Origin of the sequence: Pseudomonas sp. PSKL.D1 (assembly GCF_028898945.1) — a bacterium.
In the GTDB taxonomy this organism is placed as follows: domain Bacteria; phylum Pseudomonadota; class Gammaproteobacteria; order Pseudomonadales; family Pseudomonadaceae; genus Aquipseudomonas.
Window position 1 is genome coordinate 1,253,192 of record NZ_CP118607.1, and the last position, 56,228, is coordinate 1,309,419.

The following is a 56,228-nucleotide window of genomic DNA, read 5'->3' on the forward strand; positions in this document are numbered from 1 at the left end:
GAGATCTGTGACCCATTCGACGCGAAGGGGCAGTTCCAACGCGATGTTGCTGCCGTCATAGCCAGGGAAGTCCTTCACCAGCTGCTGATGTATGAGTGGTCGGCAGAAGGCCATGCAGCTTAGTAAATCCTTGGCCAGCAAAGCTTCAGAGCGTTGAGCGGCTGCGACGTAGTCCGGGATCAGTTGGCTCAGGGTCTGGCAGGTAGCTAATGGCAGGGTTCTCAGGCTGGGCTTCATTGCTCCAGCCAGCTCCACGACAGCTTCCTGCTGTTGTATCAGGGCGAAGGCTGCTTCACGTGCGGCATGTCGTGGTACTTGCAAGGATTGCTCTAATACTTCCTTGAGGCGCGGCAGGTCGGATGCAGCTGCATTCAGCCCTTGGTCGTTTTGCAGCTCGCGTTTTTCGGAGTGGACTTTGGCAAATTGCTGCCCCAGTGCAGCCTGGAGCACGTTGCCAGTAAGCTCTTCCAGTACCAGCGTGTGATCATCCAGAGCGGATGTACCCAATAGCAGCGCCAGCTCTGCCTGGTTCGCACAAGGCAGCAGGCCGCCTTGTTCGCCCAGCCAATACAGCAGCAGAGCGCCATCGGTCGAACCGTCCAGCGTTGACCGAGCGGTGAAAATGATCAACTCATGAAGAAGCTTATCTTCGATTGAAGGCGCAAGCTGCTTGATACGCGGGCAGGCCGCTAGCAGTTCGCTGTCCGGGAGGGGAAACTTGCCTGCCTGTTTGACGATGGATTCGATTGCATTGAGCTGAGCAGTCGTGATCTGCCCGCACAGTTGCTGAAGTTGAGCATGAAGCAGCAGGCCTTGAACATGGGCATCCAGCAGTGCATCGCTGGCTGCGATCGGCTCGGGCGCAGAATGCCAGCGAGCTGACTGCAACTGGATGGCGATTGCCTCTTCAGCCAGTGTGCGTTGCTGTACCAGCTCCTGATGTAGTTTTTTTGCTTTCTCGATTTTGTCGTCATCAAGCTGCGCAAGAAGCTGCAGCTGTTTTTCGACCTGCTGGCTGCGAAGGTAGGGTGTGGCCTCGTTGCTCACGATGCCGAAATCGAACAACGAGGGGGCAGTGCTCGTGTCGGCAGGGGCGGGTATGGTGCGAGCAAAAACCACAGGGTTCATGCGCGCGAACTGCAGCGCTGCGGCTTGTGCGAGTGCCAGGGGGGCATGAGTGCTCGGGCTTTCCCCCGGGTCATGATCGAGCGTTTTGAGGGAGGCATCCAGCAAGTCATCAAGCAAGCGGGTAGAGCCGTCCGCTATGTCTTCTATCGGTCGATGGATAGTGGTATCTGGAGGCACGTCCTTTTCCAGATCGTCGACTGTCGGGTAGTAACTGAAGGCGCGGCCTTGCGAGGGGCTATAGAGCAAGCGAGGTTCTTCGCCATCAATGCGCAGCAGGATTGCCCCGACAGGCATTGAAAGGGACTCGATCACTACTGTTTTACCACCAACGGTTTTGCCGTCTGGGTCATCGAACACCCATTTGGCCAAATCGAGCTGCGGTTCTGTCAGGTTTTCTGAAGCCAAAGCCAACGTCAGCGATGCGTTGAAGTGGCTCACATACTGATCTCGGGCGTGATCTTTGCGGCTTGAGGCGGTGCCTGCTGCTCGCGCCTCCCAATAGGTTTTCCACTGTTGTCGCATTTCCCCTGGCAGGTCCAGTTCGGATAAGCGAGTCAGCAAATGGCTGGGGCTTTCGGCAATCAGCCCTTGATGTGCCGGTATGTTTCTGACGCTTGCCAACGCCTGCAGGTCTGTTGGGATGGTGGTATGGCTTCGAGCGTAAACGGCCAGGTTCGCAAGGCTGGTGAATGAATGCTCGCCATCGGCGCTGAAAGCCAGCCCCGCGCTGTCTGGATCTACGCCAAACGTTTTACGCAGCAGTTCATTAACAACTTGGACCGGAGCGGGGGAGGCTCTGAGCAAGGCATTAAACGTTTTGCGTGCCTGCTCGCAAGTATCCATCGCTTCAAGCGTCGATGGGTTCAAAGGCACCCGCCAAGTGGGGTGGGCGGGTGAGTCGATGGAATGGCTCATGAGTGTCCCTGCTTTGCTAGGTCAGAATTGAACCCTCTTTTTAAAGAGCGACCTGGCCAAAGGGTGTTAGATAGTTACCTACTAACCGTTCAGCGAGCTTCATCAAACTGTCATGGTTTTGTGGCAGCGCCCCCGAACAGATTTCATCAGACTCGCGCTCTACTGGGGATTTGCATTCTGGTGTTTCCATTCATGCGGGCATTTCTGTTTTTCTTCTTGCTGGTAATCAGCGCACAAGCGAGCTTCGCCAAGGGCGGTTGCGATGTCGATGCGCCGGTTCAACGTGCCGAGCTGGGCGGGTTGAGCCTGGTTTACCAAAGTGTCGGAGCGCCACGTGACCCTGCGCTGTTGCTGGTCATGGGGTTGGGCGGGCAACTTATTCACTGGCCGGACGATGTGGTCGAGGCGTTATGCCGGCAGGGTTTCCGGGTGATCCGCTATGACAATCGCGATGTCGGCCTTTCACGCTGGAACCAGTTGCCACCCTCCGCCAACCTCACCCTTGAACTGTTGCGCTTCAAGCTTGGCCTGCCGGTAGCTGCTCCCTACACGTTGACTGACATGGCGGAGGATGGCCTGCACCTGATGGATGCGCTGGGCGTTCGCGAGTTTCATGTGCTGGGTGTGAGCATGGGCGGCATGATTGCCCAGCACCTGGCTGCCATGGCGCCAGAGCGTGTGCGCAGCCTGACGTTGGTGATGTCCAGCTCCGGTGCAGCCGGGCTACCCGCACCGAACCCTGCACTTGTGCAGTTGCTGGCGCGGCGCAATGCCCCGAGTCGGCAAGTGGCCATCGAGCAACAAGCCGATCTGCTGGCTGCGTTGGGTAGCCCCGAGGTGAGCGATGATCGGGCGGTGCTGTTGCAGCAGGCGGCGGCGGCCTATGATCGGGCGTTCAACCCCGAGGGTGTAAAGCGGCAGATCATGGCCATCCTTGCCGAACCCAGTCGTGTCGAACTACTCAACCAGCTGCGCGTACCAACGCTGGTGGTGCATGGCACTGCCGACCCGTTGCTGCCGGTCATGCACGGTGTTCACCTGGCAGCGCATATTCGCGGTAGCGAGTTACGGCTGATCCCTGGCTTGGCGCATCGTTTCCAGGAGCCTTTCAAAGCCCCATTGCTCGGAGCAGTGTTGCCCTACTTGCAGGCACATCGGCAAGATGTCACTCACATAGCCGGGCTTTGAACAGGCGCGGGCGCTCATCCGAGCCCGTACTTTTTCACCTTGTCGAACAGCGTGGTCTTGGCCATCCCCAACTCCTGGCTGGCCTGGCTCAGATTCCCGCCGGTACGCTGCAATGCATCACTGAGCAGGCTGCGTTCGAACGCCTCCACTGCTTCGGCAAACCCGAGCCCCTGGCTGGCGCCACCACTCGAGCTCTTCTTGAAGGCCGGCAGGCCCAATGCAAAACGTTCGGCAACGTTGCGCAGCTCGCGCACGTTACCGGGCCAGTCATGGGCCATCAGGCGTGATAGCGTCTGGCTGTCCAGTTCCGGCATTTCCCGGTCAAAGCGCAGTGACGATTGCTGCAGAAAATGATCAAACAACTGCCGAATGTCTTCCCGCCGCTCGCGCAGAGGCGGCAACTCCAGCGTAACCACGTTCAATCGGTAATACAGGTCGCTACGGAACTGTCCGCTTCTGCCCAAGGCATCAAGGTCGGACTTGGTTGCCGCAACGACGCGGCAGTCCACCGGGATACTCTGGTTGGAACCCAGCCGCTCCAACGTGCGCTCCTGGAGCACCCGCAGCAGCTTGATCTGCAGGTTGATCGGCATGCTCTCCACTTCATCGAGGAACAGCGTGCCGCCGTTGGCATGTTCGATCTTGCCGATGCGCCGCTTGCCTGCACCGGTGAAGGCGTTGGCTTCATGGCCGAAAATTTCGCTTTCGAAGAGGTTCTCCGGGAGGCCGCCGCAGTTGAGTGCAACGAAGGGCTGCCCCTGCCGCCGACTGAAGTCATGCAGGCAGCGGGCTACCAGTTCCTTGCCGGTGCCTGTTTCGCCCTCGATCAGCACGTTGGCCGACGTGTCTGCAACGTTGGCAATCAGTTCGCGCAGGTGCTCCATGGCGGTGGAACGCCCGATGATACGCCCCTCCAGGCTGTTCTGTTCGGCCAATTGGCGGCGCAGTGCAACCACTTCCCGCGACAGGCCGCGCTGTTCCAGAGCGCGGCGCACCACATCCACCAGGCGCTCTGGCGAGAAGGGTTTTTCCATGAAATCGTAGGCACCGTTGCGCATGGCACCGACGGCCATGTCGATATCGCCATGGCCGGTGATCAGTACCACCGGCAGGCTTCGGTCACGGGCCTTGAGACGGTTGAGCAGTTCCAGTCCATCAATGCCCGGCAGGCGGATGTCACTGACGACGATGCCGGCGAAGTCCTCGCCGATACGTTCAAGGGCCAGTTCGGCACTGCCCACGCCTTCACAGGCAATGTCTTCCAAAGCCAGCGCCTGCTGGCAGCCGAGCAGCACATGCGGGTCGTCTTCTACGATCAGGACGGTAAGAGGCGCTTGGTTCATGGGTGCTCTGCCGAGGGTTCAGATGGCGATATCAGCGGGATGGCAAGGACGAAGGCCGTGCCGCCGCTGGCGGGGTGTTCGACGTTCAGGCCGCCCTTGGCGGCGGCGGCAAGGCTCGCCGAAAGGGTAAGGCCCAGGCCCAGGCCATGTTCGCCGGGTTTGGTGGTGAAGAAAGGTTCGAACAGGTGCTTGCGGGTTTCGGCATCAATGCCGTGGCCATTGTCGCGTACCCGCAGGCGATATTTGTCACCCTGCACTTCGCCCTCCAGCCAGAGTTCGGGCAGTGGCACGGTGGCCATGGCGTCCAGCGCGTTGCCCATCAGATTGACCAGAATCTGTTCCAGTCGGGTCTGGTCGATGGCCAGTTGATGGTCCTCATAATGGCTGTGCAATTGCAGGTGGCAACCACTGACTCGGCTGGCCAGCACCTGCAAGGTGGCTTCGATGGCTTTGGCCAGCGAGGCCTGGCCGCTGTCGTCGCCTCGCCGTGCGAAAGAGCGCAGGCTCGCGGTAATGCGCCCCATGCGATCAATCAGGTCGTTCATGGTGCGCAGGTTGGTGCTGGCGGTTTCCAGTGCACCGCGCTCCAGAAAGCGCACGGTGTTGCCCGACAGCGTCCGCAGAGCCGCAAGCGGCTGGTTGAGCTCATGGGCAATGCTGGTGGACATCTGCCCGATAGCCGCCAGCTTGCCGGCCTGCACCAGCTCGTCCTGGGCCTGGCGTAGCGTCTGCTCGGCATGGCGACGCTCACGAATCTGGCCTTTGAGGCGTTCGTTGCTGGCGCGCAGGTCGGCGGTGCGGTCGGCGATGCGCCGTTCCAGCTGGCTGTTGGCCTCTTCCAGCGCTTCACGGGCAGCCAGGCGAGTGGCAATCACCTTGCGCCGCTCGTTCCAGGCGATACCCAGAATCGCCAGCAAGGCAAAGGCCACAGCAACCAGGATGCCTTGCACCATGGATTCCCGGCGCAGGTCCTGCAGCGGGGTCAGCAGGGTGAAATGCCAGGGGGTGTCGACCAGCCGACGGGTCTGCGCCAGGTAGGCAACTTCGTGGGGTTTGCCGTGAGCGGTTTCGCGGTTGGCCGGGAAGGTGAGTTTCTCCACACCATCGGCCAGGGTCTCACGGGCCAGCGGTTCCAGCTCGTTCAGCGGCCACCAGTAATATTGCAGGCTGCGCGCCAGGCGCTCCTTGATTTGCGGGGTCAGCGGGCGCACCGATTTCAGCCGCCGCGCCGGGTCGCTGGAGAGAATGATGATGCCGTTCTCGTCGCTGACGAAGGCTTCAAGGCGAGCACGTTGCCAGCGCTCTTCGAGCGTGTCCAGGCGCACCTTGATCACCGCTACACCGATGATTTTGCCGTGTTCCTCCAGGCCATGCGCCAGGTAGTAGCCCGCCTCGCCGGTGGTGCTGCCGATGCCGTAGAAACGCCCGGGTTCGCCACGCACGGCGGTCTGGAAGTAGGCCCTGAACGACAAGTCTTCACCCAGAAACGAGTCGGCATCGCGCCAATTGCTGGTAGCTTGCACCCGGCCATTGGTGTCCAGCACGAAGATTGCCCGGCTGCGGCTGCGACGGTTGAGCCCTTCAAGGTATTCGTTGACGGCCTGGCGGTCGCCGCCGTCGGGGTTGGTCAGCAGCTGCGAGACGCTGTCTTCGAGCTCCAGAAGGCTGGGCAGGTAGGTGTACTTGCTGATTTCGCTTTCCACCGTGCGCGCGTGCAGCTCGAGCTGACGCTCGCCGTTTTCGCTAAGGCTACGGATACCGTTGCTTTCGCTGATCAGGTAACCGGCCATCCCCAAGCCTACCATCATGAGGATGATCAAGGGTGGCAGCAGCAGTTGGCGAATCAGGCGGGATTTCACGGCAGGTTTGGCAGGCAGAAGAAGCGAAGAATCGCATTTCATCACAGTGGCCTTGTCACGGCCAGCATCCGCTGCCGGGAAAGCCCGGGCAGCGGCGCTGTTGGCGCAGTATCAGTGTTGCAGGATTTTGCCGAGGAAGTGCTGGGTGCGCTCGTGGCGCTCCTGAGGCTTACCGAAGAAGTCTTCTTTCTGGCAGTCCTCGATGATGTTGCCTTTGTCCATGAAAATCACGCGGTTGGCCACCTTGCGGGCAAAGCCCATCTCGTGGGTTACGCACATCATGGTCATGCCTTCGTGGGCCAGTTCCACCATCACATCCAGTACTTCATTGACCATTTCCGGGTCCAGCGCCGACGTTGGCTCGTCGAACAGCATGACGATCGGGTCCATCGACAGTGCGCGGGCAATGGCCACGCGCTGCTGCTGGCCACCCGACAACTGGCCAGGGTGCTTCTTGGCATGGGCGCTCAGGCCGACGCGGTCGAGCAGGGCCAGGCCTTTTTTGGTGGCCTCTTCTTCGCTGCGGCCCAAAACCTTGCGCTGGGCGATGGTCAGGTTCTCGGTGATGGTCAGGTGCGGGAACAACTCGAAGTGCTGGAACACCATGCCCACCCGTGAACGCAGCTTTGGCAAGTTGGTCTTTGGGTCGGCAATGGAGGTGCCATCGACCACGATGTCGCCTTTCTGGAACGGCTCCAGCGCGTTGACGCATTTGATCAGGGTGGATTTGCCCGAGCCGGAAGGGCCGCAGACTACAACCACTTCACCTTTCTTGACCTCGGTGCTGCAGTCGGTCAGCACCTGGAAGTCCCCGTACCACTTGTTGACGTTCTTGATGGAAATCATACGGTGATCCTTTTTTGCAGGCGCTTGACCAGCCACGAAGCGGAGAAGCTGATGAGGAAGTAGACAACCCCGGCGAAGATCAGGAACTCATGGGAGCGCCCGATGATGTCGCCGTTGGAGCGTGCCGAGTTGAGGAAGTCCACCAGGCCCACGGTGTACACCAGCGAGGTGTCCTGGAACAGGATGATGCTCTGCTGCAGCAGCAGCGGCGTCATCTTGCGGAAGGCCTGGGGCAGGATGATCAGGCGCATGGTCTGGCCGTAGGTCATGCCCAAAGCCTGCGCTGCGCCCATCTGGCCCTTGGAGATCGACTGCACGCCGGCACGCACGATTTCGCAGAAGTACGCGGCCTCGAACATCATGAAGGCCACCACGCAGGAGGTGAAGGCCCCCACCGGGGTGTCTTCGCCGGTGATCCAGCGCAGCACGAACGGCACCGCAAGGTAGAACCAGGTGATCACCAGCAGCAGCGGGATCGAGCGGAAGTAGTTGACGTAGGCGCCGGCCACGTTCGACAGCAACTTGTTCGACGACAGGCGCATCAACGCCAGGATCGTGCCCAGGGCAATGCCACCGACCACGCCCATGACCATCAGCTGCAGGGTCATGATCATGCCGTCCCACAGGGCGGGCAGGGCGGGGATGATTTCGCTGAAATCCATTTCCATTTACTTGCCCCCCACGGAAATCAGGCCAGGCACCGAGACTTTCTTCTCGACCATGCGCATCAGCAGCATCAGGCCCATGTTCAGGGTGAAGTAGATTAGCGTGGCCAACGTGAAGGCCTCGAACAGGTTGGCCGAAAATTCGGCGGTTTGCTTGGTCTGCGCCAGCAGTTCCATCAGGCCGATCAGCGACGCTACCGAAGAGTTCTTGAAGACGTTGAGGAACTCGGAGGTGAGCGGCGGGATGATGATCCGGTACGCCTGCGGCAGCAGCACGTTGTTGTAGATTTGCGGCAGGCTGAAGCCCATGGCACGGGCCGCGGCTTCCTGACCCTTGGGCAGTGCCTGAATGCCGGTGCGCACCTGCTCGCAGACACGTGCGGCGGTGAACAGGCCCAGGCAGATGACCACACTGATCAGCGCCGAAGTGGTTGGGTTCAGGTCCTGCTTGAACCATTCCTGCAGGCCTTCCGGCAGCAAGTCCGGCACCAGGAAGTACCAGATGAACAATTGCACCAGCAGCGGCACGTTGCGGAACAGCTCCACGTAGGCGGTAGCGATGCCGGCCACCAGGCGGTTTGGCACGGTACGCATCACACCCAGTACCGAACCCAGCAGCAACGCAATGATCCAGGCGGAAACGGCGATGGCGATGGTCCAGCCCAGGCCGGTGATGTACCAGTCCAGATAGGTTTCGCTGCCCACGCCGGTGGACTTGAAGAACACGCCCCAGTCCCAGTTGTAATTCATCGGGATTTCCCCTCAGACGGTTGTTTCACGGGCACCTTCGAGCATCCAAGGGCGGCACGCGCCCTCGGATGAAAGGTTAGACACTAATGAGTGGCCTGCAGAATTGATTGGCGCTCTTGCGCACCAGGCCACTATCTGAGGATCAGGACTTCTTCTCGTCCGCAGCCTTGTCGGTCGGTTCAGCGATCAGTTTTTTCAGCTCGTCACTCATCGGGAACTGCAGGTTCAGGCCCTTCGGTGGGATCGGCTGCTGGAACCACTTGTCGTAGCTCTTGTTGACCTCACCCGACTTGAAGTAACCCACAATGGCATCGTCGACTGCTTTCTTGAACGCAGCGTCATCCTTGCGCACCATGCAGCCGTAGATTTCGTACGACTGCGGGGTGCCGGTGATGACCCAGTCAGCCGGCTTGCGCGCCTTGGCCATTTCACCGGCCAGCAGGGCGTCGTCCATCATGAAGGCCACGGCGCGGCCGCTTTCGAGCATGTTGAAGGCTTCACCGTGGTCCTTGGCGGAAATCACGTTCATCTTCATCTGCTTGTCGGCGTTCATTGCCTTGAGGATGCGCTCGGAGGTGGTACCGGCGGTGGTCACCACGTTCTTGCCGGCCAGGTCCGGGAAGTCTTTGTAGGACGGCTGACCGTCCTTGACCTTGGTCAGCAGGCGGGTGCCCACTTCGAAGATGCCAACCGAGAAGCCAACTTGCTGCTGGCGCTCGACATTGTTGGTGGTGGAGCCGCACTCAAGGTCCACGGTGCCGTTCTGTACCAGTGGGATGCGGGTTTGCGAGGTGACCAGGTTGTAGCGGACCTTGATGTCCGTACCCAGTTGCTTCTTCAGGGCCTCGACGACAGCCAGCTGGATGTCATGGGAGTAGCCCACGGGCTCGGGTTTGCCGGCCAGGTAGGAAAACGGAATGGAGGAGTCACGGTGCCCCAGGGTAATGGTGCCCGATTCCTTGATCTTCTTCAGGGTGCCGGTCAGCTCCTCGGCCATGGCGGGCGAAGCGATGACTGCAGCCGCGATGGCGGCGCCCAGCAATTGACGAACGATACGCATCAAATTTTCCTCGACGTGTTTGTTTTTTTTATGGAGCCGTTGGCGGACTCTTTCGTTCAACGAATACAGCATGAAGCGCTGTGCATTCGGCTTCCAAGTGTAGAGCATGACTCGTGCCAAGCCCCGTTTTCGATGATAACGCCGCGAAAATGCTGAGGATTACTGTTTAGTGAAGGTTTTTTGTGTAGGAAATTTTCTCGGTATTCCGAACGGATTGAATATCGGTGTTCGGTAATCCGAATGGGTGATGGGTGCGGGTGCGGCGCGAAATATCTACCGCGGGTGGGGGTGGTGAAGATGGTCTCTTGCGGCTTTCCCATAAGGCCAAGCCACCATGACCCTCCATGAAATTGCTCCCGACTCGATTGACGCAGTCATCGCCAGCGGTTTGCCAGACTGGATGCAGCGTGCAGAAATCGATAGCTTGCGGGCCTTGCAGCGTGCAATGCATTTGCAGCAAAAGAGCGCGCAACAGGTGCGCGAGCTACTTGCCCCCCTGCCCTCGATCGATACCTTTGCCGAACCCTTGTTGAAGCAAGCGTTGATCGACCGTTTCAACTTGCATACCGATGTGCGTACCAGCCGCGTCAAAGTCGTGCAGAAAGTGTTCTACCCGGTCCTTATTCCCACTGCGCCCCGTACTTACTATTTGCACACCTCGAGCAGGTGGCTGCTTGCTGCGGCGCTGCATAACTACACCGACGAAGAAACCATCCCGGGGGGCATGGAAGACGCGTATTTGCTGGATAGCCAGAAAGTGCGGCTGAAAGTCTCGTTCACGCATTTCGCCTTGCTGTGCCGCAGCCTGGATATTGGTGCCAGGTATCAGGCTGTGTTGAAGGCCCATCTGCAACCTGATGACCCGGCTAAGCGTGAAGCAGTGGAGCGGCGGCTGGAAGAGGACTTGCGTGCCAGGCTGGAGGTGGCGTTGCGCATAGCCGAGATGCGGACCGAGCTCGATGAGCGCAGCTATCTGCAGTTGTTACCGGTATGTAGCCCCAAACCGATCGTCCCTATCGACCGCGCCGAGCTTACCGCACGGCAGTTGTATCTGTTGGGCAAGCGTATCGAGGGCGTTGCTGCCTGGGAGGTGCGCGACACCCGCGACGGCCCGCTGCAAGGTGTTCTCAGCTGGATCCCCGATGACCCCGTGCAGCCGTTGCATATCCACCAGGATTGGGACGCGCTGTATGACATGCTGGCAAACCGCCTTCGCGACAAGACTTACGCAAGTTTTTTCATGCGCTTTGTTCGTGAGCGTGACAGGGCGTCGTTCACCGTTACGCTGAAGAAGCTCATAAAGGACACCGGTACCTCGGCAGAAATCGAGCTTGACGGCCGTCACTTTGCCATCGATACCCCGGTGCTGGCCCACCTCCGGACGCTGCGTATCGACAAGATCCTGGACGATGCCCGCGTGCTGGCTGTGCCAACGGGCGATGAAGACAGTGAGTCCCGTCGTGAACGTTTGGCCGGCTACGTCGATGCGGGGCTGACGTTGCTCGGAATCGCAGGGTTATTCGTGCCGGTGCTTGGGCAGGCCATGTGCGTGATCGCAGCGGCGCAGCTCGCCAATGAAATCTACGAAGGCTATGAGGACTGGAAACTGGGTGATCGCCAAAATGCATTGAAGCACCTGTTTGGCGTTGCTGAAAACGTTGCAGTCGGCGCCATCATTGCGACTGGCGGGGTAGCGGTAGGGCGGGTACTTGAACGTGTGCCATTTGTCGATGACCTGGACCCGGTTGTCAGTGAGCACGGTCAACTCAGGCTTGTAGCCAGTACCCCGGGCCACTACCGTACAGAGCTATACCGCCCTCAGGAATGGTCTGGTGCGGGGATGATGATGCGACGGCTAGGCGGCGAACTGAGTGAAGTCAGCGATGAACAGGCGCTTGTGCTGACGCAAGTCACGGGCATTGATGAAGCCCGCTTGCGCTACCTGCATGTTGAGTCTGCGCCTGCCCCTGCGCGGCTTCTCGATGCCTGGGAACGTTACCACCTGCATGGCGTGTTTCCGGCGCTACGTGGGGATGCATTCGAATCCGTCTTCACATCGAAACAGCCCGTGCCGGGCACTGAAGTCGTGCTGTTGCAGAGGGATTTCCCAGGGCTGAGCAGCCGTGGTGCACGCGAGATTATTGCGCAAGCCAGCGAGCAGTCGCTTGATTACATGGTGCAGAAACAGCGTGTACCGCTGGTGCTCGCGGAGCAGGCGCGTTGGCTCGTGCGTGACAGCCGCATCGACCGCGCCCTCGCCGGCCTGATTCAGACCAGTGCGACCAACGCTGACAGCGAGCGCCTTGCCTTGAAGCTGATTGATGCCCGAGCTCCCTGGCCGCAGTCGGTACGCGTGGAAATCCGACAGGGTTCACGCGAGGGCGCGCTCAGTGCCCAGCTGGGCAGTGATCAAGCGCAAACGGTGCGCTGCCTGACCAGAACAGACCAAGGCTACCTTGCACTGGGTGATCAAGGGGCGCCACTTGCACAGGCCGCGGCCACCGACAGCCTGGTCAAGGCGTTGCTGCATACGCTGGAGCCCTCCCAAAAGCTTCTGCTGGGCAGTGCTGCGCTGGATGAGGCCGGGCTGCTGGAGACGCTGCTGGCTCAAGCCAGTGGGGCGCGCGCAACGGTGGCAACCTTGATCGGCATGGCGCGGGTAGGCGAGGGGGTGCGCCCACCGGTTCGCTTTGCCGATGGTCGCCTGGGCTACCCGCTGAGTGGTCGAGCCAGTAGCAGCCGCCAGGCCGCGCGCCGGGGCATTCACCAAATCTATCCAACGCTCGGCGAAGATGAACTGGAGGCATACATTGTAGAGCTGCTGGCGCGCCGGATGGACCCGTGGACGCACTACGTACAACTGCAACGGCAGCTCACGCGCCTGCGTCAGGGGTTGAACAGCTGGTGCGACGCCAGTAGCGGGCTTCGTGATGGCTGGCGGCGCAATCGGGTAGCCAATGCGCTGCGGCGTTGTTGGCGGCGCAAGGCCCCCACTTTGAGCGAGGGAGGGTTCTTGCTGGCCATTCGCGGCGAGCACGTGGGTGGGTTACCGGCCCTGCCGGCCGGCATAACGTTTAACCATGTAACACGGCTTACCCTGCGGGACATGAACCTCGCGGCGCTGGATGCAGACTTCCTGTCGCGCTTCCCACATCTGGTGGAGTTGGACTTGCAGCAAAACCGCTTCACGGCGCTGCCGGCAGGTATTGAACAGCTCAGCGGCCTCAGGCGCCTGCGCCTGTCGCACAACCAGATCACGATCGATGCGACCGACAATCAGCGCCTCGCTGCCTTGACGCGCCTGGAGCAGTTGGATCTGGGGCATAACCCGCTTGGTCAGGCCCTGGATGTGCATGCGTTGCGTCATCTGCGTGATTTATCACTGAATGCGGCAGACCTGGTTCATTTTCCCGAGCGTGGCCAGCAATTGCCTGTTTTTGGTTTTGCAGACCTGCGTAACAACAGGATCCAGCGCATCCGCCAGGACCTCAACAGCCTGCGCCTGCGGCTACGGCGTGCAAGCGTGCATGACAACCCGCTGGATGAAACTAGCCAGGGGTTGGTGAACCTGGCCGCGCGCCAGCCTGTCAACTTGCGGCCCATCGATCATCAGTTGCTCGATGACGCTGCACGTGAGCGGTGGCTAGCCGATTCCAATGGCCAGCTGCGCAGTGATCGTGAAGCGCAATGGTTACGCTTGCGCGATGACCCGGACTCGGCGGGGTTGTTCCAGTTTCTGGCCGACTTCAGCCGGACCAGCGATTTTCGGGAACACTCGGTGTATTACCGGGAGCGTGTATGGCGCATTCTGGGGGCCTGTGACCAGAACAGTGAGTTGCGAGCAATCCTGCTGGCTCAGGCGAGCGGCCCGCGCACTTGCGAGGATCAGTTGCTCTACATACTGAGCGAGCTGGAAGTTACCTTGTATGTGGAGAACGCGGCGGCGGGCAGCAGCCTGGCCCAGCGTGAAGACGCCTTGCTGCGGGTAGGGCGAACGTTGTATCGATTGGATGAAGTCAACCGCATTGCTGCGCTCAAGGTTGAGGAATTGAACCGGCAAGGCGGGCTTGTCGACCCGGTTGAAGTCTACCTGGCGTACCGCTCGCGGTTGGCAGGCGGGCTCGGTTTGCCGGCTCAGCCAGGCACCATTCATTACATGGCGTTTTCAAGGGTGACCCTGGGCGACGTGAGTGCAGCGCGATTGAAGATTCTGCGGGGGGAAAGCCCGCCCAGGTTGAGTGAATCGCTTGCCGAGCGGCCGTTTTGGGATCGCTACATCCACGAGCGCTATCCGCAACGGATCGATGCGCTGGTTGAATCATTTGATGAGCGGCTTACACAGGCCGAGCAGCTTTCCGAGCAGGAGTATTTGCTGCAATCGGCAGCGTTGCGGGCAGAGTACGAGAAACAGCTGAGGGCGATGCGACTGGAGCTCGCGCAGGCAGCGTACGCACGCTACCTGCACATAGAGCCGACGGTGGAGGGCCAGGCCTCGTAGTCAAGGCGTCTCAGGCAGCCTGTTCGCGGGCTTGGTTCGGCCGGGCCTGCTGCAGGTACTCTTCAAGCAGCTGCTGTTCAGCGGCAGAGGTGAACAGACCGAGCTTGGTCCGGCGCCACAGGATGTCGGCGGCACTGATTGCCCATTCTTTACTGCACAGGTAATCCACTTCGCGGGTGAACAAGCCCCCGCCAATGGCCTGGCCAAGATCGTCGGGGCCCTGTACACCTTCGAGCAATTGCCAGACGCGGCTGCCGTAAGTGTGTGCCCAGCGCTTGGCGATGTCCTCGGGCAGCCAGGCGCTGTGGGCGAGGATGGCGTCTACCAGCGCTTGAACGCTGGTCATTTTTTCCCCGCCAGGCAGGGCTGCGTCGGCTGTCCAGCTACCGCGCATTTGTGTGAAGAAAGGCTTGAGTTCGGCCATGGCCGACTCGGCCAGCTTGCGATAGGTCGTCAACTTGCCACCGAACACCGACAGCAGCGGCGCCTGGCCCTGCTCGGACGAAAGTGCCAGCGTGTAATCACGGGTAACGGCCGATGGGTTGTCCGACTCATCGTTGCACAGCGGCCGCACGCCGGAATAAGTGTGCAGGATGTCGGCGCGGCTCAGTTGATGGTTGAAGTGTGCATTGACGACCTTCAGCAGGTAGTCGGTTTCCTGTTCGGTGATGGCCACCTTGGCCGGGTCGCCGCTGTATTCGCGGTCGGTGGTGCCAATCAGTGTGAAGCGGTCCAGATAGGGAATGCAGAAGACGATGCGCTGATCTTCGTTTTGCAGGATGTAGGCATGGTCACCTTCATACAGCCGCGGAACGATCAGATGGCTACCCTGAATCAGGCGAATCCCGTAGGGCGCATCAAGCTTGAGATCATCCTTGATGAAGCTGGCCACCCATGGTCCGGCCGCATTGACCAGCGCACGTGCCCGGATGGTTTGCAGGCTGCCATCGGCATGCTGCAGTTCAACTTCCCACAGGCCATCAATGCGCTCGGCGCGCAGGCAACGGGTGCGGGTGTGAATGTGCGCGCCATGTTCACGCGCGGCCATGGCATTCAGCACCACCAGGCGGGCGTCATCCACGGCGCAGTCGGCGTATTCGAAGCCACGGGTGATCGCTGGCTTGAGCGGGTAGCCCGGCCCGAAACGCAGGCTACGCGAAGCGCCCAGGCGCTTGCGTTTGCCCAGGTGGTCGTACAGGAACAGGCCTGCACGGATCATCCAGGCCGGGCGCAGGTGCGGGCGGTGGGGCAGCACGAAGCGCATCGGTTTTACGATGTGCGGGGCCTTGGCCAGCAGTACCTCCCGCTCGGCCAGGGCTTCGCGTACCAGGCGGAATTCGTAATGTTCCAGGTAGCGCAGGCCACCGTGAATCAGTTTGCTGCTGGCTGACGAGGTGTGTTGCGCCAAGTCGTCTTTTTCGCACAGGAACACCTTCAGGCCGCGCCCGGCAGCGTCGGCAGCGATGCCCACGCCATTGATGCCGCCGCCGATCACTGCGAGGTCATAGCATTCGGCGAGGGCGGGCTGGGTCGAAACGGGCTGGGACACGGGCAAGGCCTCCTGAGGTTGTTCATATCGAATATGAACATCTATGTTCGTTTGCGAAAATAGTAGCGCAACAGAAAGGCCATCGCCAGTCAGTGTTTATAGAAAAAACTGATCAGATGACAATAAAGTGAACAAAAACGAAAATTACAACGCAGTTGCCAGGGTAGCCAACCCTGGCGTTAGCCGCCCCTTTCAGGCGTGCACGTCAAACGCTCAAACCACTTCGAGGCGAATCTTGTACTGGTTCAGCAACTGCGTTAGCTCCAGGCTCGGCGCCTGGTCGGTCACCAGGCAATCGACCAGGCTGATCGAACCCAGGCGCACCATGGCATTGCGCCCGAACTTGCTGGAGTCGGCAGCCAGAACCACTTGCCGGGCGTTGGCAATGATCGCTTGGGAAACGCGCACTTCCTGGTAATCGAAATCAAGCAGGCTGCCATCCTCATCAATGCCGCTAATACCCACCAAGGCAAAATCAACCTTGAACTGGTTGATGAAGTCGACGCTGGCCTGCCCGACGACACCGCCGTCACGGCGCACCGTACCCCCGGCTACCAACACTTCGAAATCATCCTTCGCTGCCAGGATCGCCGCCACATGCAGGTTGTTGGTAATGACCTTCAGGTGGCTGTGGTTGAGCAGGGCACGGGCAATGGATTCGGTGGTGGTGCCAATGTTTATGAACAGCGAGGCATGGTCGGGAATCTGCCGGGCGATGGCTTCGGCAATACGCTGCTTCTCATCGCGCATCTGGTCGGCGCGCATGGCGTAAGCCGTGTTTTCGATGCTCGAGTCGTAGGCCGCCCCGCCGTGGTAACGGCGCAGCAGATTGAGCTCGGCGAGTTGGTTGATATCGCGGCGGATGGTTTGCGGCGTGACGATGAATAACTGCGCCATTTCCTCGATGCTGACGTAGCCGCGGTCGCGGACCAGTTCGAGGATTTGTTGTTGGCGTGGGGGCAGATTCATGGGCGGTCCTTAGGGGCTGCCGGACAAATTCTGCAATAATGCCGTAGGAAGGGGATGACAGCCAGCGCTACCGCCTCTTTCGCAAGGCGGTAACGCTGAACTCGATCAGGCGTCGTGATCTTCCCAATCGCGTGTGCGATCTACTGCTTTTTTCCATCCGGCGTACAGTTTTTCTTTCTGCGTTTCATCCAGCTGCGGGCTGAACTCGCGCTCGATGATCGCCTTGTCGCGCAGCTCGTCCAGGCCACTCCAGAACCCGCACGCCAGGCCTGCCAGGTACGCAGCGCCCAACGCCGTTGTTTCGCGCATTTTCGGGCGCTCCACGCAGGTGCCGAGGATATCGGCCTGGAACTGCATGAGGAAGTTGTTGGCCACTGCGCCACCGTCCACGCGCAGCTCGGACAAGCGTTGGCCGCAGTCCTGTTGCATGGCATCGAGCACGTCGCGGGTCTGGTAGGCGATCGACTCGAGCGCTGCGCGGATGATGTGGTCGACCTTCACGCCCCGGGTCAGGCCAAACAGGGCGCCGCGGGCATACGGGTCCCAGTAGGGCGCGCCCAGGCCCGTGAACGCAGGCACCAGGTACACGCCATTGCTGTCCTTGACCTTGCTGGCGAAATATTCGGTGTCGAGTGCGTCATTGACGATCTTCAGCTCGTCACGCAGCCATTGCACGGTGGAACCGCCATTGAACACGGCCCCTTCCAGTGCATAGGCCACTTCGCCGCGCGGGCCGCAGGCGATGGTGGTGAGCAGGCCGTGGGATGACATCACGGCTTTGTCGCCAGTGTTCATCAGCAGGAAGCAGCCGGTGCCATAGGTGTTCTTGGCCTGGCCAGGCTCCACGCACATCTGGCCGAACAGCGCGGACTGCTGGTCGCCTGCGATACCGGCAATGGCGATACCGCTTTTGGTATGGCCGTACACTTCGGAGGAAGGGCGCACCTCAGGCAGCATGCTGCGCGGGATACCGAGGATTTCCAGCAGCTTGTCGTCCCACTGCAGGCTATGGATGTTGAACATCAGCGTGCGCGAAGCATTGGTGTAGTCGGTGACATGTACCTTGCCGCCGGAGAACTTCCAGATCAGCCAGGAATCGACGGTACCGAACAGCAATTCGCCACGCTCGGCACGTGCGCGGGCACCTTCCACGTTATCCAGAATCCACTTCAGCTTGGTGCCCGAGAAATACGGGTCGGTGACCAGGCCGGTGGTTTCGCGAATGTAGGCCTCGTGGCCGTCACGTTTGAGCTGGGCGCATATTTCGGTGCTGCGACGGCACTGCCAGACGATGGCGTTGTACACCGGGCGGCCGGTTTCCTTGTCCCACACCACCGTGGTTTCACGCTGGTTGGTGATACCCAGCGCGGCGACCTGGGCATGGCTGATGCCGGCCTGGGCCAGCGCTTCGACCATGGTTGCGCTCTGGGTGGCGAAGATCTCCATCGGGTCGTGCTCGACCCAGCCCGCGTGCGGATAATGCTGGGCGAATTCGCGTTGGGAGGTGCCCACCACATTGGCGTCGCGGTCGAAAATGATGGCCCGCGAGCTGGTGGTGCCTTGGTCCAGGGCGATGATGTAGTTCTTTTCCTGGGTGTCTGTCATGGTTGTAGGCCTTGCGAAATGAGGTGGTCAGGGCACACGTGTCAGTTGACTTGAGTATCGCCCTGGCGATTGTCGTTTGTCTCGGCGCCAGTCGGTTGCGCCGTTGGCAGGTTGCGGGCGATCAGGCCGCGATAGGTCGCGGCACCCAGGCAAGCGCCGAGGATCGGGGCGAACACCGGAACCAGGAAGTACGGAATGTCCCGACCGCCAGTGAAGGCAATTTCGCCCCAGCCGGCCAGGAAGGTCATCAATTTGGGGCCGAAGTCACGCGCGGGGTTCATCGCAAACCCGGTCAGCGGGCCCATGGCGCTGCCGATCACAGCGATCAGCAGGCCGATCAGCAGCGGCGCCATTGCGCCACGGGGCAGGCCGTTGTTGTCGTCGGTCAGGGCCATGATCACGGCCATGAGGATGGCGGTGATCACCACTTCCACCAGGAAGGCCTGGCCCGTGGTCAGCGAAGGGTGCGGGTACGTGGAGAACACCGACGCCAGCTCGAGGCTTTCGGTGCTGCCACGCAACATGGCGTGGCTTTGTTCGAAATCGAAGAACAGGTTGCTGTACAGGGTGTACACCAGCGCCGCGCCGCAGAATGCACCGCAAATTTGTGCCAGTGCATAGAAGGGCAGTTTGCGCTTGTCGAAACCGGCGAACAGCGTTAACGCGATGCTCACGGCCGGGTTCAGGTGTGCCCCGGAAATGCCCGCCGTGAGGTAAATCGCCATGCTTACGCCAACCCCCCAGATGATGCTGATTTCCCACAAGCCAAAGCTGGCACCCGCCACCTTGAGCGCGGCGACACAACCGGTGCCGAAAAAGATCAGTAGTGCGGTGCCAAGAAATTCGGCCAGGCATTGGCTGGACAGCGTGGGTTCGCGAAGAGCATTCGTCATGTATGACCTCGTTGTTTTTGTTGTGAGGCGCGTGGCGCTCGACAGCAAAGCCCGGAGTCGATCCCCATTGACCCCGGGCAGATATAGGAATGCACTTAAAAAGGGCATCGTTTATTCAGAAACGAAAAAATATAGACAAGAAACGCTTATGTCAAAGGTCGAAAGTGAACGGTCGGTCACGTTCTGCTTAGTCGTTTCAGCCAGCAAAGCCTGAGCTAGAGCGCGTTGTTGGTGGTTTGCTGGCTGGGATGTTGGAATTGCCCTACAGTAGTCGCCGATTCGTCCCCGTTATGGAGCACTGCATGACCCCCGCGCTCGATCTGTTGAAAAAAGCCCGTGCCGAACATCGTGTGCACAGTTACGAACATGACCCCAAGTCGGCGTCATATGGGCTTGAGGCAGCGGAGAAACTTGGTCTGGACCCGCAACAGGTGTTCAAGACGTTGCTGGCGAGCAGTGAAAAGGGCGAGTTGCTGGTGGCGGTGGTGCCCGTGGTGGGGACGCTGGACCTCAAGGCACTGGCCCATGCGGCCGGGGTGAAGAAGTGCGAGATGGCCGACCCGGCGGCGGCCCAGCGTTCTACAGGTTACCTGGTGGGTGGGATCAGCCCGCTGGGGCAGAAGAAGCGCCTGCGTACCTTTATTGACGAGTCGGCGCAAAATTTTGCAACCATCCATGTCAGCGCGGGGCGGCGTGGGCTTGAGGTGGAATTGGCGGCCAGCGTTTTGGCAGCGCATACACAGGGCATGTTTGCCGGTATTGGTAGGGGTTGAGGGGAGGGGGCTGCAAAGCAGCCCCCAGTACCGACTGTCAGGTCGCCGAACTGTACCGACGAACCCCGTTTTCCTGCCGTGGCAACTGCGCCGCGACACTCCCCGGCACCGGGAACAGCACCAGGTGGTCCGCCTTCACGGTAATCCCTACTTCCTCACCCACCTGATGGTCGATGTGGCTTGGGAAAATCGCTTCCAGCTGGCTTCCCGTCGGCAACTGCAAGCGGTACAGCGTCGAAGCACCGAGGAAGCTCTTGCCCACGATACTTGCCCGCAATGCACTGTCTGGGGCATGCACGATATCGTCCGGTCTTAGCAGCACATCGACCGAACTGCCGGGCGCCATGATGTAGGCACGGTTACCGCGCAGCTCGCCCAGTTCGGTATTGACCGCCTCATGGCTGCTCATCTGGCCGCGAATGAAGTAGCCCTGGCCAATGAAGCTGGCCACGAACGGTGTCTGCGGTTCGTGATACAGGTTGTACGGCGTGTCCCACTGTTCCAGGCGGCCTTCCCTGAATACGCCGACGTGGTCGCTGACCGCAAAGGCTTCTTCCTGGTCATGGGTAACCAGGATGGCACTGGTGCCTCGGCTCTTGAGGATGTCGCGCACCTCGTGGCTGAGGCGACGGCGCAGCTCCACATCGAGGTTGGAGAACGGCTCGTCAAGCAGCAGCAATTGTGGCTCCGGCGCCAGTGCCCGGGCCAGTGCCACACGCTGTTGCTGGCCGCCGGACAGCTCGTGCGGGTAGCGCCCGCCCAGGCCGCCGAGCTTGACCAGTTCCAGCATCTCTTCGACCACCTGCGCCTGGCGCGGGTGTTTTGCAATGCCGAAGGCGATGTTCTGCGCCACGGTCAGGTGCGGGAACAGGGCGTAGTCCTGAAACACCATGCCGATACGGCGCTTTTCCGGTGCCTGGGTAAAGCCGGCCCGGGAAATGACCTCGCCCGCCAGCTGGATCTCACCTTCATGCACCGGCTCGAAGCCGGCGATGGCGCGCAGGGTGGTGGTTTTGCCGCAACCCGAGGAACCCAGCAGGCAACCGATGTCGCCTGCGTTCAGGTGCAGGTTGAGGTTCTGGACGATGCGCTGCTCGCCGTAGCCACAGGCGAGGTTGCGCAGGTTGAGCAGTAGGGGTTGACTCATGCGTGGTGGTAAGCCGGTTCTACAAGGAATTCAAGAAGCGCCTTCTGTGCATGCAGCCGGTTTTCAGCTTCGTCCCAGGCAACCGAGCGTGGGTCGCCGAGCAGGTCCTGGCTGATTTCCTCGCCACGGTGGGCGGGCAGGCAGTGCATGAAGAGGACATCGGGTGCCGCCAGGTCGAGCAGTTCGCGGGTGACCTGATAAGGCGCGAAATGCGCCAGGCGCCGTGCAGTTTCCTCCTCCTGGCCCATGGAAGTCCAGACATCGGTGACCACCAGGTGTGCGCCACGCACGGCGTCCTTGGCATCACGGATGATCTGCACGCGCTCACCGCCCAAGTCCAGGAAGCGCTGGTCGGGCTCGTAGCCCTCTGGGCATGCAATGCGCAGTTGGAAATCGAACTGCCGGGCGGCCTCGATGTACGAGTTGCACATGTTGAAACCATCGCCGATCCAGGTAACGGTCTTGCCCTGGATCGAGCCACGGTGCTCGATGAACGTCTGCATGTCGGCCAGCAGCTGACACGGGTGCGATTCGTCGGACAGGCCGTTGATCACTGGCACGCGCGAGTTGGCGGCGAATTCGGTGAGGGTGCTGTGGGCGTGGGTGCGGATCATTACCGCATCGACCATGCTCGACAGCACGATGGCGCTGTCGCTGATCGGCTCGCCACGGCCCAGCTGCGTGTCACGCGGGGACAGGAAGATGGCCTGGCCGCCGAGCTGGATCATGCCGGCTTCGAACGATACGCGGGTACGCGTGGAGGACTTTTCGAAGATCATGCCCAGCACGCGGTTTTTCAAAGGCTCGAACAGCACGCCGCGCTTGCGCAGGTCCTTCAGCTCGATGCCTCGGCGGATCACACCGAGCAATTCGTCGGTGGTGAAATCCAGCAGGGAGAGAAAGTGCCTAGCGCTCATGATTGACTACCTTATCTGCAACGGTATGCAGGTCGACCGTATGGTTTTTTTTGACAACGGGAGTGACCTGCGGCGTAAGCCGCACGGGGCGGACGAAATAGGGAAAGGCGCAATACTATAATTAAATGTCGCCTGAAACCAAGAGGGGAAACAGCTACCCGTTTCAAAGGATGTTGCAAAGGGTGTCTTGACCCGCCGGGCGGTGCTGTTTTTTATTTGCTACACGAAGGTTGTACACGGCTTGCCGTCGATTTGGCAAATAGCTGTCGCAAATCGTGTGCCTGATGTCGGGGGATTCACGCGGCGAAGGCCGCTGGCAGCTGCCAGGGCCGCGGCGCATAGTCGAGGCTGGACAAACAACAAGGCAGAGGCGGCCATGACCAAGACCCTGCATCACCGTGCCTGTCACCTGTGCGAAGCGATTTGCGGGTTGAATATCGAAGTCAGCCACGAGGCTGACGGCCAGGCGTTGATCAGTTCGATCAAAGGCGACCCACTGGACCCGTTCAGCCGTGGCCATATCTGCCCCAAGGCGGTGGCCTTGCAGGATATCCAGAACGACCCCGACCGCCTGCGCGGGCCTCACAAGCGTGTGGGCGATCAATGGCTGGCCATCGGTTGGGAGGAAGCATTTGCGCTGGCGGCCGACCGGCTTTGGGCCGTGCAGCAGGCACATGGACGCAATGCCGTGGCGGTGTATCAAGGCAACCCGAGCGTGCACAACTATGGGTTGATGACCCACAGCAACTATTTTCTCGGCCTGCTCAAAACCCGTAACCGCTTTTCGGCCACATCAGTGGACCAGTTGCCTCAACACCTCACCAGCCACCTGATGTATGGCCACGGCCTGCTGCTGCCCATCCCGGACATCGACCATACCGACTTCATGCTGATTCTTGGCGGCAACCCACTGGCCTCCAATGGCAGCATCATGACCGTCCCGGACGTGGAGAAGCGCCTGAAAGCCCTGCGAGCACGCGGCGGGCGGCTTGTGGTGGTGGACCCGCGCCGCAGTGAAACAGCAGCCATGGCCGACCGCCATCTGTTCGTTCGGCCGGGCGGCGATGCGGCCTTGCTGTGTGGCCTGCTCAACACCCTGTTCGAAGAAGGCCTTGCCCGTGGTTCGCATCTGCAGGTCAACGGCCTGCAGCAGGTGCGTGAGGCAATCGCGCCCTTCAGTGCCGAAGCCGTGAGCGCCCATTGCGGCATCGAAGCAGTCGAGATACGCCAGTTGGCGCGCGAGTTCGCTGCCTCTGACAAGGCAGTGTGTTACGGCCGCATGGGTGTATCCACCCAATCGTTCGGCACGCTGTGCCACTGGCTGGTGCAGTTGATCAATCTGGTCACCGGCAACCTCGACCGGGTTGGCGGCGCGCTGTGTACCGAGCCGGCTGTAGACTTGGTGGCAACTACCTCGGGTGGGCATTTCAACGCCTGGCAGAGCCGGGTTTCGGCTTTGCCCGAGTATGGCGGTGAGTTGCCAGTCGCAGCGCTTGCCGAAGAAATGCTCACACCTGGCGAAGGCCAGATCCGCGCGTTGGTCACCGTTGCTGGCAACCCGGTGCTGTCCACGCCCAACGGTCGGCAGCTCGATACTGCGCTGGAAGGGCTGGACTTCATGCTCAGCATCGACCTGTACATCAACGAGACCACCCGGCACGCCGACCTGATCCTGCCGTCCACCTCGGCACTGGAGAACGACCATTACGACAGTACCTTCAACCTGCTGGCGGTGCGCAACGTTACCCGTTTCAACCGGGCGATCCTGAGCAAGCCGCAGGGGGCGCTGCATGACTGGGAGATTTTTGTTGGCCTGGCACGCGCCTTTGCCGAGCGCGCCGAACTTGAACTCAAGCCAACCATCCCGCCCTCACAGATGATCGACCGGGCTTTGCGCATGGGGCCGTATGGCGAGGCGTCTGAACACAGCTTGTCGTTGCAAGCCCTGGATGAACACCCCCACGGCCTTGATCTGGGGCCACTGCGCGCCAGCCTGGGCAAGCGCCTGGCGACCGCCAGCAAAGCGGTGGAAGCTGCGCCGGGGGTGTTGCTGGCCGACTTGCAACGCCTGGCAATGCAGGCGCCGCCAGCCCCTGGAGAGTTACTGCTGATCGGCCGCCGGCACGTGCGCAGCAATAACTCCTGGATGCATAACTTCCACCGGCTGGTCAAAGGCAAGCCACGTCACCAGTTGCTCATGCACCCGCAAGACCTGCAGCAGCGGCATTTGCAGGACGGCCAGCGCGTGCGCATCCGTTCGCGCACAGGGATATTGGAGGTGGACGTACAGGCGAGCGAAGAAATGATGCCTGGCGTCGTCAGCCTGCCCCACGGTTTTGGCCATGGCCGCCAAGGTGTGCAACTTCAGGTGGCCGGGGCGCAGCCGGGTGTGAGCGCCAACGACCTGACCGATGAGCGATTGCGCGATGAGGTGTCCGGCAATGCGGCACTCAATGGTGTGCCTGTGCAGGTAGAGGCCGCGTGAGTGATGGCAAGGCCGAGCACGCCGCTCGGCTTTCCGATACAATGCGTCACCGTGCCGACGACCGCGTCGGAAAGTTCAGCCGAGGTGCTACATGGATATCATCGAAACGATCAAAGAGCAGATTGCCAACAACACCATTCTGCTTTACATGAAAGGCTCGCCGAATGCCCCGCAGTGTGGCTTCTCGTCGCGCGCTTCGCAGGCAGTAATGCAGTGTGGCGAAAAGTTCGCCTACGTCGACATCCTGCAGAACCCGGAAATCCGCGCCAACCTGCCCAAGTACGCCAACTGGCCGACCTTCCCGCAACTGTGGGTTGCCGGTGAGCTGGTCGGCGGTAGCGACATCATGCTGGAAATGTTCGAGAAGGGTGAGCTGCAAACCCTGATCAAGGAAGCGGCTGCAAAGGCCAAGGCTTCCGAGGCTTAACTAGCCTGAAATAAAGCTGGGGCCGCACAGCGGCCCCAGCTTTTTTGTGCGCGAAGAAAACTTACTCTTCGCCCATCTGCGACTGCAGGTAGTTCTCGATGCCGATCTTCTCGATCAGGCCCAGCTGAGTTTCCAGCCAGTCGATGTGCTCTTCCTCGGACTCGAGGATGTCTTCGAGCATGTCACGCGAACCGAAATCGCCATGCTTTTCACAGAAGGCGATGGCCTCCTTCAGGTCTTTCAAGCCCTTCTGCTCGATCTTCAGGTCGCACTCAAGCATTTCCTTGGTGTTTTCGCCGATCAGCAGCTTGCCCAGGTCCTGAACGTTCGGGATGCCCTCAAGGAACAGAATACGCTTGATCAGTTTGTCAGCGTGCTTCATCTCGTCGATGGATTCTTTGTACTCGTGCTTGCCGAGCTTATTCAGGCCCCAATCTTCGTACATGCGCGCGTGCAGGAAGTACTGGTTGATTGCGACCAGCTCGTTTCCGAGGATCTTGTTGAGATGCTGGATGACGCTTTTGTCGCCTTTCATGACGGGTTCCTGCCCTGTAGAAGTGTGCCGATACAGAGAAGTTTGAGCCTGATAGTTGGGTGTGTCAAACCTAAGTTATTGAATAATAAGTGAAAATTAATAGGAATAAGAATGTTTGTGAACCGCGTTAAAGCGCTAACTTATTGAATTTTGGGCATAAAAAAACCGGACACAAGGTCCGGTTCTTTAAATTCGGGTTTACGCGGCGGTAAATTCTACCGGGTAGGAAAGGGCGGCTTGCTGGCTCACCTGAAGCTCGGTGAGGGTCTCGCGAACCACCTGCTTGGCCAGGCAGGCGCATTTGCCACATTGGCTGGCGACATTAGTCGCGGCCCGGACTTCCTTGTAGCTGCAGCATCCTTCGTAGATCGCATCGCGGATCTGTCCGTCGGTAACGCCGACACAGAGACACACATACATAGAGGCTGACCATCGCTGGTTGAGTCGATGAGATGGAGAGTAATGGTAATGAGAATGCTTGTCAAAACACGATGAGTAAAGATTGTGCCCCGGCGACCGGCGGTTGAGTTCGGCCTGTCATCCGAAGCCGTGTATGATGGTCGGCCTTTGTTGGATGTCGGGCCTGCCCGGCAAACGATTCTTAACTCTCATCAGGAGATTGCAATGAGCGTACTCGTTGGCAAACAAGCCCCCGATTTCACCGTACCGGCCGTGCTGGGCAATGGCGAGATCGTCGACAGCTTCAACCTGGCTTCGGCCATCAAGGGCAAGTACGGCCTGGTGTTCTTCTACCCACTGGACTTCACCTTCGTCTGCCCGTCCGAGCTGATCGCCCTGGACAACCGCATCCCTGACTTCCAGGCGCGCAACGTTGAAGTGATCGGCGTTTCGATCGACTCGCACTTCACCCACAACGCCTGGCGTAACACCCCGGTCAACAACGGCGGCATCGGCCAGGTGAAGTACACCCTGGCAGCCGACATGACCCACGAAATCTGCAAAGCCTACGACGTTGAGTCCGAGGGCGGCGTAGCCTTCCGTGGCGCCTTCCTGATCGACACCAACGGTGTTGTCCGCTCGCAGATCATCAACGACCTGCCGCTGGGCCGTAACATGGACGAACTGCTGCGCTTGGTCGACGCGCTGCAATTCCACGAAGAGCACGGCGAAGTCTGCCCTGCCAACTGGAAGAAAGGCGACAAAGGCATGAACGCTTCGCCAGAAGGCGTTGCGGCCTACCTGAGCGAGAACGCTGGCAAGCTGTAATTGCCGCGCGCATGAAAAAAACCGGCCCTTGTGGCCGGTTTTTTATGGGGAGTGCTTCGCACTCCTATCGCGACACAAGGCCGCTCCCACATAGTCCGCCGCAGGGCTTGCGCGGTCCGTGTGGGAGCGGCCTTGCCGGGGCGCCGGACCGGTCGGAAAGGGGCGCACAGCGCCCCCAAAATCGCAGCTCAGTCGTTGAAATCCCGCCAGCCGCCCATCTCTTTCCAACGGTTGACGATGCCGCAGAACAGTTCTGCTGTCTTCTCGGTGTCATACCGCGCCGAATGCGCTTCGCGCCCGTCAAAATCGATATCGGCACTCTGGCAAGCCCGCGCCAGTACGGTCTGGCCATACGCCAAACCAGCCAGGGTGGCCGTATCAAAGCTGGAGAACGGGTGGAACGGGTTGCGCTTGAGGTCGTTGCGGGCCACCGCAGCATTCAGGAAGCCCAGGTCGAAGCTGCTGTTGTGGCCGACCAGGATCGCCCGCTTGCAGCCGTTGGCCTTGAGCGCCTTGCGCACACCACGGAAAATATCGGTCAGTGCGCTTTCTTCGCTCACCGCCATGCGCAGTGGGTGGTCCAGCTTGATGCCTGTGAACTCCAGCGCGGCCGGTTCGATATTGGCGCCCTCGAAGGGCTCTACACGGAAGAAGTACGTGTGCTCCGGGAACAGGAAGCCTTTATCGTCCATGCCGATGGTGACTGCAGCAATTTCCAGCAGGGCATCAGTTGCGCTGTTGAAACCACCTGTCTCGACATCCACCACAACCGGCAGATAGCCACGGAAACGCTCTGCCATCGGATGGCGCGAACCACCGCCGGTCTGGCCGTCCTGATCTTCGTCGTAAAGGTCTTCGCTCACGCGTTGTCCTCCAGCAGGCGCCAGCGCAGTTTCTCACCGGCGCGCAGCGGGATGACGGTTTGCTCGCCAAACGGCAGGCTGGCCGGGGCGGTCCATTCTTCGCGAACCAGCGTGATGGTGTCGGTGTTCACTGGCAGGCCATAGAACGCCGGGCCGTGCAGGCTGGCGAAACCTTCCAGTTTGTCCAGGGCATTGCGCTGCTCGAACGCCTCGGCGTACATCTCGATGGCGGCGTAGGCGGTGTAGCAACCGGCGCAGCCGCAGGCGGCTTCCTTGGCATGCTGGGCGTGCGGCGCCGAGTCGGTGCCGAGGAAGAACTTCGGGTTGCCGCTGGTAGCAGCATCCAGCAGCGCCACCTGGTGGGTGTTGCGCTTGAGGATCGGCAGGCAATAGAAATGCGGGCGAATACCGCCAACCAGCATGTGGTTGCGGTTGTACAGCAGGTGCTGGGCAGTGATGGTCGCGCCAACGTTGGCCGGAGCCTCGGTGACGAATTGCGCGGCATCGCCGGTGGTGATGTGCTCGAACACCACTTTGAGCGTGGGGAAACGCTCGACCAGGCGGCGCATATGCTCGTCGATGAAACGCTTTTCGCGGTCGAACACGTCGATCTCGCTGCGGGTCACCTCGCCATGCACCAGCAATGGCATGCCAACCTCTGCCAGCGCCTCGATGGCCGGGAAGATGTTGTCGATGCTGGTCACGCCCGAATCGGAGTTGGTCGTGGCGCCTGCCGGGTACAGCTTGGCGGCGTACACGATGCCGCTGGCCTTGGCAGCGCGGATGTCCTCGGGGCTGGTGCGGTCGGTGAGGTACAGCACCATCAGCGGCTCGAAGCGGCTGGCGGCCGGGCGTGCGGCCAGAATGCGCTCACGGTAGGCGCCAGCTTCGGCGGCATTGCGTACCGGCGGAACCAGGTTGGGCATGATGATGGCACGGGCGAAAGTACGCGCCACATCGCCAACGGTATGGGGCAGGACGGCACCATCACGCAGATGGATGTGCCAGTCGTCGGGGCGCAGGAGGGTCAGGCGATCGGACATTGGGGATTCCAGGCGGGTCGAACTCAGGCCTCCAATGCTACCGGAAAACCCTGAACCGAGCACGGCTATCAAGTTTTCCGGCTGGCGGCCGTTAGCCTGCCTGTAAGCCGTCAGAATTTGTGGAGCCGCCCGTGCGCCAGCGTTATCTAGCCCTGTTGACCCTGTTCGCCAGCCTGCCGGCCGGCGCACTGACCTTCCAGACCCGCATGGAGAACATCGCCTGGAAAGTCGAGGGTGACCAGTTCGAATGCCGCCTGATCCAGCCGATTGACGGTTTTGGCAGTGGTGAGTTCGTACGCAGGGCCGGCGAGCAACCGGTGTTTCAACTGCGTTCGGACAGCAATGTGCTGGGGTCGGGGACGGCCACGTTGTTGGCTGCCGCCGCGCCATGGCAACCAGGCCGGGGTGATATCAACCTCGGGGCCGTGCGCATGGCGCGCAACGGTGTACTGTTCACGTCATCTCAGGGGCAGGCCAGCCGTTTGATCAACGGTTTGCTCGATGGGCGCAGCACCGTGGTGCGTAATTACACGGGTGAGGCGGGGCGAGTGATGGAAGTGCGTGTTCTGCCCGTCAGCTTTGCCAAGGCGTACAGCGACTATCAGGCGTGTGCTGGCAAGATGCTTGCGATGAATTACGATCAGGTACGCCAGACGCAGGTGGGGTTCCCGAGTGGCGGCGTTGATCTGGATGCCTCGGCCCGAGCGCGGCTCGATGTGATCCTTGACTACATCAAGGCCGACCCGACGGTTAACCACATCGAGCTCAACGGCCACTCGGACAACAGTGGCAACCGCCTGAACAATCGTGATGCCTCGCGTCGTCGTGCACTGGCCGTTGCCGACTACCTCAAGGCCCATGGCGTGCCAGAGGAGCAGATTGTCGTACGCTTCCATGGCGAGCGTTATCCGTTGGTGAAGAACAACAGTGCGGCCAACCGGGCGCGCAATCGCCGTGTCAATATTGAACTGGATCGAGTAACGCCGGTAGAGAAACCGGCAGTGCAGCCAGTGGTACAACCGCCTGTTGCCCCTGCGAGCCCCGCGGCTGCAGCGCCGGCTGCCAAGGCGCCCTGAAGCCATAGCCCAACAAGTCGCGCCCTCGACACTTCCTGTCGCTTTGTCGTCACAAGCTGTCGCCCCACTGTAAATTTGTCGGCAAGGCCGGTAGACTCTGGCCTTTTCCGTACAACCCCGTGGAGTGATGGCATGGCGGACGTAAAAAAGGTCGTACTGGCGTATTCCGGCGGCCTTGATACTTCGGTGATTCTCAAGTGGCTGCAAGATACCTACAACTGCGAAGTGGTGACCTTCACCGCTGACCTGGGTCAGGGCGAAGAGGTCGAGCCGGCCCGCGCCAAAGCGCAGGCAATGGGTGTCAAAGAGATCTACATCGACGACCTGCGCGAAGAATTCGTGCGTGACTTCGTCTTCCCGATGTTCCGCGCCAACACCGTCTACGAAGGCGAGTACCTGCTGGGTACTTCCATCGCTCGCCCGCTGATCGCCAAGCGCCTGATCGAAATCGCCAACGAAACCGGCGCCGACGCCATTTCCCACGGTGCAACCGGCAAGGGCAACGACCAGGTCCGTTTCGAACTGGGCGCCTACGCGCTCAAGCCCGGCGTCAAGGTTATCGCGCCATGGCGTGAGTGGGACCTGCTGTCCCGCGAGAAGCTGATGGACTACGCCGAGAAGCACGGTATCCCGATCGAGCGCCACGGCAAGAAGAAGTCGCCGTACTCGATGGACGCCAACCTGCTGCACATCTCTTATGAAGGCGGCGTGCTGGAAGACACTTGGACCGAGCACGAAGAAGACATGTGGCGTTGGAGCGTCTCTCCGGAGAACGCACCGGATGTCGCTACCTACATCGAGCTCACCTATCGCAATGGTGACATCGTCGCCATCGATGGTGTCGACATGAGCCCAGCCACCGTGCTGGCCGAACTGAACCGCATTGGCGGCGCCAACGGTATCGGCCGTCTGGACATCGTCGAGAACCGTTACGTAGGCATGAAGTCGCGCGGCTGCTACGAAACCCCGGGCGGCACCATCATGCTCAAGGCACACCGTGCCATCGAGTCGATCACCCTGGACCGCGAAGTCGCTCACCTGAAAGACGAGCTGATGCCGAAGTACGCCAGCCTGATCTACACCGGCTACTGGTGGAGCCCGGAGCGCCTGATGCTGCAGCAGATGATCGACGCTTCCCAGGTCAACGTTAACGGTGTTGTGCGCCTGAAACTGTACAAAGGCAATGTCATCGTTGTCGGCCGCAAGTCGGACGACTCGCTGTTCGATGCCAACATCGCGACCTTCGAGGAAGATGGCGGTGCTTACAACCAGGCTGACGCTGCCGGCTTCATCAAATTGAATGCACTGCGCATGCGCATCGCAGCCAACAAGGGCCGCGGTTTGCTTTAAGCCATTGCAGGCATGAAAAAACCGGCTTCGGCCGGTTTTTTCATGCCTGCAAATCAGGTCAACTCTTCAAATGCGCCGCATTGGGTGGAAGTTCCCCCGCGGACAGCCTGAAGCACAATTGTTTGTCCAAGTTGCAAAACACCCAGTTGCCGCCTGTGTCAGGTGTATGTGTAAGCGCTTGCAATACTTGTTGCTCGATCATTTTTTGAGCATCCGGACCGGACAGCATGACGGTGACTGGATCCGCCGCGTGGTTGAAATGCATTCGGCCAGGTTCGGCGTGAGGCGACTGTGAAAAGAGCGGTGAATGGGCCATTGCATGAGCCGCGACAGGTTCATGCTCCGGCTTGTAAAGTGATTTGTAATTAAAATTAAGTGTAAGAAAAAATAACGCAGTAAGAAAAAACGGGAATCCCACCAGAAACCACGTGTATAGGCTTTGGCTTTCTTCGCTGAGAAACGGCAGTGTTGCCAGCGCGGAGGATTCAATGATGCCGGCGAAGACAGCAATAATGGTCAACGGAGCTACGGGTTGTCTTGTCGTCATGATGAGGGCCCTCCTGCGGTTGCCTCATCAATATCCTAGTGTTGCTCTCGACTAAATTGTGGAGTCTTTCCGGGGTATTCATTCGCTTGCCGTGCTTTACCGTGCGTGCAGCGCCGGGCTGCACTGGTAGAGGGTAATCCTTGATGTTGATGTTTAATTCATCAAAAGAGGCTGGAAAACGGAAACTTGAGCGTGCTTGTGATCTCACTTGGCCCGTAGTTGAGCGGGGCTACTTATTTTTGTAGGAAATTTCCTAAACAGACGTAAGGCTGATCTATTCGTGTATTTGAGCGAGAAATTGACACGCCATTGGGTGTGTTGCTCGGTTATGGTGAGGTGTCGTCAAAGCAAAATAATGAATGAATGGATATCGCATGAATAAAGTCCTAATCGTGGATGACCACCCGGTCATACGCTTGGCAGTGCGCATGCTGATGGAGCGGCATGGCTACGATGTGGTCGCGGAAACCGACAACGGCGTAGCAGCCTTGCAACTTACCAGGGAACACTTGCCCGACATCGTGGTACTGGATATCGGCATTCCCAAACTCGACGGGCTCGAAGTCATCGCCCGCATGGCTTCGGCCAGCCCGGGTAGCCGGGTACTGGTGCTGACATCGCAAGCCCCCGGCCACTTCTCGATGCGTTGCATGCAGGCAGGGGCTTCAGGCTATGTGTGCAAGCAGCAGGAACTGACAGAGCTGCTCAGCGCCATCAAGGCCGTGCTCTCTGGTTACAGCTATTTCCCAAACCAGGCATTGCACAAGTCGCGGGGGCGTGTGGGCGGCGCCAGCGAACAGGAAATGGTCGATCGCCTGTCGGCCAGGGAAATGATGGTGCTGCAACAATTGGCGCGCGGGAAATCAAACAAGGAGATTGCCGATAGCATGTACCTCAGCAACAAGACCGTCAGCACCTACAAGACCCGCCTGCTGCTCAAGCTCAATGCCCACTCACTGGTGGACCTGATTGAACTGGCTCAGCGGCATGGCATAACTTGACCCCCAAAAAGCAGAAAGCCTCCGAGAGGGAGGCTTTCTGTTTGGCTACAAGTCGTAGTCGAAATCGGTGAGTTGCCTTTTCAGGCGTCGCTCTTCAAGGAGGTTGTCAATGGTGCGGCGTTTGCTCAGGTTGGTTTTCGCGGTTTCCACCTGCGGCTCCGCTTCATCATCAGCGGTGGCAAAGTCATCTTCGATCGACAGTTCGTCTTTATCGGTACTCATGAGTCGCTCCAAGCCAAAGGGCCATTGGCCGTCCTTATAGCGAGAAAGCGAAGCCCGGTAAAAAAGATTTTTTCAATCACCCCGCGCAAATTTTCGCAAGCTTATCAATCGTCAGATGTCTTCTGCTTGTACTCGCACAGGTCCTCGATGCGGCAACTACCACAGCGGGGCTTGCGCGCCTGGCACACGTAGCGCCCATGCAGGATCAGCCAGTGATGAGCATCGAGTAGATAATCCTTGGGCACGAACTTGAGCAGTTTCTTCTCCACCTCCAGCACGTTTTTGCCCGGTGCGATACCCGTGCGGTTGCTGACCCTGAAGATATGGGTGTCTACCGCCATGGCAGGCTGGCGGAACGCGGTGTTGAGCACCACGTTGGCAGTTTTGCGGCCTACCCCCGGCAATGCTTCCAGCGCCTCGCGAGTGTCAGGTACCTCACCGTTGTGGCGTTCGATCAACAGGCGGCAGGCCTCGATCACGTTCTTGGCTTTGCTGTTGTACAGCCCGATGGTCTTGATGTACTCGCTCAGGCCTTCGACCCCCAGTGCATAGATGGCCTGCGGTGTATTGGCTACCGGGAACAACCTGGCTGTGGCTTTGTTAACGCCAACATCGGTGGCCTGCGCCGAAAGGGTCACGGCAACCAGCAACTCGAATGGCGTGGTGTAGGCCAGTTCGGTTTTCGGATCGGGATTGTCTTCGTGCAGCCTGCGAAAAATCTCCAGACGTTTGGCAGCATTCATGGGTTCAGCGCTTTCCTTGACGACATGAGGGGAGTGCCCCCGGATGCAGCCAATTGTACAAGGCCAGCAGCACTGCGAGCAGCAACAGTCCGCCTGCTGGCAGTGATGCCAGGTGCACGCCAAGCCCTTCGGCCAGCCCTTGGCGCATGGCTCCCAGCAGCAGGGTGGTTGCCAGCAGTGCGCACAGGTACTTCAGTAACTGCCGGTAGCGGTTCTCGCGGGGTAGCAGGGCATCCGTGGCCAGGCATTGCAGGGCGACAAGTGTGGGGAAAAAGCTCAAGCTAATGGCCAGTGGCAATGCCCAGGCGCTTAGCGCCATTTGCAGGCAACTGGTCAGGCCTGCAACCAGCAACAGGTTCGCCAGCGTGCACAGGCTACCCTCGAGCCTGTTACGCAACAAGCCAAGGAAAGTTTGATGAAGCGCAATCAGCGTGATCATGGCCAAGCCCGTGACAACTGCCTGGCTAAATGTCTGCGTGCCCCCCAGCAAGGGGGCGAGGCTCACCGCCAGCAAGCAGAAACTATTCATGCGCTGAGGTTCCAAGCAGCAGGGTGCGATGTTGGTCGAAGTAGCGCAGTGCCTCCTGCTGCGCCACGATCACGGCGCGTGATGTGACCGTCGCGCCGGCCAGCTGGTCAAAATCACCTTGATCACGCTTGAGTGCCCAGCGATCGCTCAGGCCACGATTGGCGAACTGCGACAGCCAACTGGCCTGTGGGTCGGTGATGCGTCCGCCCAGGCCCGGGCTTTCCCGCTGTTCTATCACGCGTGTGCCCATCAAGCGTCCATCCGCGCGGACGGCGATTGCCAGCCGGATGGGCGCGGCATAACCCTGTACTTCGCTCACAAACAGCACGGCCACAGCTGCCGTGCCTTGCATCGCTCGGTAGGCGGCGGTGATTCGGCTTTGGGGCGGTTGGTCGGTGGGAAGGGGAATAGGCGTGTCCAATGGCTTGTTGTCATAGCTTGTTGCCGGCAGCACAGCCAGAAACTGACGGGCCTTCCATTGTTGCAAGGCTTCTGTGGCCGGACCTTGGGTAAATTGTTGCCAGAGCAGTGTCACACCCAGGGACAGGCCGGCAACCAACAGCAGCCAAGCGATGTTACGTGCAACTCGCTTCATCGTGCGGCCTGCTGGCGCGCTGCGGCAAGGCGATCGAGTGCCGGCACCATGAGGTTCATCAGCAAAATGGCGAAGGCAGTGCCGTCCGGGTAACTGCCCCAGGTGCGAATCAGATAAATCAGCGTGCCTACGCCCAGCCCGAACATCAACTTGGCCTGGTTGCTTTTCGGGCCTGAGACTGGCTCTGTGGCAATGAAGAACGCCGCCAGCATCGTCGACCCGGAAAACAGATGCAGCAGGGGCGAACCATGGGAGTCTGACCCTGAACCGTTCCACGCCAACAAGCTGAACACGAACAAAGCTGCCAGAACACCCGCTGGCGTGTGCCAACTGCAGACCTTGCGCTGTAACAGCAACAACCCGCCCAGCAGAAACGTCAGGTTGACCCATTCCACGCCACGGCCCCCGAGAGAGCCAAACCCCGGGTGGCTGGCAAACAGTTCTTCAACGGTCAGGCTGCGGTTATGACGCAGGGCGTCCAGTATGGTCGGGCTGGCCCAGGCGTCAATTTTGCCCGCGTTGCCGAACACCGGCGCCAAGCTGTCGATAAAGCCGGGCGCCTGAGCCGGCCACTGATTCATCTGCAAGGGGAAGCTCAACAGGACGAATGCGAACCCGACCATGGCTGGGTTGAACGGGTTGCGGCCAACACCGCCGAAGGCATGTTTGCCAATAGCGATGGCGGCAATGGCGGCAATCGTTGGCAACCACCATGGTGCCAAGGCCGGCAGCGCAACCGCCAGCAGTACGGCGGTAACCAGTGCGCTGCCGTCGCTCAATGTCGGCAGCACCGGTTGTTTGCGCAGCGTCAGCAACGCGGCTTCGCAAACGGCGGCACTGGCCGCGCACAACAACAGGTTGAACAGCATGCCCCAGCCATGCAGCCACAATGAGGCCAGCAAGCCTGGTACGCAGGCCACCAGCACCACTCCCATTGCACTGCGTAGCCGAGGATCAGCCTGGATGGAGTTCATTGCATGAACAACCCGTTGAACCCGGAAAATGCCATCACCATGACGCCAGCGCCTATAAGGGCCAGCGGCAATCCCTGCAGGGCGTGAGGAACATCATCGTGGTCGCCGCGTTGCAGCAAGTCGTCGAACAGGGCAAGCGCCAGCCAGAACCCCAGCCCGGACAGAATGCTTGCGCCCAGCGTTGCAAAGCCCCCCGTCGAATTGTCGATGATGTGCAGTGTCAGCCCCAGCACCAAGGCATTGGTCATCACCGGCAATGCCAGCCCAGCGGTGGGCCAGCCCGGCCGTAATCTGCCCAGCCCTGCGGGTACGGCATAGGCAATCAACGCCAGCCAAGGCAGCAACAGAAACAATTGCAGGCCCTGCAACTGCATAGGCACCACAACGATTCGCTCAAGCATGCAGCCACCGCTGACGCCAAGCACGGTCGCAAGCGCACACGCCAGGCCGAACACATGCAGCCGCAGCCGCGAAACCGGCTGTTGCAGCATGTAGAGAGAGCTGACCAGCGCGGCACTGACCAGAACCAGGACGTAGTCGTTCATGCTAATGACGATAGCCGGGAAACACACGATGTGTCCGGCAATAAAGGGCGTGCAAAACAAAAGCCCCGGCGCAAAGGCCGGGGCTGGGATATTACTTGATACGTTGGCCTGGCTTGGCGCCGCTGTCCGGGCTGAGCAGGTAGATTTCCTCGCCGCCAGGGCCTGCGGCCATGACCATGCCTTCAGACACGCCAAAGCGCATTTTGCGCGGTTTTAGGTTGGCTACCATCATGGTCAGGCGGCCTTCCAGCTTGGACGGGTCGGGGTAGGCCGACTTGATGCCCGAGAACACGTTGCGGCGCTCGTCACCGATGTCCAGCGTCAGTTGCAGCAGCTTGTCGGCGCCTGGCACAGCCTCTGCCTTGACGATCAGCGCCACGCGCAGGTCGACAGCGGCGAAGGTGTCGAACTCGATTTCGGCCGAGAGCGGGTCTTTGGCCAGTTCGCCGTTGCCGGCCGGGGCTTTGGCTTCAGCGGCCAGCAGGTCTTCCTTGCTGGCGGCAACCATGGCTTCGACCTTGGCTGGCTCGATGCGGCTCATCAGCGCCTTGAACGGGTTCAGCTGATGGTTTTCCAGGCGGGTCAGGTGGTCGTTCCAGGTCAATGGCGCGACATTGAGGAAAGCCTCGGCGTCGGCGGCCAGCACCGGCAGTACCGGTTTGAGGAAGATCACCAGCTGGCGGAACAGGTTGATGCCTTGGGCGCAGATGGCCTGCACTTCATCCTGCTTGCCTTCCTGCTTGGCCAGCGACCACGGCGCCTTGTCGGCGATCCAGGCATTGGCACGGTCGGCCAGTGCCATGATTTCACGCATGGCGCGGCCGAAGTCGCGGCCTTCGTACGCTTCAGCGATGGATGGGGCGGCAGTAAGGAACGCTTCGGTCAGTTCTGGTGCAGCATCACCGGCAACCATTACGCCGTCATTGCCCTTGTGAATGAAACCGGCGCAGCGGCTGGCGATGTTGACCACTTTGCCAACCAGGTCAGAGTTGACCTTCTGTACGAAGTCTTCGAGGTTCAGGTCCAGGTCGTCGACGCCACGGCCAAGCTTGGCCGCGTAGTAGTAACGCAGGTATTCCGGCTGCAGATGATCCAGATAGGTGCGAGCTTTGATGAAGGTGCCGCGCGACTTGGACATCTTGGCGCCGTTGACGGTCAGGTAGCCGTGCACGTTGACCGCGGTTGGCTTGCGGAAGCCCGCGCCTTCGAGCATTGCTGGCCAGAACAGGGCGTGGAAGTTGACGATGTCCTTGCCGATGAAGTGGTACAGCTCGGCCTTGGAACCCTCGCTCCAGAACGCATCGAAGTCCAGCTCCGGGCGGCGGGCGCACAGGTTATTGAAGCTGGCCATGTAGCCGATCGGGGCGTCCAGCCACACATAGAAGTACTTGCCTGGCTCGCCCGGGATTTCGAAGCCGAAGTACGGCGCATCACGGGAAATGTCCCACTCCTGCAGGCCCGAATCCAGCCACTCGGCCAGCTTGTTGGCCACGGCGTCCTGCAGCGTGCCGCTGCGGGTCCACTGCTGCAGCATGGCCTGGAAGTCCGGCAGCTTGAAGAAGAAGTGCTGCGAATCGCGCAATACCGGAGTGGCACCGGAAATCGCCGACTTGGGGTTTTTCAGTTCGGTCGGGGCGTAGGTGGCGCCGCACTTCTCGCAGTTATCGCCGTACTGGTCTTCGGCCGCGCATTTCGGGCAGGTGCCCTTGATGAAACGGTCTGCCAGGAACATGCCCTTTTCAGGGTCGAAGTACTGGGTCACCGAACGGGTGGCGATGTGCCCGGCGTCGCGCAGGCGGGAGTAGATCAAGCTCGACAGCTCGCGGTTTTCGTCGCTGTGGGTCGAGTGGAAGTTGTCGAAGTCCACCAGGAAGTCGGCGAAATCGCCGCTGTGCTCGGCCTGAACGTTGGCGATCAGTTGCTCCGGGGTGATGCCTTCTTTCTCGGCGCGCAGCATGATTGCCGAACCGTGGGCGTCGTCGGCGCAGACGTAGATGCACTGGTTACCGCGCAGCTTCTGGAAGCGCACCCACATGTCCGTCTGGATGTACTCCAGCATATGGCCCAGGTGAATGGAACCGTTGGCATAGGGCAGGGCGCTTGTAACGAGAATCTGACGTGGCTCGGACATGGTGGCTCGGCTACTTATTTGGCTCGGGTAAAAATGAAGGGTGATCGGCAACTATAAAGGGCTGGCGAATATATTTCACCCCAAGGACGCATCTGCTGACGATTGACGGGTTAGGATAGGCGCCTGTTTGACTATTTGTTTGCCAATGGGAGCCTCCATGAGTGCCGTCACCCGTGCCGCCGTCGAAGGCGCGCTTCGCCAGTACACCGACCCTTACCTGAACCAGGACCCGGTCAGCGCCGGCTGCGTGCGGGCCATCGAAATCCAGGGCGGGCAGGTTACCGTGCAGTTGCAATTGGGCTACGCCGCGGGCCTGTTCAAGAACGGTTGGGCGCAGGTGTTGCAGACTGCCGTCGAGAACCTTGAAGGGGTCACGTCGGCACAGGTTTCGATCGACTGCGTGGTGGCTGCCCATAAGGCCCAGGCCCAAGTGCCTGCCATGGCCAATGTGAAGAACATCATCGCCGTGGCATCCGGCAAGGGCGGCGTCGGCAAGTCGACCACGGCTGCCAACCTGGCGCTGGCGCTGGCACGCGAGGGTGCCCGCGTGGGTATTCTCGATGCCGATATCTACGGCCCCAGCCAGGGTGTGATGTTCGGCATCCCCGAAGGCACCCGCCCGCAGGTGCGCGAGCAGAAGTGGTTCGTGCCGATCAAGGCCCATGGTGTGGAAGTCATGTCCATGGCTTTTCTCACCGACGACAACACGCCGATGGTGTGGCGTGGCCCGATGGTCTCCGGCGCGCTGCTGCAACTGGTCACGCAAACCGCTTGGGATGACCTGGACTATCTGGTGATCGATATGCCGCCGGGCACCGGTGATATTCAGCTGACCCTGGCGCAGAAAGTGCCGGTAGCCGGCTCGGTGATCGTTACCACCCCTCAGGACCTGGCGCTGCTGGATGCCAAAAAGGGCGTGGAGATGTTCCGCAAGGTCAACATCCCGGTGCTGGGGGTCGTGGAGAACATGGCTGTGCACATCTGCTCCAACTGCGGCCACGCCGAGCACCTGTTCGGTGAGGGTGGTGGTGAAAAGCTGGCAGCGCAGTATGGCGTTGACCTGCTGGCCTCCCTGCCGTTGTCCATGTTGATTCGCGAGCAGGCCGACAGCGGCAAGCCCACGGCGATCGCCGAGCCGGAAAGCCAGATAGCCATGGTTTACCAGGAGCTGGCGCGCCAGGTCGGTGCGCGGATTGTGCTGCAGGAAGCAGCGGCACCGGCGATGCCGAGCATTACCATCAGCGAAGATTGATCGTTGTGGGAGCATAAAAAAACCCGCCAGAAGGCGGGTTTTTTTTGAAAGCAGGAAGCTAAATCGACTTAGGCGATTTGAACTTCTTCAGCCTGCATGCCTTTCTGGCCGCGGGTAGCGACGAAAGTAACAGCTTGGCCTTCTTTCAGGGTTTTGAAGCCGTCAGCTTGGATGGCTTTGAAGTGCACGAACAGGTCGTCGCCCGACTGAGGGGTGATGAAGCCGTAGCCTTTCTCATCGTTGAACCACTTAACGGTACCGGATTGACGGTTGGACATTTTTCTGTCTCCTTGGACAATTTGTTAACGGTCAGGAAAATTCCTGGCCGGGACTGAGCGCAAAGAGAGCAGAAAATTCAGCGATGGGCCGATCAGGATCGTGCATCAAACTAGAGATTCTCGGTGTCACGTGCAGCACAGTGGCGCCACCTTAACCCACTTTCCGCAAGCTGCCAATCTCCAAGATGGGGTTTGATGAAATTCAGATCGGCGGTGGCCGCAAGCCCCGTCCGGCGCGGGATACGGTATGGAACTTTAACCTGAGCGCCGAGGCCGGTAAGATGCGCCTTTCGTTTTTCACCTCGCAACTCTTCAGGACACCCCCGCCATGAGCATCAAATCGGACAAGTGGATTCGCCGCATGGCGCAGGAACACGGCATGATCGAGCCGTTCGTCGAGCGCCAGGTGCGCGGTGAGCAAGACAGCCGGGTCATCTCCTTTGGCGTCTCCAGCTACGGCTATGACGTGCGCTGCGCCGACGAATTCAAGGTGTTCACCAACATCAACTCGGCCACCGTCGACCCGAAAAACTTCGACGCGGGCAGCTTCGTCGACGTCAAGAGCGACGTTTGCATCATCCCGCCGAACTCCTTCGCCCTGGCCCGCACCGTCGAGTACTTCCGCATCCCGCGCAACGTGCTGACGATCTGCCTGGGCAAAAGCACCTACGCCCGCTGCGGCATCATCGTCAACGTCACCCCGCTGGAGCCTGAGTGGGAAGGCCACGTGACCCTGGAGTTCTCCAACACCACCACCTTGCCGGCGAAAATCTACGCCAACGAAGGTGTGGCGCAGATGCTCTTCCTGGAGTCCGACGAGGAGTGCGAAGTGTCCTACAAGGACCGTGGCGGCAAGTATCAGGGCCAGCGCGGCGTCACCCTGCCACGCACCTGAACCGACGAGCGCGGGGAATTCCCCGCGCCTCTGGCACTCCAACGGAGTAACTGCCGGTGTGCATGACGTGCACTGGCGCCCGTCAGGAGCCGCCAATGAAACTCCATCCTGCAATCAGCGCGAAGCTGGCTGTGCTGCAACCCAATCAGGTGGGGTTGTTGCCATGGTCGTTGCTGGCCCATCCGCTGCCGTTATCGGCGGGCGGGGTTCCACATCAGCCCGACCCCGATACCCCGCAGCCGCCAGAACCTGGCGAGCACCCGCCCATGGAGCCGGGGGAGCCGACATTACCTGACGAGCCCCCTCCAGCACCGGTGGCCTGATCACTCCGCCACGGTCCAGACTTGATCCGCGCCTGTCGGGAAAATCCGCCTGCCAGGTGCGCGCTCCATATCCCATCCGCCCGTGAACTCACCGAAAGCGGGCAGCAGGCTGACTTGGCTTTGCATCACGAAACAGCGCAACCTCAAGCGCTGCCTGGCGCGGCCGCGCAACGTGAAAACAGGATGGACGTGGCCGGCCAGCACCGGGCGCTCGGGGTGTGGCGTTGGCTCATGCTGCAGGGCGAAAGGGCCTAACAACCAAGGTTCATCGTGGACTTCGATGTTCAACTCGCCAGGTGGATCACCCGCGTGGCGGTCGTGGTTACCCCGTATCAGCCGCACATGCAGGCATGGATGCCGGTTGCGCCACGCCTGCAGCAAAGCCATGGTGGCAGGCGTGCGGGCGGCGCGGGCGTGCAGGAAGTCGCCCAGAATGATCAGTTGTTCGCAGTCATGGGTGGCCAGCAAACTGTCCAGGCGTTGCAGTGTGGCAGCGGTGGTGCCCTTCGGGACGGGCTGGTGAAGGGCTCGATAGCTGGCCGCTTTGCCAATATGCACATCGGCCACCAGCAAGGCGCGCTGTGCCGGCCAGTAAATGGCGCGATCCGCTAACAACCATAATGTTTCAGCGCAGTGCTCGATACTCAGGTGTCCATTCATGGTTGTCGATTCGCTGCTTTTTCAAGGTCGGTGACCATGCGTGCGATGCGGTCTGCCAGTTTCTCGGTGCTGAGTGTTTCACGCATCCCTTCGACCAACAGGGTGAAGGCAAGTGGGCTTGGGTGGTGCAGGTGCTTGAGCTCCAGCCGCAAGCCCTGCATTTTCAGAAGTTGCCGGTGCAGGCGTTCTATATCCAGCTCTTCGCGCAAAATTTCATCCCGTGCCTGGCCAAGCAGCAGGTTGCCAGGGTCATGCTTGCGAAATACTTCATAGAACAACCCGCTGGAGGCCTGAATCTGTCGGGTGCTTTTTTGCGCTGACGGGTAGCCGCCAAATACCAAACCAGCAATCTGGGCGATTTCCCGAAAGCGCCGCAAGGCCATTTCTCCGGCATTGAGGCTGGCCAGCACATCCTCCAGCAGTGCTTCGACAGACAGTACCCCGGGCAAATATCTCGCCCAGTCCACTTCACTGGGGCTGAGCAGTTCGAAGCCATAGTCACTGACAGCTATCGAAACAGACAATGGCTGCACGCGGCTGACCCGCCAGGCAATCAGGTTGGCCAGGCCCAAGTTGGCCATGCGCCCGGCAAACGGATACAGAAACAGGTGTGAGCCTTGGCGTGTGGTCAGCGTTTCGGCCAGCAGCGTTCGGGTGGTTGGCAAGGCCGACCACTGGGCCTGTAATGCAAGCAGTGGGCGCACTGCGCGCATTTCTGGCCCGTCATGCTGCCCATGGGCGGCGGCATCCAGTTGTGCAACCAGCGCATCGGCCAACTCGCTGGACAATGGCATGCGCCCGCCATTCCACCGCGCCACCGCGGCCTTGCGGGCCGTGCTGCGGCGCACATAGGCGGTCATGTTTTCCACGCGTACCAATTCCAGCACGCGCCCCGCGAACACCAGCGTATCGCCGGGGCGAAGCCGCGCAATGAACGCCTCCTCGACGCTGCCCAGGGTTTTGCCACCACCGCCCTTGCTCCAGAATTTAAGCTGCAGGCTGGCTTCGCTGACGATGGTGCCGATGCCCATGCGATGGCGGCGTGCCAGGCGCTCGCTGGCCACCCGCCACACACCGTCGGGGTGGGCTTCGACACGTTGGTAGTCCGGGTAGGCGCTCAGTGAGCTGCCTCCATGGCAAACGAAATCCAACGCCCATTGCCACTGGCTGTCACGCAGTTCGCGAAAGGCCCAGGTGCTGCGAACTTCCGCCAGCAGTTGCCGGGGTTGAAAGCCGCTGCCCAAGGCCATGCTGACCAAATGCTGGACCAGAACGTCCATGCACAAGCGCGGTGAATGGCGAGCCTCGATATGGCCTGCCGCCACAGCGTTGCGGGCGGCTGCGGCCTCCACCAGTTCAAGGCTGTGGGTCGGCACCAGGGTGATACGGGACTGACGCCCCGGCGCATGGCCCGAGCGCCCGGCGCGTTGCAGCAGGCGCGCGATGCCCTTGGCGGAGCCTATCTGCAACACCCGCTCGACCGGCAGAAAGTCCACGCCCAGATCCAGGCTGGAAGTGCACACGACCGCCTTTAGTGCGCCTTGCTTGAGATTAAGCTCCACCCAGTCGCGGGTTGCCCTGGCCAGCGACGCATGATGCAGGGCGATTAGCCCGGCCCAGGCGGGGCGGGCGTCCAGCAGCGCCTGGTACCAAAGCTCGGCCTGGGCCCGGGTATTGGTAAACACCAGGCTGCTGGCGCTGGCCTCAAGCTCCAGGGCCACGGGTTCCAGCATTTTCAGGCCCATGTGGCCGGCCCAAGGGAAGCGCTCAATGGCTGGCGGTAGCAACGTGTCGACGAGCAGCTGCTTGTCCTGGCGCCCTTTTACCAGGCGCCCGCCCTGGGGCAGCAACACATCCAGGGCGTGTGGCAGGTTGCCAAGCGTGGCGGACAAGCCCCAGGTCACCAGCCCGAGTTGCCAGCGCCGCAGGCGGGCGAGTGCCAATTGCAGCTGTACCCCGCGCTTGTTGCCAAGCAACTCATGCCATTCATCCACCACCACCAGGCGCAGGCTGCGAAAATCCTCCTGCGCCTGGGCCCTGGTCAACAGGAGGGTGAGGCTTTCGGGCGTGGTGATCAGCGCGCTGGGCAGGCGTCGGGCCTGGCGCGCGCGTTCAGCGCTGCCGGTGTCGCCGCTGCGTACACCAACGCTCCAGTTCAGGCCCAGCTCGGCAAGCGGTAACTGCAGTGCCCGGGCAGTATCGGCGGCCAGCGCCCGCATCGGCGTCACCCACAGCACTTGCAGTGGCGCCGGCTGCTGCGAGGACGCCGGGCGGGCATAGGCACGCAAGGCGGCGAGCCACACCGCATAGGTTTTGCCAGCGCCGGTGCTGGCATGCAACAACCCGGATTCGCCGCGCCCGACCGCCGCCCATACCTGCCGCTGAAAGGCAAAGGGCTTCCAGCCGCGTGCGGCGAACCAGGCATTGGCGATGTCTGTGTTGGCGGTCATACGGGCAAACGGTCCGTCGAAGGTTGTGCTTCTTCAGACTGCTGGCCCGCGTGATTGGTTTTACCGGGTCAATTGGCCAGTAAGTAGCCGCTGCGGCAGACCTGCTCGCCGGCGACATGGGCGATGACCATGCCCGCAGTCGCCATGCGCCGTACGCTGCGCGCATACAACAAACCTGGCTGGCTGTTGCGCAACGGCGTGACCCGGTCGCTGAGCGGGTCGATGATTTCGGCGATCAACTGTCCGGCCTCCAGAAGCTGGCCTGGGCGAGCGTGGTAAACCAGCAAGCCGCCCAATGGCGCCGATATCGGCTCGACCGCTGCCAGTGGCGTGGCGGTGCGGGGGAGAGGTGGCAGGGGCGCGGCTGTCCCGTCGATGACGCCAAGGTGCGTCAGGTAGTCGAGAATGGCCTGGCAATCCTTGCTCGCCAGCGCATGGCTGACGTCGGCCTGGCCTCGCAGCTCGACCGTTACGGCCACGCTACCCAGCGGAATCGGGAAGCGTTTGGCAAAGCGTTGCTGCAACTGCCACCAGACCAGGCTGAAACATTCGTCGAATGACTGACCGCCCGAATCAGTGGCCAGCAGGCTGGCCTGTGCACCCAGATAGCGAGCCAGCGGTTCGACCTGCGGCCATGCCTCTGGTGTGGTGTAAAGGTGTTCGACGGCCTCGAAGTCGCAATGCAGGTCCAGCACCAGGTCGGCATCGCAGGCCAGCCGTTGCAGGGTCAGGCGTTGCGCTTGCAGGGGGGTATGGGCCGGGTGCGCATCCAGGCCGCGACGCAGGTATTCGCGGATCAAGGCCAGGTTGTGCTCGGGGTCTTGGGTCAGATGACCCTCGATCTGGTCGCCGATAGTGTCGGAAAGGTCGACGAACTTGCGGTTGAAGTTTTCGCCACTTTGCAGCTCGAATCGCCCCAGCGGTGCATCCAGCAGCACTTGTTCCAGCCCTACCGGGTTGGCCACCGGCACAAGGGTGATCTCGCGGCGCAGGCGCCCTTGTTGCTCCAGCTCGGCCAGGCGTTGCTTCAGGTGCCAGGCCACCAGCATGCCCGGCAGTTCGTCCGCGTGCAGCGAGGCCTGGATATAGACCTTGGCGCCACCGCGCGGGCCGAAGTGGAAGCTGTGCAGTTGGCGGGTCACGCCGGGTACGGGGGAGAGCAGGTCGTGGGTTGAGTGGTGCATGGTGGTCCTGGCTTTGAGGCGATTACGGGCTGCGAGAGAGAGATAGAAGCATAATTTTGCCAACTGTGCCCGCAAGCATGCCTACGCCAGCAGTGCTTGCAGCGTTGCCAGGTCGTCGGCTTCGTCTACCGGTTTGTCGTGGCGCCAGCGCAACATGCGCGGGAAGCGCACTGCAATGCCGCTTTTGTGGCGTTTTGACAAGGCGATGCCCTCGAAACCCAGTTCGAACACCAGTGTAGGGGTTACGCTGCGCACCGGGCCGAAGGTTTCCACTGTGGTCTTGCGGATGATGGCATCGACCTTGCGCATTTCTTCATCGCTCAGACCCGAGTAGGCCTTGGCGAAGGGCACCAGCGCACGGTTCGCCGTGCCAGCAGGCGCATTCCAGACGGCAAAGGTGTAATCACTGTACAGGCTGGCCCGCCGCCCGTGCCCACGCTGGGCATAGATCAGCACGGCATCGACGCTGAAAGGGTCGATCTTCCACTTCCACCAGGTGCCCATGTCCTTGGTCCGGCCTACGCCATAAAGCCCCTGCTTTTGTTTGAGCATCAGCCCTTCCACGCCCATGCGTCGTGACTGCTCGCGTTGAAGTGCGAGGGCGTGCCAGTCGGCGCCTTCAAGCAAGGGTGACAGCAGCACCGGGGCCAAGGGGTGATCGGCTACCAACTGCTCAAGTTGCTGGCGGCGCGCTTGCTGCGGCCGGTTGCGCCAGTCCTCGCCTTGCCACTCCAGCAGGTCGTAGGCCTGCAGCACGACTGGAGCATCGGCCAGCAGCTTCTTGCCCAATGTTTTCCGGCCGATGCGCTGTTGCAGCAGGGCAAAGGGCTGAACCGCCACTTCATCGGTTGCTGCTGGCTTCCAGACCAGTATTTCCCCGTCGATCACCACGCCGTCGGGCAGATTTTGAGCCAGGCCGTGCAGTTCGGGAAAGCGATCGGTGACCAGCTCTTCACCTCGCGACCAGATCCACAACTGGCCCTCGCGTTTGACTGCTTGGGCGCGGATGCCATCCCACTTCCACTCAATTTGCCATTCACCTGGGGGGCCGAGCAGGTCGTCGAACTGTTCAGTGGGGGCCTGCAGCGGATGGGCCAGAAAGAACGGGTAGGGCTGGCCGCCGCGCTGGCTATGTTCATCCGCCGATTCGGGGGCGATCAGTTTGCGGTAGCTTGCCGCCGTGGGGCGGTGGCCGAAGTCGGTGTAGCCGACCATGCGCTGGGCCACGCGCTTGGGGTCCAGGCCAGCCACTTGCGCCAGGGCGCGGGTGACCAGCAGTTTCGACACGCCAACGCGAAAGCTGCCGGTGATCAGCTTCAGGCACAGCATCAGGCTGGGCCGGTCCAGGCGAGCCCACAGCAACGGTAACTGATGCGCGATGGCTTCGGCGGGCTGGCCCCTGAGGGGAAGCAAATATTGCTCGACCCAATGTGCCAGGCCGTCCTGGTCGTCTTGCGCGGTTTCCGGTAGCAGCAACGAAATGGTCTCGGCCAGGTCGCCCACGGCTTGATAGCTTTCTTCGAACAGCCATTCCGGCACGTTCGCCTGTGCAGTGGCCAGTTCGCGCAGCAGGCGGGTGGGCACCAGCTGACGTGGTCGGCCGCCAGCCAGAAAGTACACCGCCCAGGCGGCATCGTCGGAGGGTGCATGGCTGAAGTAGCCGCGCAGGGCGTCGAGCTTGGCGTTGCTGGAGGTGGTGGCGTCCAGTTGTTGGTAAAGCGCTGCAAAGGCTTTCATGGGGTGACGTCCGTGGCCGGTGCTTCATCCTCATCGCCGTATTCGGTGTTGAACCCTCGGGCGTCCAGGCCTTGCTCGCTGAGGTAGCGCACCAGCACGTTGACCGAACCATGGGTGACCATCACCCGTTCGGCACCGGTCTGGCCGATTGCCCACAGCAGGCCAGGCCAGTCGGCGTGGTCCGAGAGCACGAAACCACGGTCCACACCCCGGCGCCTGCGTGTGCCGCGCAGGCGCATCCAGCCGCTGGCAAAGGCGTCGCTGTAGTCGCCGAAGCGGCGCATCCACGTGCTGCCGGCAGCAGAGGGCGGGGCCAGCACCAGGGCTTGGCGCATCAAGGGGGCGTTGCGCGGGATGTCCCCGGCGTAAAGGGTATCTGGCAGAGCCACCCCGGCTTCCCGGTAAACCCGGTTCAACGGCTCGACGGCGCCATGCACCAGAATCGGCCCGATGCTGGCGTCCAGGCCATAGAGAATTCGCTGGGCCTTGCCGAAGGCGTAGCAGAACAGCACGCAGGCCTTGCCTTGGTCGCGGTTGAGCCGCCACCACGCGTTGATTTCAGCGAACACCTCAGCTTGGGCGGGCCAGCGGTAGATGGGCAGGCCAAAGGTCGACTCGGTGATAAAGGTGTGGCAGCGCACAGGCTCGAACGGCGCGCAGGTGCCATCAGGCTCGACTTTGTAATCGCCAGACGCCACCCAGACTTCCCCACCGTACTCCAGGCGCACTTGCGCCGAGCCCAGCACATGGCCGGCTGGGTGCAGGCTCAGCGTCACGCCGTGGTGCTGGATGCGTTCGCCGTAGGCCAAGGTTTGCAGGTCGATGCCCTGGCCCAGGCGGCTGCGCAGAATGCCCGCGCCCGGCGCGGCGGTCAGGTAGTGACGGTTGCCGGAGCGGGCATGGTCGCCATGGCCATGGGTGATGACCGCCCGATCAACCGGGCGCCAGGGGTCGATGTAGAAGTCACCGGGCGGGCAGTACAGGCCTTCGGGGCGAGCGATGACGAGGTCCATGGCGTGGCCGCTGGTTGGGGTTTCCAGTTAGGAGCGTTGTCGTGGACGGGAAGTTCGAACAGAGATCAAGTACGCCGCTTGCACACAGCGTAATGGTTAGCAGGGACTTGTAGGAGCGGCTTTAGCCGCGAACACCGGCGCAGCCGGTGCCATGCACCGCGGCGCCTGCTTCGCGGCTGAAGCCGCTCCCACAGGGTGCGCGGCGCACTTGCGGCCGCAGTTCAGCCCGGAAGAGGTGAGTGATCCCTGGAAAACCGTTGGCCTGTAGGCGCTCCAGCCGCGCAGCGCTTATTTGCCCGGCACTAGCGTCAGCCTCTGGCTCCCATATGCCCGCGCGAAGTTCTGCGGTTGCAGCGGCAAGCTCATGAACCGCCCCTTGAACCAGGCATCCAACCCATCGGCATAGTGCGCGCTGGCCGTGTTGCCGGATTGGCCGTTGCTGGTGAGTACCTGCAGCGGCTCTGCCTGGCTAAAATCGACGATCATGCGGGCCGAGGCCGGAAGGTCAGTGTTGAAGTCGCTGCCCCAGGCATAAGGCGTCAAGGCCACGGTGCTGAAGTCCCCGCCCGCTGCCAGCGGTGAACGGCTCTGCGTATCCCCCAGGCCATGGTAGGCAGGCGCCGGCCAGCGGTACTGGTGCAGCTTGCCCCACTGCCAGGCGCGGCGGTCGGCACCCAGTTGCGCGGTGCCCGCATCGACAGCCGCGGCCAGGCTGCGGGCGAGGATGGCGGGTTTGTCTTCTTTCTGGGGAGTGGTGCGGTCATCCCAGAACGGGCTGTCCTCGCGGCCGAGCAAATGGTCTGCCTGCGCAGAGTAGGACAGCCGTGCATTGCTGACGAACGCCTGCCAGGCCGCACCAGATTCCGGGCCCAGGTCGTCAAGGAACGTCTGCCGGGCCACTTCCTGAAGGAACAGTTCATACAGCGCTGCATCCGCCAACACCGGGCTCAAGCGCCCGTCGAAGGCCTTGAGGCGGGCCAGTGCATCCCGGGCCTTGTCACGCTGGGCCGCGGGCAAGGCGTCGATGGCCTGCTTGAGCGGCTGCGCCATGCCGGGGGCATCGAACATCTGCTTGAGCTTTTCAGCCAGCAAAGTCACCTGGTCGTTTTGCAGGGCCATCAGGCTGCGGCTGTCGTGCCGACCGTTGCCGGCCAGTTGTGCCAGCCGTTCTGCGCGTTCGGGGTAATACCAGGTGTTGGACAACTGCATGCCGTAGCCGCGCGGCAGGCTGCGCTGGTTGGCGTGGGCAATGAAACCGGTGGTCGGGTCCTGATCATAGGGGTGCAGCATGGCGTCGGCAAAGCCGTCCCAGTCGTAGCGCCCGTCCCAACCGGGGGAGGGCAACAGGCCCTGGCCTTCGCGACGGTTGGGGTAACGGCCACTGACTTGCCAGCCGATGTGCTCGGGCTCGGCAAAGACGAAGTTGAGTGCGGCAGCGGCCACTTCACGGGTGTTGTCGAAGGCACGCTCCACGTTTTTTGCGCGGGTCAGGTCGAACAGCGCATCCAGGCTGCGATCACCCTTGAGCTGCGGCAGGTTCAGCGCCAGGCCCAGGCTCGCGTTGCCCGGCTGAGCCAGCAGCGTACCGTGACGGGTGTCATACATCACTTCGCGTAGCGGGCGTTGGCCGCGCACGAAGAAGGTTTCGCTGCGCGCCCGGGCCGGTTGCCATTTGCCGTCGGCAAGGTAGCTGAGCTGGCTGCCTTGCTGGCGCAGCTGCTCCAGGTACAAGTCCTGGCTGTCTGCCATCACGGCGCTGCTGCTCCAGGCCAGCTTGCCGTTGTAGCCGGCCAGCACGATGGGCAGCCCCGGCAGGGAAAGGCCGGCCACCTGGTATTTGCCCGTGTGGATTTGCACCGGGCTCAAGGCCCATGCAGCGCGGCTGTCGCTTGCCAGCAGGCTCTTGCCGCCGCGGCTGCGTTGTGGCGCCAGGGCAAGGTTGGCGGAGCCCGGGCTGCCCAGCAGGCCAAGGTCGGCCAGCTTCTGGCTGGCGGCTGCCAGTGCAGGCAGGCCTGGTAATTGGCTGCTCAGGTTCACACCTTTGAGTTTTTCCACCTCGGCATCTGCCAGCGGCTCGTCGGGAGCGCCGGGCAGCAGCCAAGGGAGTTTGTCGCTGCCTACTTTTTGCGCCAGTGTCAGCGCGCTGAGTTCTTCCTGCAGGTTTACCGACTGGCTGAACGCGTACAGGCTGAAAATCAGCGCCGAATCTTCGGGCTTCCAGTATTCCGGGCGGTAGCCGCTGTTGGCGAGATCGGCCGGCAGTTTGTCGCGATAACGGAACAGGTAGGCGTTGACGCCGCGGGCATAGACCTCAAAGAAACGCTTGAGCCGAGGTGACGCGTCGGCGTATTGCTGGGCGGCATTCTGCTTCAGGTTGGCAGCGCGCATCAGGCGGTCGATGTCCAGTGCCTCGCTGCCGGCCAGTTCCGACAGGCGGCCCTGAGCCAGCAGGCGCATGGCGACCATCTGCCCGATGCGGTCACCGGCATGCACGTAGCCCAGGCTGAACAGAGCGTCATGGAAGCTGCTGCTTTCGATCAGCGGAGCGCCCATGGCGTTACGGCGGATCGACACGTTTTGCGCCAGGCCCTTGAGCGGTTGTACGCCCGTGGTCGGTGGCACGCTGTCCTGATAACCGCCCATTTGGCAACCGGCAAGCCCGAGCATGCCAAGCAAGGTGGCAGCGGTGGCGAACCGTGGGCGGAAGGGAGGAAAGACGAGGGCGGCCATGACGGGGGCTCCTGCAGGGCGTGGCGGGGTATTGAGAGGCGCTTAAGGTAGCATGCCGACGGGTTTTCGGCGCTGGTGAAATCGAGCGCCAACCGCGTGGCGCTCGATGGCTATCGGGTGTCTTGGCTCAGGCCCCGTGGCACTTCTTGAACTTCTTCTCACTGCCGCACGGGCACGGGTCGTTGCGGCCGACGTCCTTCAGGGCATTGCGCACCGGCTCCTGGTGGCCATGGTTGCAGTGCGGGCCGTGCACATGGCCGTGGTCGTGATCGTGGTGGTGATCGTGACCGTGGTTGCAATCAGGGCCATGGACATGGGGTTGTTGGGTCATTGCAGGGTTACTCCGGTATGAATTCACCGGGCATTATCTCACCACTGCGCGACAAGTGCAGGCTCCGGTAGATGAGCAGGCCGGTATTGAGCTCGCCCTGTAGCCGGTAATGCAGCGGTTCGCCGCTTTTGAGCAGCTTGGCCAGCGGTTTGAGCTGCTTCCACAGGTTGGTCCGGGCGGTGATCTTGAAGGTGCGTTTGGCATGGCCGCCCACACTGCGCCACACGCTGGCTTCGTCGTCCACCAGTTGCAGGTCGTTCAACCAGATGGCGTACTCCACGTTGCGGATGAACAGCCGGCTGTCGTTGGGGTTTTCGATGCGCAGGTGCAGCACGAACTCTTGCTCCAGCAGCTTCGCCTTGACCGTCTCGACCTTGACCAGGTGCACCTCGGGGTCGCGCCAGTCGTCACTTCCCCAGATGGCGCAGCCCGCAAGCTGGGTCAGGAAAAGGCTGATCAGAAGCAGGCGGGCCAGGTTTCTCACGGGTTCACGTCCGGGTGAGTACAGCGGCGTCGGGGCGCTTGAACTTGATCCGTCGGCTCCAAGCGATGGCAGGGCGCTCGAACAGCACATAGGCGACGGCTGCGAATGCGATACAAACCGCAATGATCAGCACCATTGCGATCAGGTCTGAAGCGATACCGCTTGGCATGAAGCGCCGGAAAACCCGCATGAACGAGCCCGTCACCGGTGAATGGAACAAATACAGGCTGTAGGAAATCAATCCGATCTTCTGCACCGGGTAGCTGGATAAGAAGCCCAGCGAGGCGGAGCGATTGACCAGGAAGCAAAAGCCAAGCCCAGTCAGCCCTGCAGCAATGGTAAATGAATTGCTGCTGGCAATACCGGTAAGCAGTACCAATGCACTGTAAGTGATGGCGATATGGCGGCTTTGCTTCGTGCCAGAAAGGGCTTGGGCACACAGCACACCGGCCATGAAACTGAACCAGAAGCCAATGAAACCACCTTGCCAACCGATCGACTGAACAAGCCCGGTAGGCCATAACAGCGCCAGGATTGCGCTGATCCAGATCGGAATGTTCCGGGCTTTGAACGCTTCGCCGCCGCCCGCGCGATCAGCCAGCCAGAGCATCACTGCGAAAGCGATATAAAACTGCACTTCGATACACAGCGTCCAGAACACCGTAATGATGTTGTCGATGCCGAGCACACCTTGCGCGAACGCCAGGTGCGCGAGAATGTCGGTGGTGCTGGGGAAACTCACCCCGCTTTGCCCCATCATCTGTTTAGTGGCAATGACCAGCAAGCCCAGGGCAATGGCGGCGTAGTAGGGCGGTGCCAGGCGCACCAGGCGGCGTGCGACAAAGTTGGCTGCGTTGACCGTGTTCATCTGCACGCGCGCGGTGGTCGTCGCCATCACGATGCCACTCAACACAAAAAAGATCGGCACGCCCAAATGGCCAGCATCGAAGATGGCGGCCTTTACCCAGTCCGGTATGGCGGCAAGCAGGGTTGGAATGTGGTTGCCTTCCGACAAGTGAAAAAGCACCACCCAGAAGGCTGCGAAACAGCGCAAGGCGTCAATCAAGGCCAGGCGATGCTTGTCGTCGGTGGTGATTCCACTCATGCCCGCGTCTCCTTTCGCCCGCCCCGGGTGTCGCTCTTTGGCCACTGAGCGCAAGCATAGCAGTTGGGGCAACGTGTCAATGGCAGACGCGGTGTTTGCCCACTCTTATGAAAGGTAACTGCTGCAGCATTTCTTGAACTTCTGCCCGCTCGCGCAAGGGCAAGGGTCGTTGCGCCCAGCCTTGAGCTCAACCGTCGGGTCGATGAAGTACCAGCGCCGGTCATGTTGCACGAAGGCCGAGCGCTCACGGTGCTGGTGATCGCCCTGGGCGTCGTGCCAGCGCGCGGTGAAGGTGACGAAGGCATGCTCAGGCTGGCCGCCGAGCACTTCGGCGCTTTCCACCTCAAGGCCCAGCCAGGTGCTTTGAGCGCTCCAGGCAGTAATGGCTTCGCGATCCAGCCCCGTTTGCTGCGCGGGCAGGGTGGTGGCGACCAGGTAATCGATCAGGCCCAGCACATAGGCGCTGTAGCGCGAGCGCATCAGCGCCTGTGCGTCTGGCGCCGGCGTACCCGCGTGGTAGTGCCCGCAGCAGGCGTCAAGCAAATTACCGCTGCCGCAAGGGCAAACCGAGACACTCATCATCACCACCAGTATTTGCCGAAGTTTTGAGGGTTGGCCCAGAACTTGGCGTTGAGCCAGTCCGGCACTTGTTTGTAGTCATGTAGATCATAGGTGAACAAGCTCAGCACCTGATCGTCACGGCGGAACTTCTCGCTGGCCGACAACGCCAGGGCGAAGAAGTCGGTGTCTTGCCAGCCACAGGCCTGCAGGTCGGCCAGCACGGCAACCCGGCTGGCATTGAGGTTACGAATGCCACCGAGCAGTTGCAGGCCGGTGCGCTTGGGCAGGTGTTCCAGGCAGTCCACCAGTACCGCCAGATCAAAGCGCTTGCCCGCCAGCTCGGCAGGCAGCGGGCCGGGGGCGCAGGTGTCGATCGTGACCTGCGGGTGGGCCTGGGCGAAGGCGTCCAGAGCAGGAAAACGTGTGCCTACAAGCAGCAGGCGCTGCGGGGTGAACTGCTCCAGCAGGGCCGCCAGGGCCTGCTGGGGTGTACGTTGGGAAAAACCGTCGGTCATTGCCAGTCCTCGTTCAGGTCGTCCAAGACTAGCGGGCTGTCGCCCGTGGGCATAGAGGCATATGACGGTGTCGTGGCTTATTGCTGGCAGAGATGGATGGCCCGGTCTTTACTCCCAGAGATCGGCCTTATGCCGATTCCCCCTAGGAGAAGCAACGAAAATGAGCATAGTACGCACAGCGTTACCCCTGGTACTGCTCACCAGTGTGTTGACTGGTTGTGCAGGTTTGCAAAAAACCGACTGGCCGAAGTGTGCTGCCGTCGGGGGTGTTGGCGGCGCTGCCCTGGGCGCTATCGAAAGCTCCAGCTGGGCTGGCTGGGGCGCCTTGCTCGGCGGCGGGCTGGCGGCCGGCTATTGCTGGGCCCACGGCGATGGCGATGAAGACGGTGATGGCGTGCCGGACAGCCGCGACAAGTGCCCCGGCACCCCGCGCGGTGTGCAGGTAGATGCTAACGGCTGCCCGCCAGAACCGGCGCCTGTAGTGGAAGAAGTCGTGGTGCAGAAGGAAGAAGTCATCGTCATTCGCGATGTGCACTTCGAGTTCGACTCCGCACGCCTGACCGCGGCCGACAAAGAACGCCTGAACACCATCGCTACCCGCCTGAAGCAGGAAGCGCCAAGTGCCCGCTTGAGCGTGACCGGCCATACCGACAGCGTCGGCTCCGACAGCTACAACCAGAAACTGTCCGAACGCCGCGCCCACTCGGTGACCGATTATCTCGTTGAAAGCGGTGTACCACGCGCCAGCTTCGTCTCGGTGGTGGGGGCAGGCGAAACCCAGCCGGTAGCCGACAACGCCACGGCCGATGGGCGTTCGATGAACCGTCGCACGGAAATCAAGATCCAGCGCTGACGGCATGCGCCCGCGCCTTGTTAAGTGGCGCGGGCGCGTCTTTACTCCACTAGGTTGTGTTCGAAAAGCCTTGATACTTGTTCATGCTGCGTTGAAAACAGCCTCGGAATGCTCATGTACTCCAGTACACTCCGCTTCCTCGGCTGTTTTCGCCTTGCCTGACCTGCGTCTCAAGACTTTTCGAACACAACCTAGCCAGTTGCGGCCAACGACACGGGAGCATTCAGCATGAGTGTGATGTCAAAGGCGGCATTGCCATTGGTGGTGGCTACCAGCCTGCTTGCAGGTTGTGCCACCCACAGTGACGGCAGTGCGCCCCTCAACCAAAGGACCTGGCCCATTTGCAGCCTGCTTGGCGGCCTTGCAGGAGGTGGCCTGGGTGCCATAGAAAGCTCCAGCTGGGCGGCGGGTGGTGGCGCCTTGGGTGCCATTGCCGGTGGGCTGATCTGTTACGCCCAGGACGGCGACGAGGATGGCGACGGCGTGTTCGACCGCCGCGACCGTTGCGCCGACACGCCGGCTGGTACGGCAGTCAACCACATGGGTTGCCCTTTGCCGCAATACCCGCCCAGCACGCCAGCGCCTGAGCCCAAGCCCGAAGTGATTTCGCTGGATGATCAGGGGCAGGTGATGTTCGCCTTCAATTCCGCCGACCTCACCACGGCCAGTCAGCAGCGCCTGCAAAGCCTGATGCCCAGGCTGAACGAGCTGGGCGTCAGCCGGATCAAGGTTGTCGGTCACACCGACAATGTGGGGTCCGACAGTTACAACCAGGCACTGTCTGAACGCCGTGCCGCCAGCGTTGCCGAATACCTGATCAGCCAGGGGCTTGCGCCGGAGAAAGTGACCAGCCAAGGGCGCGGAGCCAGTGAGCCAGTGGCCGAAAACGACACCGAGGAAGGGCGCGCGCACAACCGGCGGGTCGATCTGCACCTTGATTGATTGGCGTGAGGGCAGGGTATGAAGTTCATTCTGGGCCTGGGTAAGGTCCTGACCGTGGCGTTCTGGGGCGTGGCGCTGTTCAACTGGCTGGTGCCCCAGCCGCTGCCGTTCAACCTGTTGATCAACACGGCAGCCGTTGCCCTGCTGAGCCTGCATGTGCTGGAGGTGCTGTTCTTCAATGGCAGCCTGCGGGGGCGTAGCCACCGCTGGTTTGACCGGCTGCAAATTCTGTTGACGGGCATCTTCCACGTCATGTCCATACCCCGCCCGCGCCCCCGGTAGGCGCGGGTCAGCGCATCACATCATCAACCGTGAACTTGCCACTGCCACGACCGCCAACCCCAGCAGCAGGTTGGCCCCCACCATCCGCCGAATCCTGACCAGCACCGCCGCCCCGCTGGCCCAGTCCTCGGCCTGCACCGCCGCTTTGAGCTCCGGCAGCAGCAAGGCCTGAATACGCATGAACAACGCAAACATGACGATCCCGCCGCCAATCATCACCTGGATGTACTTCGGC

At 61.1% G+C, this 56,228-nt stretch carries 53 protein-coding genes (2 of these 53 running past the window's edge); 15 read left to right on the forward strand and 38 right to left on the reverse strand.

From position 1 onward, the window contains the following. Positions 1-2,043: the 5' end (the start) of a DUF6543 domain-containing protein gene (locus PVV54_RS05520; protein ID WP_274908967.1), read on the reverse strand. 3,276 nt of this gene lie to the left of the window's left edge; 2,043 of the gene's 5,319 nt are visible here — the first part of the coding sequence; its start codon is at positions 2,041-2,043; its stop codon lies beyond the left edge, outside the window. Between the two features lie 192 nt (positions 2,044-2,235). Here PVV54_RS05520 and PVV54_RS05525 point away from each other — a divergent pair, with 192 nt between their 5' ends. Next, the gene (locus tag PVV54_RS05525) at positions 2,236-3,231 is read left to right on the forward strand and encodes an alpha/beta fold hydrolase (RefSeq protein WP_274908968.1); all 996 of its coding nucleotides are present in this window, start codon (positions 2,236-2,238) and stop codon (positions 3,229-3,231) included. A 14-nt stretch (positions 3,232-3,245) separates the two neighbouring features. Here the strand turns inward: PVV54_RS05525 and PVV54_RS05530 are convergent, their stop codons facing one another. The 6 genes from PVV54_RS05530 to PVV54_RS05555 all read right to left on the reverse strand — a co-directional run bounded on the left by PVV54_RS05530 (position 3,246) and on the right by PVV54_RS05555 (position 9,754). After that, positions 3,246-4,574: a sigma-54-dependent transcriptional regulator gene (locus tag PVV54_RS05530; protein WP_274908969.1), complete on the reverse strand. Its 1,329-nt coding sequence runs from the start codon at positions 4,572-4,574 to the stop codon at positions 3,246-3,248. After that, positions 4,571-6,475 (reverse strand): sensor histidine kinase, encoded by a 1,905-nt coding sequence (locus PVV54_RS05535; RefSeq protein ID WP_274908970.1) that lies wholly within the window; start codon positions 6,473-6,475, stop codon positions 4,571-4,573. The genes PVV54_RS05530 and PVV54_RS05535 overlap by 4 nt, the downstream gene beginning before the upstream one ends. 69 nt (positions 6,476-6,544) lie before the next feature. Next, positions 6,545-7,279: an amino acid ABC transporter ATP-binding protein gene (locus tag PVV54_RS05540; RefSeq protein WP_274908971.1), complete on the reverse strand. Its 735-nt coding sequence runs from the start codon at positions 7,277-7,279 to the stop codon at positions 6,545-6,547. After that, positions 7,276-7,947 (reverse strand): amino acid ABC transporter permease, encoded by a 672-nt coding sequence (locus tag PVV54_RS05545; protein ID WP_274908972.1) that lies wholly within the window; start codon positions 7,945-7,947, stop codon positions 7,276-7,278. The genes PVV54_RS05540 and PVV54_RS05545 overlap by 4 nt, the downstream gene beginning before the upstream one ends. Continuing rightward, positions 7,948-8,694 carry an amino acid ABC transporter permease gene (locus PVV54_RS05550; protein ID WP_274908973.1) on the reverse strand — a complete coding sequence of 249 codons (747 nt, stop codon included), beginning with the start codon at positions 8,692-8,694 and terminating at the stop codon, positions 7,948-7,950. A 142-nt stretch (positions 8,695-8,836) separates the two neighbouring features. Continuing rightward, complete coding sequence (locus PVV54_RS05555; RefSeq protein WP_274908974.1) at positions 8,837-9,754, reverse strand: glutamate/aspartate ABC transporter substrate-binding protein; 918 nt, start codon at positions 9,752-9,754, stop codon at positions 8,837-8,839. Between the two features lie 334 nt (positions 9,755-10,088). Between PVV54_RS05555 and PVV54_RS05560 the strand changes: the two genes are divergently transcribed. Next, entirely contained in the window at positions 10,089-14,252 is a 4,164-nt protein-coding gene (locus tag PVV54_RS05560) for an NEL-type E3 ubiquitin ligase domain-containing protein (RefSeq protein ID WP_274908975.1), read from the forward strand. Positions 14,253-14,262: 10 nt separating this feature from the next. On the opposite strand, the gene glpD is transcribed toward PVV54_RS05560, so the two are convergent. From glpD to PVV54_RS05580, 4 genes are all read right to left on the reverse strand, one after another. Further along, complete coding sequence (glpD, locus tag PVV54_RS05565) at positions 14,263-15,801, reverse strand: glycerol-3-phosphate dehydrogenase (protein WP_274908976.1); 1,539 nt, start codon at positions 15,799-15,801, stop codon at positions 14,263-14,265. Between the two features lie 213 nt (positions 15,802-16,014). Beyond that, positions 16,015-16,770: a DNA-binding transcriptional repressor GlpR gene (glpR, locus tag PVV54_RS05570; RefSeq protein WP_274908977.1), complete on the reverse strand. Its 756-nt coding sequence runs from the start codon at positions 16,768-16,770 to the stop codon at positions 16,015-16,017. A gap of 105 nt (positions 16,771-16,875) precedes the next feature. Next, a complete protein-coding gene (gene glpK / locus PVV54_RS05575; protein WP_274908978.1) occupies positions 16,876-18,375 on the reverse strand; it encodes a glycerol kinase GlpK in 1,500 nt (499 codons plus the stop codon). 41 nt (positions 18,376-18,416) lie between these two features. Then, a complete protein-coding gene (locus tag PVV54_RS05580; RefSeq protein WP_274908979.1) occupies positions 18,417-19,268 on the reverse strand; it encodes an MIP/aquaporin family protein in 852 nt (283 codons plus the stop codon). 302 nt (positions 19,269-19,570) lie between these two features. Between PVV54_RS05580 and ybaK the strand changes: the two genes are divergently transcribed. Beyond that, complete coding sequence (ybaK, locus tag PVV54_RS05585) at positions 19,571-20,041, forward strand: Cys-tRNA(Pro) deacylase (protein ID WP_274908980.1); 471 nt, start codon at positions 19,571-19,573, stop codon at positions 20,039-20,041. A 37-nt stretch (positions 20,042-20,078) separates the two neighbouring features. On the opposite strand, the gene PVV54_RS05590 is transcribed toward ybaK, so the two are convergent. Beyond that, positions 20,079-21,188: an ABC transporter ATP-binding protein gene (locus tag PVV54_RS05590; protein WP_274908981.1), complete on the reverse strand. Its 1,110-nt coding sequence runs from the start codon at positions 21,186-21,188 to the stop codon at positions 20,079-20,081. Then, the gene (gene argF, locus PVV54_RS05595) at positions 21,185-22,105 is read right to left on the reverse strand and encodes an ornithine carbamoyltransferase (RefSeq protein WP_274908982.1); all 921 of its coding nucleotides are present in this window, start codon (positions 22,103-22,105) and stop codon (positions 21,185-21,187) included. Before argF ends, PVV54_RS05590 begins: the two co-directional genes overlap by 4 nt. Positions 22,106-22,481: 376 nt before the next feature. Between argF and PVV54_RS05600 the strand changes: the two genes are divergently transcribed. Further along, complete coding sequence (locus tag PVV54_RS05600; protein WP_274908983.1) at positions 22,482-24,590, forward strand: molybdopterin oxidoreductase family protein; 2,109 nt, start codon at positions 22,482-22,484, stop codon at positions 24,588-24,590. 91 nt (positions 24,591-24,681) lie between these two features. Beyond that, positions 24,682-25,017, forward strand: coding sequence for a Grx4 family monothiol glutaredoxin (grxD, locus tag PVV54_RS05605; RefSeq protein WP_274908984.1), 336 nt, complete (start codon positions 24,682-24,684; stop codon positions 25,015-25,017). Positions 25,018-25,078: 61 nt separating this feature from the next. Here the strand turns inward: grxD and bfr are convergent, their stop codons facing one another. Then, entirely contained in the window at positions 25,079-25,552 is a 474-nt protein-coding gene (bfr, locus tag PVV54_RS05610) for a bacterioferritin (RefSeq protein ID WP_274908985.1), read from the reverse strand. 198 nt (positions 25,553-25,750) lie between these two features. Further along, the gene (locus PVV54_RS05615; protein WP_274908986.1) at positions 25,751-25,972 is read right to left on the reverse strand and encodes a bacterioferritin-associated ferredoxin; all 222 of its coding nucleotides are present in this window, start codon (positions 25,970-25,972) and stop codon (positions 25,751-25,753) included. Positions 25,973-26,176: 204 nt separating this feature from the next. Here PVV54_RS05615 and PVV54_RS05620 point away from each other — a divergent pair, with 204 nt between their 5' ends. Further along, positions 26,177-26,779 carry a peroxiredoxin gene (locus PVV54_RS05620; RefSeq protein WP_008099573.1) on the forward strand — a complete coding sequence of 201 codons (603 nt, stop codon included), beginning with the start codon at positions 26,177-26,179 and terminating at the stop codon, positions 26,777-26,779. A gap of 188 nt (positions 26,780-26,967) precedes the next feature. Here PVV54_RS05620 and rnt read toward each other — a convergent pair whose 3' ends face one another. Beyond that, on the reverse strand, positions 26,968-27,579 hold the full coding sequence (rnt, locus tag PVV54_RS05625; RefSeq protein ID WP_446731452.1) for a ribonuclease T: 612 nt from the start codon (positions 27,577-27,579) through the stop codon (positions 26,968-26,970). 59 nt (positions 27,580-27,638) lie between these two features. After that, positions 27,639-28,685: a dihydroorotase gene (pyrC, locus tag PVV54_RS05630; protein WP_274908988.1), complete on the reverse strand. Its 1,047-nt coding sequence runs from the start codon at positions 28,683-28,685 to the stop codon at positions 27,639-27,641. A gap of 131 nt (positions 28,686-28,816) precedes the next feature. On the opposite strand from pyrC, the gene PVV54_RS05635 reads away from it, so the two are divergent. Further along, a complete protein-coding gene (locus tag PVV54_RS05635) occupies positions 28,817-29,761 on the forward strand; it encodes a flagellar protein MotY (RefSeq protein WP_274908989.1) in 945 nt (314 codons plus the stop codon). A 132-nt stretch (positions 29,762-29,893) separates the two neighbouring features. After that, positions 29,894-31,111 (forward strand): argininosuccinate synthase, encoded by a 1,218-nt coding sequence (locus PVV54_RS05640; protein ID WP_274908990.1) that lies wholly within the window; start codon positions 29,894-29,896, stop codon positions 31,109-31,111. 58 nt (positions 31,112-31,169) lie between these two features. On the opposite strand, the gene PVV54_RS05645 is transcribed toward PVV54_RS05640, so the two are convergent. Next, the gene (locus PVV54_RS05645; RefSeq protein WP_274908991.1) at positions 31,170-31,658 is read right to left on the reverse strand and encodes a hypothetical protein; all 489 of its coding nucleotides are present in this window, start codon (positions 31,656-31,658) and stop codon (positions 31,170-31,172) included. 374 nt (positions 31,659-32,032) lie between these two features. Here PVV54_RS05645 and PVV54_RS05650 point away from each other — a divergent pair, with 374 nt between their 5' ends. Continuing rightward, on the forward strand, positions 32,033-32,659 hold the full coding sequence (locus PVV54_RS05650; protein ID WP_274908992.1) for a response regulator transcription factor: 627 nt from the start codon (positions 32,033-32,035) through the stop codon (positions 32,657-32,659). 45 nt (positions 32,660-32,704) lie between these two features. Here PVV54_RS05650 and PVV54_RS05655 read toward each other — a convergent pair whose 3' ends face one another. The 7 genes from PVV54_RS05655 to metG form a co-directional block, all read right to left on the reverse strand. Next, complete coding sequence (locus PVV54_RS05655; protein WP_274908993.1) at positions 32,705-32,881, reverse strand: PA3496 family putative envelope integrity protein; 177 nt, start codon at positions 32,879-32,881, stop codon at positions 32,705-32,707. Between the two features lie 104 nt (positions 32,882-32,985). Then, on the reverse strand, positions 32,986-33,624 hold the full coding sequence (gene nth / locus PVV54_RS05660) for an endonuclease III (RefSeq protein WP_274908994.1): 639 nt from the start codon (positions 33,622-33,624) through the stop codon (positions 32,986-32,988). Positions 33,625-33,628: 4 nt separating this feature from the next. Continuing rightward, the gene (locus PVV54_RS05665; RefSeq protein ID WP_274908995.1) at positions 33,629-34,153 is read right to left on the reverse strand and encodes an Rnf-Nqr domain containing protein; all 525 of its coding nucleotides are present in this window, start codon (positions 34,151-34,153) and stop codon (positions 33,629-33,631) included. Continuing rightward, positions 34,146-34,748, reverse strand: coding sequence for an RnfABCDGE type electron transport complex subunit G (locus PVV54_RS05670; RefSeq protein ID WP_274908996.1), 603 nt, complete (start codon positions 34,746-34,748; stop codon positions 34,146-34,148). The genes PVV54_RS05665 and PVV54_RS05670 overlap by 8 nt, the downstream gene beginning before the upstream one ends. Beyond that, on the reverse strand, positions 34,745-35,722 hold the full coding sequence (locus PVV54_RS05675; protein ID WP_274908997.1) for an RnfABCDGE type electron transport complex subunit D: 978 nt from the start codon (positions 35,720-35,722) through the stop codon (positions 34,745-34,747). The genes PVV54_RS05670 and PVV54_RS05675 overlap by 4 nt, the downstream gene beginning before the upstream one ends. Continuing rightward, positions 35,719-36,267: an Rnf-Nqr domain containing protein gene (locus PVV54_RS05680; RefSeq protein WP_274908998.1), complete on the reverse strand. Its 549-nt coding sequence runs from the start codon at positions 36,265-36,267 to the stop codon at positions 35,719-35,721. Before PVV54_RS05680 ends, PVV54_RS05675 begins: the two co-directional genes overlap by 4 nt. 91 nt (positions 36,268-36,358) lie before the next feature. Then, positions 36,359-38,398 carry a methionine--tRNA ligase gene (gene metG / locus PVV54_RS05685; RefSeq protein ID WP_274908999.1) on the reverse strand — a complete coding sequence of 680 codons (2,040 nt, stop codon included), beginning with the start codon at positions 38,396-38,398 and terminating at the stop codon, positions 36,359-36,361. Positions 38,399-38,555: 157 nt separating this feature from the next. Between metG and apbC the strand changes: the two genes are divergently transcribed. Next, entirely contained in the window at positions 38,556-39,650 is a 1,095-nt protein-coding gene (gene apbC / locus PVV54_RS05690; protein ID WP_274909000.1) for an iron-sulfur cluster carrier protein ApbC, read from the forward strand. A 68-nt stretch (positions 39,651-39,718) separates the two neighbouring features. On the opposite strand, the gene PVV54_RS05695 is transcribed toward apbC, so the two are convergent. Then, positions 39,719-39,928 carry a cold-shock protein gene (locus PVV54_RS05695; protein ID WP_016488765.1) on the reverse strand — a complete coding sequence of 70 codons (210 nt, stop codon included), beginning with the start codon at positions 39,926-39,928 and terminating at the stop codon, positions 39,719-39,721. A gap of 328 nt (positions 39,929-40,256) precedes the next feature. Here PVV54_RS05695 and dcd point away from each other — a divergent pair, with 328 nt between their 5' ends. Then, entirely contained in the window at positions 40,257-40,823 is a 567-nt protein-coding gene (gene dcd, locus PVV54_RS05700; protein WP_008096785.1) for a dCTP deaminase, read from the forward strand. A gap of 95 nt (positions 40,824-40,918) precedes the next feature. Then, the gene (locus tag PVV54_RS05705; protein ID WP_274909001.1) at positions 40,919-41,146 is read left to right on the forward strand and encodes a hypothetical protein; all 228 of its coding nucleotides are present in this window, start codon (positions 40,919-40,921) and stop codon (positions 41,144-41,146) included. On the opposite strand, the gene pdeM is transcribed toward PVV54_RS05705, so the two are convergent. The 11 genes from pdeM to PVV54_RS05760 form a co-directional block, all read right to left on the reverse strand. Beyond that, entirely contained in the window at positions 41,147-41,806 is a 660-nt protein-coding gene (gene pdeM, locus PVV54_RS05710) for a ligase-associated DNA damage response endonuclease PdeM (protein WP_274909002.1), read from the reverse strand. Continuing rightward, the gene (locus PVV54_RS05715; protein ID WP_274909003.1) at positions 41,803-44,256 is read right to left on the reverse strand and encodes a ligase-associated DNA damage response DEXH box helicase; all 2,454 of its coding nucleotides are present in this window, start codon (positions 44,254-44,256) and stop codon (positions 41,803-41,805) included. Before PVV54_RS05715 ends, pdeM begins: the two co-directional genes overlap by 4 nt. A 68-nt stretch (positions 44,257-44,324) precedes the next feature. Continuing rightward, positions 44,325-45,440, reverse strand: coding sequence for a succinylglutamate desuccinylase/aspartoacylase family protein (locus tag PVV54_RS05720; RefSeq protein ID WP_274909004.1), 1,116 nt, complete (start codon positions 45,438-45,440; stop codon positions 44,325-44,327). Positions 45,441-45,521: 81 nt separating this feature from the next. Further along, the gene (locus PVV54_RS05725; protein WP_274909005.1) at positions 45,522-47,177 is read right to left on the reverse strand and encodes an ATP-dependent DNA ligase; all 1,656 of its coding nucleotides are present in this window, start codon (positions 47,175-47,177) and stop codon (positions 45,522-45,524) included. Then, positions 47,174-48,190: a ligase-associated DNA damage response exonuclease gene (locus tag PVV54_RS05730; protein ID WP_274909006.1), complete on the reverse strand. Its 1,017-nt coding sequence runs from the start codon at positions 48,188-48,190 to the stop codon at positions 47,174-47,176. The genes PVV54_RS05725 and PVV54_RS05730 overlap by 4 nt, the downstream gene beginning before the upstream one ends. A gap of 288 nt (positions 48,191-48,478) precedes the next feature. Beyond that, entirely contained in the window at positions 48,479-50,920 is a 2,442-nt protein-coding gene (locus tag PVV54_RS05735; protein ID WP_274909007.1) for a penicillin acylase family protein, read from the reverse strand. Positions 50,921-51,047: 127 nt separating this feature from the next. Continuing rightward, positions 51,048-51,251, reverse strand: coding sequence for an SEC-C metal-binding domain-containing protein (locus tag PVV54_RS05740; protein WP_012313055.1), 204 nt, complete (start codon positions 51,249-51,251; stop codon positions 51,048-51,050). A gap of 7 nt (positions 51,252-51,258) precedes the next feature. Further along, complete coding sequence (locus PVV54_RS05745) at positions 51,259-51,735, reverse strand: LEA type 2 family protein (protein ID WP_274909008.1); 477 nt, start codon at positions 51,733-51,735, stop codon at positions 51,259-51,261. 4 nt (positions 51,736-51,739) lie between these two features. Continuing rightward, complete coding sequence (locus PVV54_RS05750; RefSeq protein WP_274909009.1) at positions 51,740-52,885, reverse strand: acyltransferase family protein; 1,146 nt, start codon at positions 52,883-52,885, stop codon at positions 51,740-51,742. 60 nt (positions 52,886-52,945) lie between these two features. Continuing rightward, on the reverse strand, positions 52,946-53,419 hold the full coding sequence (locus tag PVV54_RS05755; RefSeq protein WP_274909010.1) for a YchJ family protein: 474 nt from the start codon (positions 53,417-53,419) through the stop codon (positions 52,946-52,948). A gap of 2 nt (positions 53,420-53,421) precedes the next feature. After that, positions 53,422-53,916, reverse strand: coding sequence for a DUF6231 family protein (locus tag PVV54_RS05760; RefSeq protein WP_274909011.1), 495 nt, complete (start codon positions 53,914-53,916; stop codon positions 53,422-53,424). Positions 53,917-54,076: 160 nt separating this feature from the next. On the opposite strand from PVV54_RS05760, the gene PVV54_RS05765 reads away from it, so the two are divergent. The 3 genes from PVV54_RS05765 (at position 54,077) to PVV54_RS05775 (ending at position 55,993) form a co-directional block, all read left to right on the forward strand. Next, positions 54,077-54,769, forward strand: a complete 693-nt coding sequence (locus PVV54_RS05765) for an OmpA family protein (protein WP_274909012.1) — start codon at positions 54,077-54,079, stop codon at positions 54,767-54,769. Between the two features lie 228 nt (positions 54,770-54,997). Further along, positions 54,998-55,711 (forward strand): OmpA family protein, encoded by a 714-nt coding sequence (locus tag PVV54_RS05770; protein ID WP_274909013.1) that lies wholly within the window; start codon positions 54,998-55,000, stop codon positions 55,709-55,711. A gap of 18 nt (positions 55,712-55,729) precedes the next feature. Continuing rightward, positions 55,730-55,993 (forward strand): DUF1145 domain-containing protein, encoded by a 264-nt coding sequence (locus PVV54_RS05775; protein ID WP_274909014.1) that lies wholly within the window; start codon positions 55,730-55,732, stop codon positions 55,991-55,993. A 15-nt stretch (positions 55,994-56,008) separates the two neighbouring features. On the opposite strand, the gene PVV54_RS05780 is transcribed toward PVV54_RS05775, so the two are convergent. After that, positions 56,009-56,228 carry the 3' portion of a CopD family protein gene (locus PVV54_RS05780; protein WP_274909015.1) on the reverse strand. 245 nt of this gene lie beyond the right edge of the window, so only the last 220 of its 465 coding nucleotides appear in the window; the start codon falls outside the window, past its right edge; the stop codon is at positions 56,009-56,011.

Coding starts and splice junctions, on each gene's coding strand:
- PVV54_RS05775 (WP_274909014.1), top strand. CDS start 55,730: ATGAAGTTCATTCTGGGCCTGGGTAAGGTCCTGACCGTGGCGTTCTGG.
- dcd (WP_008096785.1), top strand. CDS start 40,257: ATGAGCATCAAATCGGACAAGTGGATTCGCCGCATGGCGCAGGAACAC.
- nth (WP_274908994.1), bottom strand. CDS start 33,624: ATGAATGCTGCCAAACGTCTGGAGATTTTTCGCAGGCTGCACGAAGAC.
- PVV54_RS05640 (WP_274908990.1), top strand. CDS start 29,894: ATGGCGGACGTAAAAAAGGTCGTACTGGCGTATTCCGGCGGCCTTGAT.
- PVV54_RS05560 (WP_274908975.1), top strand. CDS start 10,089: ATGACCCTCCATGAAATTGCTCCCGACTCGATTGACGCAGTCATCGCC.
- PVV54_RS05535 (WP_274908970.1), bottom strand. CDS start 6,475: ATGAAATGCGATTCTTCGCTTCTTCTGCCTGCCAAACCTGCCGTGAAA.
- PVV54_RS05545 (WP_274908972.1), bottom strand. CDS start 7,947: ATGGAAATGGATTTCAGCGAAATCATCCCCGCCCTGCCCGCCCTGTGG.
- apbC (WP_274909000.1), top strand. CDS start 38,556: ATGAGTGCCGTCACCCGTGCCGCCGTCGAAGGCGCGCTTCGCCAGTAC.
- PVV54_RS05540 (WP_274908971.1), bottom strand. CDS start 7,279: ATGATTTCCATCAAGAACGTCAACAAGTGGTACGGGGACTTCCAGGTG.
- PVV54_RS05740 (WP_012313055.1), bottom strand. CDS start 51,251: ATGACCCAACAACCCCATGTCCATGGCCCTGATTGCAACCACGGTCAC.
- PVV54_RS05615 (WP_274908986.1), bottom strand. CDS start 25,972: ATGTATGTGTGTCTCTGTGTCGGCGTTACCGACGGACAGATCCGCGAT.
- rnt (WP_446731452.1), bottom strand. CDS start 27,579: ATGGCAGAGCGTTTCCGTGGCTATCTGCCGGTTGTGGTGGATGTCGAG.
- PVV54_RS05680 (WP_274908998.1), bottom strand. CDS start 36,267: ATGAACGACTACGTCCTGGTTCTGGTCAGTGCCGCGCTGGTCAGCTCT.
- grxD (WP_274908984.1), top strand. CDS start 24,682: ATGGATATCATCGAAACGATCAAAGAGCAGATTGCCAACAACACCATT.
- PVV54_RS05715 (WP_274909003.1), bottom strand. CDS start 44,256: ATGACCGCCAACACAGACATCGCCAATGCCTGGTTCGCCGCACGCGGC.
- PVV54_RS05550 (WP_274908973.1), bottom strand. CDS start 8,694: ATGAATTACAACTGGGACTGGGGCGTGTTCTTCAAGTCCACCGGCGTG.
- PVV54_RS05705 (WP_274909001.1), top strand. CDS start 40,919: ATGAAACTCCATCCTGCAATCAGCGCGAAGCTGGCTGTGCTGCAACCC.
- bfr (WP_274908985.1), bottom strand. CDS start 25,552: ATGAAAGGCGACAAAAGCGTCATCCAGCATCTCAACAAGATCCTCGGA.
- PVV54_RS05760 (WP_274909011.1), bottom strand. CDS start 53,916: ATGACCGACGGTTTTTCCCAACGTACACCCCAGCAGGCCCTGGCGGCC.
- metG (WP_274908999.1), bottom strand. CDS start 38,398: ATGTCCGAGCCACGTCAGATTCTCGTTACAAGCGCCCTGCCCTATGCC.
- PVV54_RS05530 (WP_274908969.1), bottom strand. CDS start 4,574: ATGAACCAAGCGCCTCTTACCGTCCTGATCGTAGAAGACGACCCGCAT.
- pyrC (WP_274908988.1), bottom strand. CDS start 28,685: ATGTCCGATCGCCTGACCCTCCTGCGCCCCGACGACTGGCACATCCAT.
- PVV54_RS05600 (WP_274908983.1), top strand. CDS start 22,482: ATGACCAAGACCCTGCATCACCGTGCCTGTCACCTGTGCGAAGCGATT.
- PVV54_RS05655 (WP_274908993.1), bottom strand. CDS start 32,881: ATGAGTACCGATAAAGACGAACTGTCGATCGAAGATGACTTTGCCACC.
- PVV54_RS05580 (WP_274908979.1), bottom strand. CDS start 19,268: ATGACGAATGCTCTTCGCGAACCCACGCTGTCCAGCCAATGCCTGGCC.
- PVV54_RS05730 (WP_274909006.1), bottom strand. CDS start 48,190: ATGGACCTCGTCATCGCTCGCCCCGAAGGCCTGTACTGCCCGCCCGGT.
- pdeM (WP_274909002.1), bottom strand. CDS start 41,806: ATGAATGGACACCTGAGTATCGAGCACTGCGCTGAAACATTATGGTTG.
- PVV54_RS05755 (WP_274909010.1), bottom strand. CDS start 53,419: ATGAGTGTCTCGGTTTGCCCTTGCGGCAGCGGTAATTTGCTTGACGCC.
- PVV54_RS05525 (WP_274908968.1), top strand. CDS start 2,236: ATGCGGGCATTTCTGTTTTTCTTCTTGCTGGTAATCAGCGCACAAGCG.
- PVV54_RS05590 (WP_274908981.1), bottom strand. CDS start 21,188: ATGAGTCAACCCCTACTGCTCAACCTGCGCAACCTCGCCTGTGGCTAC.
- argF (WP_274908982.1), bottom strand. CDS start 22,105: ATGAGCGCTAGGCACTTTCTCTCCCTGCTGGATTTCACCACCGACGAA.
- PVV54_RS05720 (WP_274909004.1), bottom strand. CDS start 45,440: ATGCACCACTCAACCCACGACCTGCTCTCCCCCGTACCCGGCGTGACC.
- PVV54_RS05645 (WP_274908991.1), bottom strand. CDS start 31,658: ATGACGACAAGACAACCCGTAGCTCCGTTGACCATTATTGCTGTCTTC.
- PVV54_RS05735 (WP_274909007.1), bottom strand. CDS start 50,920: ATGGCCGCCCTCGTCTTTCCTCCCTTCCGCCCACGGTTCGCCACCGCT.
- PVV54_RS05670 (WP_274908996.1), bottom strand. CDS start 34,748: ATGAAGCGAGTTGCACGTAACATCGCTTGGCTGCTGTTGGTTGCCGGC.
- glpR (WP_274908977.1), bottom strand. CDS start 16,770: ATGAATCTGCCCCCACGCCAACAACAAATCCTCGAACTGGTCCGCGAC.
- PVV54_RS05725 (WP_274909005.1), bottom strand. CDS start 47,177: ATGAAAGCCTTTGCAGCGCTTTACCAACAACTGGACGCCACCACCTCC.
- PVV54_RS05650 (WP_274908992.1), top strand. CDS start 32,033: ATGAATAAAGTCCTAATCGTGGATGACCACCCGGTCATACGCTTGGCA.
- PVV54_RS05555 (WP_274908974.1), bottom strand. CDS start 9,754: ATGCGTATCGTTCGTCAATTGCTGGGCGCCGCCATCGCGGCTGCAGTC.
- PVV54_RS05675 (WP_274908997.1), bottom strand. CDS start 35,722: ATGAACTCCATCCAGGCTGATCCTCGGCTACGCAGTGCAATGGGAGTG.
- PVV54_RS05620 (WP_008099573.1), top strand. CDS start 26,177: ATGAGCGTACTCGTTGGCAAACAAGCCCCCGATTTCACCGTACCGGCC.
- glpK (WP_274908978.1), bottom strand. CDS start 18,375: ATGACAGACACCCAGGAAAAGAACTACATCATCGCCCTGGACCAAGGC.
- PVV54_RS05665 (WP_274908995.1), bottom strand. CDS start 34,153: ATGAATAGTTTCTGCTTGCTGGCGGTGAGCCTCGCCCCCTTGCTGGGG.
- PVV54_RS05695 (WP_016488765.1), bottom strand. CDS start 39,928: ATGTCCAACCGTCAATCCGGTACCGTTAAGTGGTTCAACGATGAGAAA.
- PVV54_RS05765 (WP_274909012.1), top strand. CDS start 54,077: ATGAGCATAGTACGCACAGCGTTACCCCTGGTACTGCTCACCAGTGTG.
- PVV54_RS05770 (WP_274909013.1), top strand. CDS start 54,998: ATGAGTGTGATGTCAAAGGCGGCATTGCCATTGGTGGTGGCTACCAGC.
- ybaK (WP_274908980.1), top strand. CDS start 19,571: ATGACCCCCGCGCTCGATCTGTTGAAAAAAGCCCGTGCCGAACATCGT.